We start from the raw sequence: 56,221 nt of genomic DNA, 5'->3' as shown, positions 1-56,221 counted from the left end.
CCGTTCGCGCCCTGGTACGACCACGCCATGTCCGGATATATCGGGACTTTTCGTGAGGTGGGGCCTGCCACGCATTTCGTCCTGTGGGGCGGCCTCACCCTGCCACTGCTGCTCTCGGCCGTCTCCCTGGTCGCCGGCGTGGCCCTGTTCCTGGCCAGGGAACCGGTGGCCCGGGCCGGCGCGGCGCTGCACCTGTTCGACTCCAGTCAGGTCTTCTGGACGCTCGTACGCCGCCTCGACCGCTTCGCCCTCCAGCTCACCGGCTTCGTCCAGCGCGGATCCGTACCCGACTACCTCATCCTCACCCTGCTCGCCGCGATCGGCGTCGGCGTCTTCTCCGTCGTCACCGGCGGCCCGCCGCGCCTGGACGTGCCGGTCGTCGCCTGGCAGCGGCCCGAGCAGGCCGTCGTCGCCGTGCTCATGATCGCGGCCGCCGCCCTGGCGCTGCTGGCCCGCGCGTACATCCTGCTCGCCCTGGTGATCGGCGTCACCGGCTACGGCACGGCGCTGCTGTTCCTCGCCCACGGCTCGCCCGACCTGGCGCTCACCCAGTTCCTGGCCGAGACGGTCGCCCTGGTCGTGTTCGCGCTGGTGCTGCGGCGGCTGCCGATCGGCCCGGTCAGGGGGCGGCTGCCGTTCTGGTTCAGGCTGGGCCTCGGGCTGGCCGTGGCCGCGGTGGTCACGGGCGCGGCCGTGCTCGCGATGGGCGCCAGGACCGCCCGGCCGGTCGGCGCGCTGATGGGGCCGGCCGCCGAGCAGGCCGGGGCCAGGAACATCGTCAGCGCCCTCATCCTCGACATCCGCGCCTGGGACACCCTGGGCGAGAGCACGGTGCTGGTCGTGCTGACCCTGGGCGTGACGAGCCTCGTGTTCCTGCGGCGCACGTCGTACCACATCGAGCCGAGCCCGCACGTGGCCGCGCGGCCGTCGCGCTGGCTGGCGGCCACGCTGCCGCGCGGGAAGCGGGCGCTGGCGTTCGAGGTGGTGGCCAGGCTGACGTTCCACACCGTGCTGGTGCTGTCGGTGTTCCTGCTGTTCATCGGGCACAGCGCGGTCGGCGGCGGCTTCGCGGGCGGCATCGTGGCCGGGATGGCGATCACCGTGCGCTACCTGGCGGGCGGGCGGAACGAGCTGGCCGCCGCCGTGCCGGTGCACGCGGGCGTGCTCATGGGCGCCGGGCTGACGCTGTCGACGGGCACGGCCCTGGTGGGCCTGCTGTTCGGGCGGGCGGCGCTGGACATGCTGGCCACGGACGTGAGCGTGCCGGTGCTGGGGCACGTGCACGTGAGCACGGGGCTCCTGTTCGACCTCGGCGTGTACGTCTCCGTGGTCGGCATGGTGCAGGACATCCTGCGCGGCCTCGGCGCCGAGCTGGACCACCAGATCGACGCGGAAGAGGCGGGGGAGGCCGCGTGACCGTCACCCTGCTGCCGTACGCCGCCTGCTTCGCGATGGTCGCCACCGGCGTCACGCTGCTGCTGGAGCGGAGCCTGGTACGCGCGCTGACCGGCGTCATCACCCTCGGCAACGGCGTGAACCTGCTGATCATCACCGCGGGCGGCGACCCGGGCGGCCCTCCCTACGTGGGCACGCCGGGGATCGCCGACCCGCTGCCGCAGGCCATGGTGCTGACCGCCATCGTGATCACCCTGGGGGTGACCGCGTACCTGCTGGCCCTGGTGCACCGGTCCTGGCAGCTGTCGGGCAGCGACGAGGTCCAGGACGACACCGAGGACCGGCGGGTGCGGCTGCGCGCGCGGCGCGGCGAGCTGAGCGACGCCGTGCGCGCCCGGCAGGACGACTACCGGCGCCTGCTGGCCGAGCAGCGGGCCGAGCTGGCGAGGATGGAGGCCGAGCAGGCCGAGCGGCAGCGGCTGCGGGAGGTGGACCTGGAGCGGCGCATCTTCCGGGTCCACACCGAGCTGGAGCAGTGGATGCGCGAGGGCCGCCGGCAGGGGCTGTCTGAGGAGGAGCTGCTGCGGCGCCTGGAGGACGCCGGGCTGCGGGAGGACGTGGCGCCCGCGGAGGGGGTCCCCGTGGACAACCTCCGGCGCCTGGAGGAGCTGCGGGAGCAGTACGAGCGGGGACGGGAGGAGCAGGCGGCCAGGGAGCGGGCGCTGCGCAGGCGGCTGAAGGCGCGCCAGCGGGAGGCGCGCAAGGAGATGCGGGCGGCCATCCGGGAGGAGCGGGAACGCCAGGCGCTCGCGCGCGACCCCGAGCTCGAAGGCGAGGACTGACCCCATGGAGGGTCTGGTGTGCGTGCCCGTGCTGCTCCCGCTGCTGGCCGCCGGGGTGAAGCTGGCGATCGGCGGGCGGCTGCGCCGCCTGCAGTCGGCCATCAGCCTGGTCGCCCTGGGCATCTCGGTGGCCGTGTCGGCGCTGCTGCTGGCGGCGGCCGACACGCGCGGCCCGCTGGTCACGGAGCTGGGCGGGTGGCCGGCGCCGATCGGGATCTGCCTGGTCGCCGACCGGCTCTCCACGCTGGTGCTGCTGGTGTCGTCGGCGGTGACGTTCTGCGTGATGGTCTACTCGGTGGCGAACGCCTACGCCGAGCAGGAGCACGACGCTCCCATGGCGATCTTCCACCCGGCGTTCCTCGTCATGGTGGCCGGGGTGGCGGACGCGTTCCTGTCGGGTGACCTGTTCAACCTGTTCGTGGCGTTCGAGCTGCTGCTGAGCGGCTCGTACGTGCTGCTCACGTTCGGCGGGACCGAGCCGCGGATCCGGGCGGGCGCCACGTACACGCTGATGGCGCTCGCCTCGTCGATGCTGTTCCTGATCGCCCTGGCCATCACCTACGCCGCCACGGGCACGCTGTCGCTGGCGCAGCTGGCGCAGCGGTTCGCCGGACTGCCCCTCCACGTGCAGTTCCTGGTCGAGCTGACGCTGCTGCTGGCCTTCGCGATCAAGGCGGCGATCTTCCCCGTGTCGGCCTGGCTGCCCGACTCCTACCCCACCGCGCCGGCCCCGGCGACGGCGGTGTTCGCCGGGCTGCTCACCAAGGTCGGCGTCTACTCGATCATCCGGCTGGAGGCGCTGCTCTTCCCGCGCGGGCCGGTGGCCACGCTGCTGATGTGGGTGGCGCTGGCGACGATGCTGGCGGGCGTGCTGGGGGCCGTGGCGCAGACCGACCTCAAGCGCATGCTCTCCTTCACGCTGGTCAGCCACATCGGGTACATGGTGTTCGGCGTCGCCCTGTCCACGGTGGCCGGGATGTCGGGGGCGATCTTCTACATGCTCCACCACATCACCGTGCAGACGAGCCTGTTCCTGGTGACGGGGCTGATCGAGCGGCGCACCGGCACGACGTCGGTGTCACGGCTGGGCGGCCTGATGACGTCCACGCCGCTGCTGGCCGTGCTGTTCTTCGTGCCCGCCATGAACCTGTCGGGCATCCCGCCCATGTCGGGCTTTCTGGGCAAGGTGCTGCTGGTGGAGGCGGGCCTCGCGGACGGCCGGCCGCTGCCCGCCGTGCTCGTGGCGGCCGGCCTGGTGACGAGCCTGCTCACGCTCTACGCCATCGCCAAGACGTGGGGCAAGGCGTTCTGGCGCGGGCCGCGCGCCGTCCGGGCGGGCACGGTCGTCGAGAGCGAGGAGGACACCGGCGAGGAGCCGACCGTCACGACCACCCTGCTCCCGCTGGCGCTGACGGCCTCGGTGGGGGCGCTCGTGGTGCTCGGGCTGGCGTTCACGGTGCTGGCCGGGCCGCTGTCGGCGCTGACGCACCGGGCCGCCGCCGAGCTGTGGGCCCGCGAGCCGTACGTCACGGCGGTGCTCGGGGGCGCGCCGTGATGCCGCGGCTGGCGCTGATCGCCTGGCTGGCGCTGGTGTGGGTGGCCTTGTGGGGCGACCTGACGGCCGCGAACGTGCTGGGCGGGCTGGCGACCGCGCTGGTGGTGACATGGCTGCTGCCGCTGCCCGTGCTGGACCCGGGGATCAGGGCCCGCCCGGTGGCGCTGGCGGTGTTCCTGTTCTGGTTCGGCAGGGACCTGGTGACCTCGACCGTGCGGGTGGTGCTCTGGATCGCGAGGTCCGGGACGCCGCCCACCCAGCTCGTCCGGGTACGGCTGCGCACGTCGTCGGAGTCGATGACCGTGATCATCATGGTGGCGCTGTCGACGGTGCCGGGCAGCCTCGTGCTGGAGTTCTACCCCGAGCGGCGCGAGCTGCTCCTGCACGTCCTGGGGCGGCCCGGCGACGTCGCCGAACCGGTGCGGGCGGACGTGGCCCGGCTGGAGTCGCGCATCGTGGCGGCGTTCGGCACGGCGCGGGACCGGGAGGAGCTGCGGTGAGCCGGGATCGGGAGGAGCTGCGGTGAACGCGGTGTATGTGGTGACGCTCGTCCTGCTCGGCTGCGGGGCCGCCGCCACCCTCTACCGGGTGGGGCGCGGGCCGACGATGCTGGACCGGGCGGTGGCGCTCGACGTGCTGACGGCGCTGTCGATGTGCGGCGTCGGGGCGTTCGCCGTGGTCAGGGACGACTACTCGGACCTGCCGATCCTGCTGGTGCTGTCGCTGCTGGGGTTCGTCGGATCGGTGTCGCTGGCCAGGTTCTTCTCGGGGCGGTCCCGGTGAGCGCGCTCGACGTGGCCGCCGGGGTCTGCCTGCTGCTGGGCGCGGCGATGGCGCTGTCGGCCGGGGCGGGCCTCGTACGGTTCCGCACCACGCTGGACCGGATGCACGCGGGCACCAAGCCGCAGGTGCTGGGCGTGCTGCTGGTGCTGCTGGCCATGTGGCTGCACCGGCCCACCTGGGCCAACGCCGGGCCGCTGCTGCTGGCGGGCGTCTCGCAGGTGATCACCGTGTCGGTGGCGGCGTACATGGTGGGGCGGGGCGCCTACTCGCGCGATCGCGCCGACGACGACACCGAGCTGCCGCCCGAGGACTGACCCGCCCCGTCCGACCGGTTGAGCGCCGCCTGGCCGAACCACGTCCAGAGGGCCAGCGCCGCCAGGATCGCCGCGGTGGTCCAGCCCAGCCCGGGGCCGAACAGGTAGTCGATCACGAGCATGGTGGCCGTGGCCATGGACAGCGCCAGCGCGAGCGCGCCCGCGATGCCGTAGAGGTTGGAGCGGCGTACCAGCGTCTCCTTGCGCCCCTGCCTGAACAGCACGCGGTGCTGCGCGGTCGGCGCGATGTAGAGGATCGACGCGACCGCGGCGCTGACCAGCGCCACGTAGAACAGCCACCGGTCGGGCAGGTCCAGCCGGGAGAACCCCTGCGAGAACGGCACGGTCAGCAGGAACGCGAACAGCACCTGCACCCCGGTCACCGCGACCCGCGCGCCCTGTAACAGCTCGACGAAGTTGCGGTCCGCCCGCTCCTGGTCCGACTCGTTCTGGCCCGACTCGTTCTGCACGTCGCCTCCCGCTCACGAGAGACTCCTTCTTCCTTGGCGGGGCGGGCTAAAACCTCAGGGCCAGGATCTTGGGCGGGGTGATCGGCAGATCGCGCACGCGGTGGCCGGTGGCGTGGTGGACGGCGTTGCCGATGGCGGCGGCGGTGCCCACGATGCCGATCTCACCGATGCCCTTGCTGCCCATGGGGTTGAGCTCGCCGTCGTCCTCGTCCAGCCAGACCGCCTCGACGTCCGGCAGGTCCGCGCAGGCCGGCACGTGGTACTGGGCCAGGTCGCGGCGGAGGAAGCCGCCGAACTCCTCGTCGGTCAGCGTCTCCTCCATCAGCGCCATGCCCGCCCCCATCGTCATGCCGCCGATGAACTGCGACCTGGCCAGCACCGGGTCCACGATGCGGCCCGCGGCGAACACGCCGAGCAGGCGCGACAGGCGTACCTCGCCGGTCACGGCGTTCACCCGCACCTCGGCGAACTGGGCGCCGAAGGCGTGCCTGGCCAGCCGGGCGTCCTGCTTGACCTCGTCGGTGGTGTCGGCGACGCCCTCGGTGCCGTTCACCTTGAGCGCCTCGCAGGCGCGCACGACCGCCGAGCCCCACGAGGCCGTGCCCATGGAGCCGCCCGCGACAGGGGCCTCCGGCAGGTCGCTGTCGCCCAGCTCGACGTGGACCCGGTCGGGCGCGACGCCCAGCGCGCCGGCGGCGATCGCGGTCAGCGCGGTGCGGGAGCCGGTGCCGATGTCGGCGGCGGCCACCTGCACGAGGAAGTCCCCCTCCCGCATCGTGACGCGGGCCCTCGAAGGGCGGCGGACCGCCGGGTAGGTGGAGGCGGCCACGCCGGTGCCGACCATCCACTCGCCCTCCCGCACGATCCCGGGCGCCGGGTCGCGGCGGTCCCAGCCGAAGCGGCGGGCGCCCTCGCGCAGGCAGGCCACCAGGTTGCGGGAGCTGAACGGCAGGCCGCTGTCCGGCGCGGTCTCCGGCTCGTTGCGGACGCGCAGCTCGATCGGGTCGATGCCGGCGGCGAAGGCCAGCTCGTCCATGGCGGACTCCAGCGCGTACATGCCGGGGCATTCGCCCGGGGCGCGCATCCACGACGGGGTGGCGACGTCCAGCCGGACGAGCCGGTGCGCGGTGCGCAGCGCGGGCGTGGCGTACATGACGCGGGCCGGGACCGCGGTCTGCTCGGCGAACTCCTCCAGCGTGGAGCTCTGCTCGTACGCCGTGTGGTCGAGCGCCGTGAGCCGGCCGTCGGAGTCGACGCCGAGCCGCAGCCGCTGGATCGTGGGCGTGCGGTAGCCGGTCACGTCGAACATCTGCTGCCTGGTCAGGGCGATCTTGACCGGGCGGCCGGCCGCCCTGGCGGCCAGGGCGGCCAGCACCGCCTGCGGCCTGGTCGTGCCCTTCGAGCCGAACCCGCCGCCGACGTGCCTGGACACCACGCGCACGTGCTCCTTGGGCAGGCCCAGCGTGCTCGCGATCATGTCGCGGCTCGACGAGGTGCCCTGCGCGGTGTCGTACACCAGCAGCCGGCCCTCCTCGTCCCACAGCGCCAGCGCGGCGTGCGGCTCCATCGGGTTGTTGTGCAGGACGGGCGTCGTGTACGTCACGTCGACGGTGGTCTCGGCCGCGTCCAGCCCGGCCTCGATGTCGCCCTTCTCGGTGTCGGACGGGAAGGCGGGGTTGACCACCTCGGGCCGGTACAGGCCCGGGTGGTCGGCGCGCAGGCTCACGTCGTGGACGTCCTGGTCGTACTCGACGACGATGGCGTCGGCGGCGGCGCGGGCGTTCTCGTACGTGTCGGCGACGGCGGCGGCGACGAGTTGGCCGCGGTAGGCGACGTCGCGGCTCTGGAACAGGGCCAGCTCGCCCTCGGCCTCCGTGGCCAGCCGGGGCGGGTCCTCGCACGACAGCACCGCCAGCACGCCGGGCATGGCGAGCGCCGCGGAGGCGTCGACGCGCCTGACGCGGCCCTTGGCGACCCGCGACTGCACGGGGTAGGCGTACGTGACGCCCTCGACCGGGTATTCGGCCGCGTACGTGGCCAGCCCGGTGACCTTGACGCGGCCTTCGACGCGGTTCACGATGCCAGCTCCTCCAGCGCGCGGACGATCAGGTTGCGGGCGAGGGGCACCTTGAAGGCGTTGCGCGGCAGCGCCCTGGCCTGCTCCAGCTCGGCCTCGGCTGCGGTGAGGAACGCCTCCCCCGTCGCGGGCCCGCCGACCAGCACCTGCTCGGCGCGCTCGGCCCGCCAGGGCGCGTGGGCGAGGCTTCCGAGCGCGATGCGGCAGCCGGCGACCGTACCGTCGCGCACGTCGAGGACGGCGGCGATGGACGCCAGCGCGAACGCGAACGAGGCCCGCTCGCGCACCTTGCGGTAGAGCGAGGCGCCCGGCGGTGGCGCGGGCAGCTCCACCCCGGTGATCAGGTCGCCCGGGTCGAGCACGGTGTCGCGCTCCGGCGCGTCTCCCGGCAGCCGGTGCAGCCCCGGCATGGGGATGATCTTGTCGCCGCCCGGCCCGGTGACGTGCACCTCGGCGTCCAGCGCGGCCAGGGCGACCGCCATGTCGGACGGGTGGGTGGCCACGCAGGCGTGCGAGGCGCCCAGGATCGCCAGGTTGGTGTGGTCGCCCTCGATGGCCGGGCAGCCCGAGCCGGGCTCGCGCTTGTTGCACGGCCTGGTCACGTCCTGGAAGTACGCGCAGCGGGTGCGCTGCAGCAGGTTGCCCGCGACGGTGGCCATGTTGCGCACCTGGCCGGACGCGCCCGCCAGCAGCGCCCGCGCCAGCATGGGGTAGCGAGAGCGGATCAGGGGATGGGCCGCCAGGTCGCTGTTGCGCACGGCCGCGCCGATCCTGACCCGGTCGCCCGCCTCCTCGACCGCGTCGAGCGGCAGCCGGCTGACGTCCACCAGGTGGTCGGGGCGGGCCACGCCGAGCCGCATGAGGTCCACCAGGTTGGTGCCGCCGCCGAGGTACATGGCGCCGGGCGCGAACTTGCGGACGGCGTCGGCCGGGCTCTCGGCGCGGGCGTACTCGAAGGTCTTCACGGCGCGACCTCGGCGATCGCGCTGACGATGTTGACGTACGCGCCGCACCGGCACAGGTTGCCGCTCATCCGTTCCCTGATCTCCTCCGGCGTCAGGTCGGGGTCGACGAGGATGTCGCCGGTGACGGCGCTCGGGCCCGGCTCGCCCAGCATCCCGGCCGCCGAGCAGAGCTGCCCCGGCGTGCAGTAGCCGCACTGGAAGGCGTCGTGCTCGATGAAGGCGGCCTGCAGCGGGTGGAGGTCGTCCCCCTGGGCCAGGCCCTCGACCGTGGTGATCTCCCGGCCGTCCATCGCCACCGCCAGCGCCAGGCAGGCGTTGGCCCGCCGCCCGTCGATCAGGACCGTGCACGCGCCGCACTGCCCGTGGTCGCAGCCCTTCTTCGCGCCGATCAGCCCGAGCCGCTCGCGCAGCAGGTCGAGCAGCGACGTCCGGGGGTCGACCGCCACCGTGCGTGACACGCCGTTCACCTTCAGGGTGATGTCCATGGCGCACGCCTACCCGAGCTCCAGACGAGGCAACCCCTGGCCGCGGTAAAGCGGGAGCCCCAGCGTTTCGTCCGTTTTGTGGCGATGTCGGGGGGTAGCCGAGCGGGCATGAACCGGGCGATCCACGAGCAGGCGATCGACGAGCAGGTGACGGAGTCGGCGGCGGTGCTCACCGTCAACGCGGGCTCGTCGAGCCTCCGCCTCGACCTCGTGGAGGGCGGCAGCGTGCTGGACAGCGCGCGCGCCGAACGGGCCATGGAGCCCGGCTCGGCCAGGGAGGAGCTGTCGGCGTTCCTCGGCGGGCACTTCGACCGCGACATCCGCGCCGTGGCGCACCGCCTGGTGCACGGCGGAGACCTCGTACGCGGCCCGGTCGTGGCCGACGACGAGACGGCGGCGGCGCTGCGCGACCTGACGAGCCTGGCCCCGCTGCACCTGCCGCCCGCGCTGGCGCTGCTGGAGGCCGCCCGCGCGGAGCTGCCCGCCGTACCACACGTGCTCTGTCCCGACACGGCCTTCCACGCCGGCCTGCCGGAGCCGGCCGCGCTCTACGCGCTGCCACGGCCCTGGCGCGAGCGCTTCGGCCTGCGCCGCTACGGCTTCCACGGCCTGTCGTACGCGTGGGCGGCCGACCGGGCGGCCGAGCTGATCGGCAAGCCGCTGGCCGACCTGGACCTCGTGCTGGCGCACCTGGGCGGCGGCTGCTCGGTGTGCGCGGTGTCGGGCGGGCGCAGCCTGGACACCTCGATGGGGTTCACGCCGCTGGACGGGCTGCCCATGAGCTCGCGCTCGGGCAGCGTGGATCCGGGGATGCTGGTGTGGCTGCTGTCCACGGGCCGCCTGACGCTGGAGGAGCTGTCCGACGGTCTGGAACGCCGCTCCGGCCTGCTCGGGCTCTCCGACGGCCTGTCGGGCGACACGCGCGACCTGGTGGCCGCCCAGGAGAAGGGGAACGCGGCGGCGGGGCTGGCGCTGGACGTGTTCGCGCACCGGGTCAGCAGGGAGATCGCCGCGGCGGCCACCTCGCTGGGGCGGATCGACGCGCTGGTCTTCACGGGGGAGATCGGCTGGGACCAGCCCGAGGTGCGCCACGCCGTCTGCGCCCGGCTGGGCCTGCTCGGCATCGAGCCTCCCGAGCTGGGCAACCGCCACGACGACGGCCCGGTCAGCGCGTACGACGCGGCCGTGCCCGTCATGGTGGTCCAGGTGCGCGAGGAGCTGCAGCTGGCCCGTGAATGCCTGCGGATGCTCGCGGAGGAGGACGCATGACGGTTCTCGACGAGGTGCGCCGGTCGGCCCTGCCGCTGACCGGCCCGGGGGACCTCGACCCGCTGCTCGACCGCGTGGGCGAGGCCAGATTCGTGCTGATCGGCGAGGCCAGCCACGGCACGCACGACTTCTACGCCTGGCGGGCGGAGCTGACCCGCCGGCTGATCGCCGAGAAGGGATTCGGGTTCGTCGGGGTCGAGGGCGACTGGCCCGACTGCGAACGGGTGCACCGGGCCGTGACCGGCGACACCGATCCCTTCGAGGCCCTGTACGCGTTCCGGCGCTGGCCGACGTTCATGTGGGCCAACCACGAGGTCGTGGAGTTCTGCCGGTGGCTGCGGCGCTGGAACGCAGGCTTCCCGCCGGACGAGCGCTGCGGCTTCCACGGCCTGGACGTATACAGCCTGTGGGAGTCGCTGCGCGCGGTGCGCCGCTACGCCGCCGCCCGACTGCCGCGCGAGATGGACCCGGTCATGGACGCCCTCTACTGCTTCGAGGCGTACGGCCACGACCCCCAGCAGTACGGCCTGGCCACCCGGCTGGTCCCGGAGACCTGCGAGGACGAGGTGATCGGCCTGCTCACCTCCATCCCGCAGGCCGCCCCCGGCGACGAGCCGGGCTTCAGCGCCCGGCAGAACGCCGAGGTCGTGGCCGGTGCCGAGCGCTACTACCGGGCCATGGTGCGCGGCGGCCCCGACTCCTGGAACGTCAGGGACGTGCACATGGCCGACACCCTCGCCCGGCTCTCCGCCTTCCACGGGCGCGGTCCCAGGCAGGATCCCGGGCAGGATCCCGGGCAGGGGGCGAAGGGTGTGGTGTGGGCGCACAACACGCACATCGGCGACGCCCGCGCCACCGACATGGCCGCCGCCGGCATGACCACCCTCGGGCAGCTCGTCCGGGAGCGGTACGGCTCCGACGCCGTGCTCGTGGGCTTCGGCAGCCATCACGGGTCCGTGGTGGCCGCCGACCGGTGGGGCGGGCAGCACCACGTCATGCGGGTGCCTCCCGCGCGGCCCGCGTCGCTGGAGGCGCTGCTGCACGAGGCCGTCGCCGAGCCGCAGGCCCTGTTCGTGGTCCCGGCCGAGGGGACCAGACCCGGCTTCTACGACGAGCCGATGGGGCACCGGGCGATCGGCGTGGTCTACAGCCCGGAGCGGGAGCGCTGGGGCAACTACGTGCCCACCGTCATGGGCCGCCGATACGACGCGTTCCTCTGGCTGAACGCGGCCAAGGCGGTGCATCCGCTGCACGGGGAGCCGTGGGGGGACGCCGAGCCGGAGACGTACCCGACCGCCATGTGACCGTTTGTCGGTGGCGGGTGGTTGGATCTCTCGTGTGGAGGCGTCGGTCGAGCAGCTCGTCTACGTCCGGGAGGACGCTTACACCGTCGCGCGCATGAGCGCCGACGGCGAGCCCGGCTTCGTGGCCACCGGGCGGGCGCTGGCCGGGGTGCAGCCGGGCGAGACGCTGCGGCTGTTCGGCGAGTGGGGCCGGCATCCGCGCCACGGCCGCCGCTTCGCGGTGAGCGGGTGCGAGCGGGTCACGCCCTCGTCGGTGCGGGCCATCCGCATCTATCTCGGGTCGGGGCTGGTCAGGGGGATCGGGCCGCGGCTGGCGTACGCGATCGTCGACCACTTCGGCGAGGCCACGCTCAAGGTGATCGACAGCGAGCCCGAGCGGCTCACCGAGGTCGTCAACATCGGGCCGCAGCGGCAGGGCCAGATCGTCCAGGCGTGGCAGGAGCAGAAGGCCATCGCCGCGCTGATGGTGACGCTCCAGGGGCTCGGGGTCAGCCCGCTGCTGGCGGCCAAGATCTACCAGGTGTTCGGTCAGGACGCCGACGAGGTCCTGGCCACCGACCCCTACCGCCTGATCGGTCGGGTGCGCGGCATCGCGTTCCGCGTCGCCGACCGCATCGCGCTGCAGTCCGGGGTGCCCGAGCGCAGCCCGCAGCGGGTCAAGGCGGCGCTGCTCGACCGCCTGGACGCGGCCGGCAGCCGCGACGGTCACTGCTACGTGCCGCTGTCCGCGCTGGTCAGGGAGACGGCGGAGCTGATCGAGCAGGACCAGGAGCTGGTGCGGCCGATGATCGACGCGCTGGTCGCCGACCGCCGCCTGGTCGTGGAGACCGCCCCCGACCGGCTGAACGCACCGCACGGGGCCGGGGCCGGGGCTGGGGCGCCGTACGGGAGCGGGGCCGTGGTCGTCTACGCCAAGCACGTGCACGCCCGGGAGGTGGCGCTGACCGAGCAGATCACCCGGCTCATGAGCGCCCGCTCCACCCTCCCCCTGCGCTCCTTCCCCGACGACCCGGGGCTCCACGACGACCAGCGCGCCGCCGTCAACATGGCGCTGACCTGCACCGTCTCGGTCATCACCGGCGGTCCGGGATGCGGCAAGAGCCACACGGTGAAGGCCATCGCCACCACGGTCAGGGCCGCGGGCGGCACGGTCACGCTGACGGCGCCCACGGGCAAGGCGGCCAAGCGGCTGTCCGAGCTGACCGGGCTGCCCGCCATGACCGTGCACCGGATGCTCGCCCAGCAGCCCGACCCCGACCCCGAGACGCTGTTCGACGAGCGGCCCTCGCAGGCCGACCTGATCGTGGTCGACGAGGCGTCCATGCTCGACCTGCACCTCGCCACCCGGCTGACCGCGGCCGTGCCGTCCGGCAGCCACCTGCTCCTCATCGGCGACAGCGACCAGCTGCCCAGCATCGGGCCCGGCGACGTGCTGGCCGACCTGCTGCGCGCCGAGGCCGTCCCCCGCGTGCGGCTCACCCACGTCTTCCGGCAGGCGGGCGGCAGCGGCATCATCGACGCCGCCCACCGCATCCGCGCCGGCCGGCTGCCGGTGCGCACGGCGGGCGGCGGGTTCTGGTTCGAGGAGCTCGACGATCCCGCGCAGGTCGCCCGGCGGGTGGCCCACCTGGCGATGGTGGCGATCCCCCGCAAGCAGGGCGTCGAGCCCGGCCAGGTGCAGGTGCTGTGCCCGATGCGCAGGGGCGAGACGGGCGCCACGGCGCTCGGGCGGCTCATCCAGGACCAGCTCAACCCCGCCGCCGACGACAAGCCGGAGCACTGGTACGGCGCGTCGGTGTTCCGGGTGGGCGACCGGGTCATGCCGATCCGCAACAACTACGACAAAGGGGTCTTCAACGGCGAGACCGGCACGGTCACCTCGGTCGTGCCGGAGGAGCGCCAGATCGAGATCCTCACCGACGACGGCGAGAGCGTGCGCTACGGCTTCGACGAGCTCGACGACCTGACCCACGCCTACGCGATCAGCGTGCACCGGTCCCAGGGCAGCGAATACCCGTTCGTGGTGGCGCCGATCGTGGCGGAGTCGGGCGGGATCATGCTGCGCCGCAAGCTCCTCTACACGCTGGTGACCCGGGCCAAGGCGTGGGTGGTGCTGGTGGGGCAGCGGGAGGCGCTGGAGCTGGCGGTCCACCGGCTGGGCCACCGCCGGAACACCGGCCTGGCCCGCCGCCTGCAGCTGTCCCTCGACACCGACCCCTGACCGGCGCCCCTGGACCGACGCCCCGGGACCGCACCCCGGGAGCGGCGCCCCAGGACCGGCGCCCCGGGACCGGCGCCCCGGGAGCGGCGCCCCAGGACCGGCGCCCCAGGACCGGCGCCCCGAGAGCGGACCATCCGGACCGACGCCTAAGGGCGGGAGCCTCAGGGCGGGGGCCTCAGGGCGGGGGCCTCAGGGCGGGGGCGCGGTCAGACGCCGAGCAGGTCGGTCAGGTCGTCGGCGTGCTCCTCCTCCTCTTCCAGGATCGACTCCATGAGCCGCCGCGTCGTGGGGTCACCCTCCCCCAGCCAGCGGATGATCTCCTGGTAGGTGGAGATGACGATGCGCTCGGCCCACAGGTTGGCCTCCAGCAGCGCCCGCAGGTCCGTGTCCTCGGGGACCTGGTAGTCGGTGTGGGAGCGCTGCACGAGGCTGGCGGGGTCGAAGTCCGGCTCGCCGCCGAGCTGGCTGACGCGCTCGGCCGCCCGCAGCGCGTGCTGGAGCTCCTCCTTGGCGTGCTCGGTGAACTCGTCCGACACCTGCGCCCGGTCGATGCCCTTGGCCGAGATGGCGTGCCTGGTGTACCTGAGCCAGCAGACCACCTCGGTCGCGATCACGTCGTTGAGCACCTGGATGACCTTCTGCGGGTCATGCCCGAAGGTGCCGGTGATCGGGCCCTCCTCCATCTTCTGCCGCACCTGGTCGCGGATCCTGGTGACGTCCAGTACGAAGTCGTCGGTGTGCGTCATGTGTGTGTCCCGTCCTTCCCCCGGCGAGGACTTCCCCTGGCCCAAGGTAACTTCGTCCGGCGTCACGGACGGGCTGCGACACCCGGGGACGGCCCGGCGCCCGGCCGAAACCCGGTTGACGGGGGCGGGATGATGGCGGGGATGGACGAGCGGCGCATGGTGCGCGTTTCCAAGTATCTGGCCCGGCACCTCAGGCACGACCCGGGACGCATCGGGCTCACCCTCGACGCCCACGGCTGGGTGCCGGTCGACGAGCTGCTGCGGGCCGCCGCCGAGCACGGGTTCCCGATCACGCCTGCGGAGCTGCGGGAGGTCGTCGAGTCCAACGACAAGCGGCGGTACGCGATCGAGGACGGCCGGATCCGGGCCAGCCAGGGGCACTCGGTGCCGGTGGATCTCGCCCTGCCCGCCGCCGAGCCGCCCGAGGTGCTCTATCACGGCACGGTGGGCCGGTTCGTGACGGCCATCAGGGCGGAGGGGCTGCGGCCGATGAACCGGCACCACGTGCACCTGTCCCCCGACCGGGCGACCGCGACGCGGGTGGGAGGACGGCGGGGCGTCCCCGTGGTGCTGGTGGTGGCGTCCGGCGCGATGCACGCCGACGGGCACGTGTTCCACGTCAGCGCCAACGGGGTGTGGCTGACCGGCCACGTGCCGCCCAGCTACCTACGCTTCCCCTCCTGACACTGCCGACCGAGGGCGTCGCACCCACCGAAGACGTCTCACCGGACAACGCCTGCCGAAGACGTCGCCGGCCGCCCTGGACGTCCCACCCTGCGTCCCCGCCGAGGGTCGCATCCGCCGTGGACGTCCCACCGGACATCGCCCGCCGAAGATGTCCCGGCCGCCCTGGACGTCCCACCGGACGCCGCCGGCCGGGCGGCGGTCAGGTTTCCAGCCGGCTCCGCCGGTCGAGGGTGTCGCGGGCGGCCATCAGCGCGAAGCCGAGCAGGTTGGCGCCGCGCCACGTCGCCGGGGACGCGGCCCGCTCGTCCGAGGCCGCCAGGCCGATGCCCCACACCCGGTCCACGGGGCTGGCCTCCACCAGGACCCGGCCCGACGTGCCCGCGAGGAACTCCGCCAGGTCCTCGTGGGCTCCGAACTTGGCGACGTTCCCGCGTACGACGATCTCGAAGCGCCGCGCCTCCCACGCCGCCTGGTCGAAGCCGCGCACCGTCCGGCCGAGCGACTTGGCCTCACCCGGGTGACCGGCCTGGAGGATCTTGCCCGCGCTCCCCTCGTCCCCGAACAGCCACGCCTTGTGCGCCATCATGTAGTGCTCGGCCGAGGTGTACGTGTGGCCGTCCTCCGTGAAGGTGACCGGCCACCACTGGCTGAGGCAGCCGGCCCCGGGGCGCCCGTCGCGGGCCGGCTGGTGGCCCCAGAAGTACAGGTACTTGAGCCGCCGGCCGGACTGCTCGGCGGCGACGGCCTCATCGACGGTCATGGGGAGTGCGTCGGACATGCCCGCACACTACGCCCGTACGACCTCGAATCCTTCTCATTAAACGGGGCCGCGGGGGTCAGGGCAGCTCGGCGAAGCGCTCGACCGCCTCCGTGCGGCCGGAGACCAGTACCACGTCGCCGTAGGACAGCTCGGTGTCGGCGGTGGCGTAGGTGAACTCCTCGCCGGGCGGCTTGACGGCCACGATCGTGACACCGTATTTGCGGCGCAGGTTGGACTCGCCGAGCGGGATGCCGACGTATTCCTTGGGCGGGCTGGTCTTGGCCAGCGCGAAGTTCTCGTCCACCTGCATGTAGTCGAGCATGCGCCCGCTGACCAGGTGGGCCACCCGCTCGCCCATGTCGTGCTCGGGGAAGACCACGTGGTGGGCGCCGATGCGGCTCAGGATGCGGCCGTGCTGGGTGCTGATCGCCTTGGCCCAGATGTCGTTGATCTCCAGCTCGACCAGCAGCGACGTGGTCAGGATGCTGGCCTCGATGTCGCTGCCGACGGCCACGACGGCCTGGTAGAAGTCGGGCACGCCGAGCTGGCGCAGGGCCTCCATGTCGGTGGCGTCGGCGGTCGCGATCTGGGTGATCCGCCCCGCGAGACCCTGCGTGATCTTGGGCCGGCTGTCGATGGCCAGGACCTCGGTGCCGCGCCGGGTCAGCTCCAGCGCCAGCGACGTGCCGAACCGGCCGAGACCGATGATGACGACGGGGTCGCCTTTGTACTCAGCCAACGATGACTCGCTCCTCGGGTAGCTCGTAGTGGCGGGCACGCCGGTTGAGCGCCAGCGCGGAGCCCATGGTGAGGGGGCCGATCCGGCCGATGAACATGAGCACCGCGATCAGCAGGTGGCCGGCCGTGCCGAGGCTCGCGGTGATGCCGGTGGACAGCCCGGCCGTGCCGAACGCCGCCACCACCTCGAACAGCACCTGGTCGAGGCCGTGCGGGGTGAGGGCGAGCAGCACGTACGTGGACAGGGCGACCAGCCCGACGCTCAGCACCGTGATCGTGACGGCCTGGCGCTGGGTGGCCTCGGGGAGGCGGCGGTGGCCGATGTTGACCCGGCTCTCGCCGCGCATCTCGGCCCACACGACGAACGCCAGCAGCCCCAGCGTGGTGACCTTGAGCCCGCCCGCGGTGCCCGCGCTGCCGCCCCCGATGAACATCAGCACGTCGGTGGCCAGCCAGCTCGACGGGTACATCTGGGAGACGTCGAGGGCGTTGAACCCGGCCGAGCGCGGCATGACGGCGGTGAAGAACGCCGCGAGCAGCTTGCCGGGATCGTCGAGCGCGCCCAGCGTCCTCGGGTTGCGCCACTCGGTCATCAGGAAGACGAGCGTGCCCAGCACCAGCAGCGTCACGGTCACGCTCACGGTGATCCTGGTCAGCACCGACCACCGTCTCGGATGCCGCCAGGAGCGGGCCAGCTCGAACACCACGGGGAAGCCCAGACCGCCGACGATGACCGCGATCGCGATCGTCAGCATGATCCACGGGTCGGAGACGAACCGCATGATGCTGTCGGGCCAGAGGGCGAAGCCGCTGTTGTTGAAGGCGGCGACCGCGTGGAACGCGCCGAGGTAGGTGGCTCGGGCGAACGGCTCGCCGTACCCGATCATGAAGCGGGCGGTGAGCACGGAGGCGGTGACGGCCTCGCAGACGAGGCTGAACATCACCACCTTGAGGACGACGCGGCGCACGTCGCTCATGCTCAGCGTCTTGGTCTCCGTTTGAGCGGCGATCCTGGCCCGCAGGCCCAGCCGCCCGGAGACGAGCAGGGTGAAGACGGTGGCCATGGTCATGATGCCCAGCCCGCCCACCTGCACCAGTCCGGCGATCACCACCTCGCCGAACACCGACCAGTGCGACTCGGTGTCGACGATCACCAGCCCGGTGACGCACACGGCCGAGGTGGCGGTGAACAGCGCCACCAGCCAGTCCGCGGAGGCGCCGTCCGCGATGGACACGGGCAGGGCCAGGAGCACCGTGCCCAGCGCGATGGCCAGCCCGAAGCCGGCGACCACGACCTGTGCGGGGTGCCTGAAACGGGTCAGGAACAGGGGCATCATGCTCATCATCGGTCCACAGTGCGCAGGACGCGCATCGGAATGCCTCCCCCGTCGAACTCCGCCCGGCAGCGCCTGCCGACCAGACTTCCCGGCGCACCGCGCACTACCGTAACAGGCCCTCATGATGCCAGCGCCCCTACGCCTGCTTGACACGAAAACCACGCGTTCTTGACGCCGCTCTGGCCCCGTCCCGTATGTCCGGATGCCGGGTTCCGCGTTACGGGCGCACCACCCACCGCCGCGTCCCGCCCCCGCCATCGACGCCCTCGCCGGCCACCCGCCACCGACTCGCTCGACCACCCCGTGGGGCCGGGCCGCCGTGGCGGGTGGCCGGCGAGGAGGCTCGCTCGGAGAATTCCCGCAAAAGGGGCGCGCCGGCGAAGTAGGCTGGGCCGCGGAGGGCACTGATGCGCGCACGCGATCTCGCCGTCGAGTTCCCGACGGTCACGATGGACACCCCGGCGCTGGAGGCGGCCAGGCTGCTGGCCGAGCAGGACCTGCCGGGGCTCATCCTGGTCGACCAGGAGAGACGTCCCCTCACGATCCTGCCCGGCACGCAGGTGCTGCGGCTGGCCGTCCCGGCGTACTGCAGGGACGACCCGGCGCTGGCCCGGGTGGTGGACGAGGCTCACGCCGACCTTTTCCTCCGGCAGCTCGGAGGCAGGACGGTGCGGGAGTGCCTGCCCGAGCAGCCCCGCGAGCTGCCGGTGGCCGACATGAAGGCGACCGTGCTGGAGATGGCCGCGTTGATGGCGCGTACGCGCAGCCCGCTGGTGGCCGTGGTGGACGCCGGGCGGCTGGTGGGCGCGGTCACGCTGCAGTCGCTCCTGGACCACGTCCTGGAGATCTGACGCGCGCGGCCCGGGCTCCTGTCAGGGCGGCTCCGGTCCCGTGCGGGGGCCTCGGTTCGCTGTGCCGGTCGGCGCGGGCGGCCGACGGACGCGGGCCGGCGAGTGGGCGGCGGCTGGCGGCCTGGGCGCTCGGCAGCCGACAGGCGCCGGCGAGCGTGGACGAGCGGGTGAGCGTCGTAGGGTGGTTCCATGGCCAAGACCGCGGCACGACAGCCCGTTCCGGCGCGGCGCGCGGACGCCGAGCGTAACATCGCCGCGATCCTCGAAGCGGGCATGCGCCTGTTGAGCGCCGACCCCACGGCCAGCGTGGCCGACATCGCCAAGGCGGCCGGAGTGGGCAGGGTGACCCTTTACGGGCACTTCCCGTCTCGGGAGGCGCTGGTCGACGCGGTGCTCGACCACGCGGTCGGCGTCGCCGACGCGGTGCTGGCCGACGACTCGCTGGACACGGAGCCGGCGCCGGAGGCCATGGCGCGGCTCCTGCGCTCGTCGTGGGAGGTGCTCGACCGGCACCGCCGCCTGTTCCTGGCCGCCGACCGGGTGCTGCCCACGGAACGGATCAGGGAGCACCACGAGGCCCCGTTGCGGCGGGTGGAGCGGCTCATCGCGCGCGGGCGGCACGAGGGCGACTTCCGCACCGACCTGCCGCTGGGCTGGCTCGTGACGACGTTCTTCTCGATCATCCACAGCGCCGCGCAGGAGCGCGAGGCGGGGCGGCTGGGTGCTGTAGAGGTCGAGCCGGTGCTGGTGACGACGATGTTGTCGCTGCTCACCGCGAACGGCTGACCTCTGCCGGCGCGACCGGCCGGCTCGTGGCAACGCGACCTGCCCACTCCTGGCAACGCGACCGGCCGGCTCGTGGCTCTCCCGGCGGCTGAACTCTGAGGTGGCTGCTGCCCCGGCACGCACCGGCGGGTGAGGCGCTGATGCCACTGTGCCGCACCGCGTCTCCGGAAGGCTGGGGTAGCCGTAGTGGCGATGTCGTAGGCGTACGGCATGCTTGGTGTGGTGGATTTCCGTGACGCGGACCGCCTTCTCGCCGACGCGCGGGCGCTGCTCGCCGAGCACGGCGCCGTGCGCGGCCAGGCCGGTGAGGCCCTCGACGCGCTGCGCACCGACGCGGCCAGGGCGGGGCTCGGCTCGGTGCCCGTCTCCCGGCTGCGCGACGTCAGCGACGGGCGGTTGCGCGTCGGCACGCTGGAGAAGGCCGGTTACGCCACGGTCCTGCAGGTGCTGGAGGCGTCGCCGTACGAGCTGCAATTATCGCCCGGGATCGGGGCGCGCACGGCCGCGCAGATCCACGCCGCCGCCCGGCAGATCGAGCGGGCCGCCGCCGAGGCGGCGAGCATCCGCATCGACGTCGAGCAGCCCACTCCCCTGACCACGCGGCTCGTGGTGGCGCTGCACCGCCTCGTGGCCGCCGGGCCGGATCTGCCGCGCGCGCTCGACGCCGCCCGCGACCTGGACGGGCGGCTGGCGCCGCTGCTGGTGCGGGCGCGGCCCGCGCGCAGCCGGCTGCGGATGGCGTTCACGCTGCCGTCGCGGCGGCGGCTGGCCCGCGAGGCCGTGGAGGAGATCTCCGTCCTGCTCGACGGCGCCCGCGAGACGCGGCTGCTGCTCGCCCAGGCCACCGCCGACCTGCTGCGCCCGCCCGCGCGGGACTTCGAGGCGTGGGCGGACTTCGAGTCCCGCTCCCCCGAGTACTTCGGCCTGCTCGCCGAGCTGGCCGGCGAGCCGCTCGCGACGGAGATCCCCGGCCTGCCCGACGACCTGGCGGCGAAGGTGCGCGCGCAGCCGCTCGACGACGCCCACCGGCGGGTGTCGCTCCGCGGCTACCAGGCGTTCGGCGCCCGTTTCGCGCTCGCACAGGAACGCGTGATCATCGGCGACGAGATGGGGCTGGGCAAGTCGATCGAGGCCATCGCCGCGCTGGCGCACCTCAGGTCGCTCGGGGAGACGCACTTCCTGGTGGCCTGCCCCACGAGCGTGCTGATCAACTGGGTGCGCGAGGTGGAGTCGCGCAGCGCCCTGCGCGCCTACCCGCTGCACGGGCCGGGCCGTCTCCTGGCCCGGGACGACTGGGTACGCCACGGCGGCGTCGCCGTCGCCACCCTGGACAGCCTGCACCGGTTAGACCCGGCCGTCGAGCTCGGGATGCTCGTGGTGGACGAGGCTCATTACGTGAAGAATCCGGAGGCGAAGCGCTCGAAGGCGGTCGCCTCGTGGTGCGGGCGCACGCGGCGGGTGCTCTTCCTGACGGGCACACCGATGGAGAACCGGGTGGAGGAGTTCCGGGTGCTGGTCTCCTACCTGCGTCCCGACCTGGCCGCCGCCCTGCGCACCAGCGACGTCGTGGCCGGGGCGCGGTCCTTCCGCAAGGCGGTGGCGCCCGTCTACCTGCGGCGCAACCAGGAGGACGTGCTGGCGGAGCTGCCCGACCGCATGGACGCGGACGAGTGGGTGGAGTTCAGCGGCGCCGACTTCGCCGCCTACCGGCGGGCCGTCGCGAAGGGCGACTTCATGGCCATGCGCCGCGCCGCGTACGCCGAGCCCGCCACCTCGGCCAAGCTCAAGCGCCTGCTCGAACTCGTGGAGGACGCCGCCGCGAACGGGCTCAAGGTGGTGGTGTTCTCCTACTTCCGTGCCGTGCTCGCCGCCGTCGAGGCGGCGCTGGACGGCCGGGCGCACGGGCCGATCGCGGGCGGCGTGAGCGCGGAGCGCCGGCAGCGGATGGTGGACGAGTTCGCGGCGGCGAGGGGGCACGCGGTGCTGCTCAGCCAGGTGCAGGCGGGCGGGGTGGGCCTCAACCTCCAGGCCGCGTCCGTCGTGATCCTGTGCGAGCCGCAGCTCAAGCCCAGCATGGAGGCGCAGGCGGTCGGGCGGCTGCACCGGATGGGGCAGGTGCGCCGGGTGCAGGTGCACCGGCTCCTCTCGGTGGACTCGGTGGACCAGCGCCTGCTGGACATCCTGGCGCGCAAGTCGCGGCTCTTCGACGCGTACGCCCGCCGCAGCGACCTGGCGGAGTCGGCGGCCGAGGCGGTGGACGTGTCGGAGCAGGCGCTGGCCCGGCTGGTGGTGGAGGAGGAGCAGCGCCGCCTCCTGCCCCGCTCCCCCGGCTCCCCGGACGGATCGGCGGAGGCGTGAACGGCGGTCCCCGGTGCGGAGACCTGCGGGGTGGGCACCCGGCACGGCGATCGCCCCGCGCCGCCTTCGACCGGCCGGCGAGGTCAGGCCGCCGACGGTACGCGGGAGCGGCGCCAGGCGTACGCGCTGACCGCGATGCCCGCCAGCGTGACCGCCGCCGCCACGACGTAGACCGAGCGCAGCCCGAGCCCGCCGTCGATGACCCGCCCGCCGAGCCAGGCGGCGAAGGCGGCGGCGAGCTGGTAGGCCGACGCGTTCACCGCCATGGCCAGCGTCGGCGCGGCCGAGGCGGCGGCGAGGACGCGCGCCTGCATGCCGGGGATGACCGAGAACCCGGCCGCGCCGAGCACGAACACCATGACGGCCGTGGCCGCCGGGCTGCCGCTGACCGCCCACATGAGCACGAGCGCCGCAGCCAGCAGGCCCAGCAGCCCGAGCTGGGAGCGCATCGGCGCCAGGTCCGACAGCCGGCCGCCGGCGAAGTTCCCGGCCGCCGCACCCACCCCGTACACCAGCAGCAGGACCGCCACCGCCGCGCCCGGGAAGCCCGTGACGCCGGTGACCAGCGGCGCGAAGAACGTGAACACCATGAGCGGCCCGGCGTTGCCCACGGCCGTGACCGCGATGGCCAGCCGCACGTCTCGGTTGCGGAGGACGCGCAGCTCGGCCACGGCCGAGGTCGCCGCCCCCGAGCCCGCCGCCGAGCCCGAGCCCGAGCGCGCGTCCGGCACCTGCCGCGACACGAGCGCCAGCCCGGCCGCGCAGCACGCCGCGATCGCCAGGAACGTGGCCCGCCACCCGTACTGGTCGCCGATGAGGGTGCCCAGGGGGGCGCCGAGGATCATGGACAGGTTCATGCCGAAGACGAGCTTGGAGACGGTGGACGCCTGCCTGCCGGGGGCGGCGGCGGACACCGCGATGACGACGGCGTTCGCGAAGAACGTGGAGGTCACCAGCGCCGTGACGATCCTGGCGGCGAAGAGCACGCCGTACGCGGGCGCGAGCGCGGAGGCCAGGTTCCCGGCGATGGTGACGCCGAGCAGGACCAGGATGAGCGGCTTGCGCGGGAAGCGGGCGGTGAGCGCCGTCAGCGCGGGGCCTCCGACGATCATCCCGATCGCGTACGCCGTGACCAGCAGCCCGGCGGCCGGGATCGAGACGGCGAGGTCGCCGGCCACGTCCGGGAGGATGCCGGCGATGACGAACTCGCCCGTCGTGATCCCGAACACGCAGAGCATCAGCGACGGCACAAGGGCGCCCGTTCTCATGGAAACCTCTTTCTTTACAGATCAGTACAAAATCAGGGCAGAAAAAACGGCCCGAAGGCCGTGGACGGAGGTTCAGAGGGCCGCGACGGCGCCCTCGACGACGTCCAGGAGGGCGTTCCTGTCGTCGGTGACCTTGGCGAGCACGCGCAGCCCGTAGTAGGCGCTCTGGAACGCCCGCGCCACCTGGAGCGGCGGCCGCCCGGCGGGCAGCTCTCCGGTGCTCTGCCCGATCGCGATCAGCCGGCACAGCGCCTGCTCCAGGTCGGCGAACTGGCGGCGCACCAGCCCCGCGACCCCCTCGGTGCGCCCGCCCGCCTCGGTGGCGGCGTTGAGCGCCAGGCAGCCGCGCCGGCCCGGGTCGGCCAGGTCGGCGTCGATCACGCCGAGCATGAGATCCCTGAGCCGCTCGCGCACCGAGCCGGCCGTGGCCAGCAGCTCCAGCTGCGCCTCCGCCCTGGTGGCGGCGTAGCGGCGGATCGCCTCCTCGTACAGGCGGTGCTTGCTGCCGAAGGCGTTGTAGAGGCTGCCCCGGCCCAGCCCGGTGCGCTCGCAGAGGTCCTGGGTGCTGGTCGCTTCGTACCCCTTCTCCCAGAACACCTCCATCGCGGCGTCGACGACCGCCTGATCGCTGAACTCACGTGGCCTGCCCATGGACGGCAGGCTAGCGCATTCTGTACAGATCGGTAAAGAACTGCCGGCTAGGGAGTGGTGGCGCAGTACTCGCCGACGAAGCCGCTGACGCGCATGCACACCGTGTCACCGGCCACCAGCACCACGGCGGGGATGAACTCCCCTTCGAGCGCCGTTCCGACGACGGCCGTGGACACGGAGCCGCCGGTGGGCACGTCGTTGACGGTGAACGAGAGGGCCGCCGTGGTGGGCGCGGGCTGGATCCTGAACCAGTAGCGGTAGTCGCCGGGGACGCCCCGGATCTCCTGGCAGACCGTCGCCTCCGGCAGGCAGGCGCCCGCCCCGGAGTCCGCGGCCAGGGCCGGGGACGGCGCCCCGAGCGAGAGGATGGCGATGATCGCGGCGGCGAGGACGCGGGGCGCTGTGGCGCGCATGGCGGTGAGCCTTTCTGGTGGGGGGGCGGCCCGGGCACGGCGACGCCCCGGGCGAAGGCGTGCGCACCACCATCATGCCGGTCGGGCGCGATCAGCGGGCCTCGACGCGCTGGCACAGGCCGTAGACGAACAGGACCCGGTACGTCGCGCCCTCGTGCGGGACGTCGACCGCCCAGTGGTGCGGGGCCTGGCCCTCCAGGTGGACCGCGCCGGGGAAGCTCGCGCCGACGTCGCCCACGACGCAGCTCCAGGGCTCCACGTCGCCGAAGGCCAGCGCCCTGGGGCCCGACGGGCGGACGAACCACTGGTTCCACACCTCGCCGCCGGGCCCGGCCAGCACCTCGAACTCCAGCCCCGGCCAGGAGGGCAGCGCCCAGCGGGACACCCGGCAGGTCAGGCTTCCCACGGCGGTCGTGCCGGCGTAGGAGGGAGGGCCGAGCAGCCGCCGCAGGTTCCTGGGCGGTCTCGGCGAGTGCAGCATCCGCGTCCACCGGGCGTGCGCCGCACGCAGCTCCGCCCTGGACGCGCCCATGTCACGCAGCGCGTCCTCCACCCGCGCGGCGTTGAGGTCGCGCATCCGGTGCATCAAGGACAGCTCGAACTCCCGCACGCCGAAACTCACACGCCCGTTCTACCTGTTCCGGGTGCGCCGCGGGGCTCCGCCCCGATACGGCCGGATGACGGCGCTGGCGCTATGGTCAATGCTGCCCATCTTTGTCATCTTTTCCTGGCGTAGAACACGTTCATCCGAAATCGCAGGAAGGTCATCCTTGGACGACGTCAAGATCACATACGAACGTCAGCCGTACAGAAGGTGTGGCCGCAGCGGGCTGCTCCTCCCCGCCGTGTCGCTCGGCCTGTGGCACAACTTCGGCGGGGGCAAGTCGCTCGACAGCCAGCGGGCGATCTTCCACAAGGCCCTCGACCTCGGCATCACCCATTTCGACATCGCCGACCGCTACGGCCCGCCGCTCGGGGCCGCGGAGTCGACGTTCAACCGGCTGCTGCCGCGCTCGCTGCGCGACGAGGTGGTCGTCACCACCAAGGGCAGCAACCCCATGTGGGACGGCCCGTACGGCAAGGGCAACTCGCGCAAGCACCTGCTCGCCACGCTCGACCGCTCGCTGGCCCGGCTCGGCCTCGACAACGTGGACATCTTCTACCTGCACCGCGACGACGACGAGACGCCCCTGGAGGAGCAGGTGGCCACGCTGGACCACATGGTCCGCACGGGGCGCACGCTCTACGTGGGCCTGTCCAACTTCTCGCCCGAGCGCACCGCGGAGGCCGCCCGGCTGCTGCGCGAGCTCGGCACCCCGCTGCTGATCCACCAGCCGTCCTACTCCCTGCTCAACCGGTGGATCGAGCAGGACCTGCTCGGCGTGCTGGAGCAGGAGGGCGTCGGCTGCGTGGTGTACTCGCCGCTGGCCCAGGGCCTGCTGACCGACCGCTACCTCGACGGCATCCCCGCCGACTCGCGGGCGGCCGAGGGACGCTTCCTGACGCCCGACCGGGTGACGCCGCAGGTGCTGGCGTTCGTGCGGGAGCTGTCCGAGCTGGCCGCCTCGCGCGGCCAGACGGTCGCGCAGCTCTCCCTGGCCTGGGCGCTCAGGGATCCGCGCGTCACCTCCGTGCTCGTCGGCGCCTCCAGCCCCGAGCAGCTGGAGGCGAACGTGGCCGCTGTCGACCGGCTCGACTTCACCGACGACGAGCTGGCCGCCATCGACCGCGCCGCCAAGGAGGCGGGCGTCGAGGCGTAACCCCCTGTGACCCCGGGCTCCTCGCCCCTCGCGAGGAGCCGCCGCTGCCCGGGCGACCGTCCCTCTGGTGGTACGACCACCTGAACAGGACGGTGCATCGCCCGGGCAGCGCCTTTTCACCCGCCTTATCCGGCGGGGCCGTACCTCCCCCACCCCGCTTGCAAATGAAACAGTCTTCCCGTTAGGTGTGCTATGGTCTCCTTTAAGGGAACTTATGACCCATTAAGGGGTGACTTGTCATGGAATATCGGCAGTTGGGGGCGTCCGGGCTGAAGGTGCCGGCGTTGAGCTTCGGCGCCGGGACCTTCGCGGGCAAGGGCGAGCTGTTCGGCGCGTGGGGCGACACCGACATGGCGCAGGCGCGGCGGCTGGTGGACATCGCCCTGGACGCCGGGGTCACCATGTTCGACACCGCGGACGTCTACTCCGACGGCGCCTCCGAGGAGGTGCTCGGCCAGGCGCTCAAGGGGCGCCGCGACCGCGCGCTCATCTCCACCAAGGCCGGGCTGCCCACGGGTGACGGCCCCGGCGACGCGGGCACCTCGCGGCCCCGGCTGATCAAGGTGGTCGACGACGCGCTGCGCCGGCTCGGCACGGAGCACATCGACCTCTTCCAGTTGCACGCCTTCGACGCGGCGACCCCGGTGGAGGAGGTGCTGTCCACGCTCGACGACCTGGTCAGGGCGGGCAAGCTGCGGTACGTGGGCGTCTCCAACTTCTCCGGCTGGCAGCTCATGAAGTCGCTGGCCGTGGCCGAGCGCTACGGCTACCCGCGTTACGTGGCGCACCAGGTGTACTACTCGCTGGTCGGGCGCGACTACGAGTGGGAGCTGATGCCGCTCGGCCTCGACCAGGGGGTCGGCGCGGTGGTGTGGAGTCCCCTCGGCTGGGGCCGGCTGACCGGCCGCGTCCGCCGTGGCCTGCCCATCCCCCCGGGCAGCCGCCTGCACAAGACCGCGGCCTTCGGGCCTCCAGTGGCCGACGAGCACCTGTACACGGTGGTGGACGCCCTGGACGAGATCGCGGCCGAGACCGGCCGGTCGGTGCCGCAGATCGCGCTGAACTGGCTGCTGCACCGCCCGACCGTCTCGTCGGTCATCGTCGGCGCCCGCGACGAGGCGCAGCTGCGGGAGAACCTGGGCGCGATCGGCTGGAGCCTGACCGCCGATCAGGTGGCGCGGCTGGACGCGGCCGGCGCGACCACGGCGCCGTACCCGTACTTCCCGTACCGGCGCCAGGAGGGCTTCGCGCGGCTCAACCCGCCGGTCGAGTCGCTCCCCTCGCTCGCCCGTACGTGACCCGCGGCGGTCACCGACGCCACCGCCCGACCCGTACGGGAGCCGCGGCGGTCACCAGCGCCACCGCCCCACGCGTACGGGGACGCCGGGCGAGGCGTGCACGAGGGGCGGCCCGGAGGGGGCGGGCAGCCCGGCGGCCTGCAGCAGGCACTGGTCGAGGCGGGTCAGCTCGGCACGGCGCAGGGGCCACGGCGGGTGCTCCACCGGTGCCCGGGCCGGCCGGCCCGCCACGCGGGTGAACAGCAGGAATCGCGCGGTGAGGAACTCGGCGATGCCGTCGCGCTCGCCCTTCTCCAGGGGCAGCCCCGCCGTCACGTCGGCGTCGCACCACGCCCGGCCGTGCCCCGGCCGGCGCCGGCGGCACCGGTAGCTGGTGTGGGCGCCGTCGGAACGTACCGACATGTCGGACCAGAAGTACGGCAGCCCGTAGAGCGCGCGGCCCGCGAGCGCGGCGGCGAGGCGACCGGCGTCCAGGGAGAAGAACCAGATCCCGCTGCGCCCGCGGTCGTCACGCACGTAGGTGCGCACGTTCGTCTCCGGGAACCTGGACAGGCCCGGCACGGCGGGCAGGCCGGACACCCGCACCCCTTCCATGAGGAACGGGGTCAGCCCCACCCAGGCCGCCCCGTCGTAGGTCTCGACGGTGAGGCGGCCGGGCACCAGGCGCCGGAGCAGGTCGGGCGGGTAGCGCCAATGAATGAAGGTGATGTCCGACCAGCGGTGGTACATCACCGGCCGGGCGACGCGAGCAGACGGCACGTCGCGTATCTGCCCGCCGGCGCCACCGCCACGCCTGCCGCCGCACCCCCGGAAGGCGGGGCGGCTCAGCCGAAGTCGATGAAGACGGTCTCGTTCTCGCCCTGCAGGTGGATGTCGAACCGGTGGACGCCCTCCCGCTCCTCCACGGGCACCAGCGTCCGCGCCCGCTCGGGCGGCAGCGAGTCGAGGAAGGCGTCGCGGCCGAGGTAGATGCGGGTGTAGAGGTGGTGGAGCAGGCCGCGGGCGAACACGCAGACGCTGATGTAGCCGGTGCCCGGCACGAGCGTGCGCAGCGTCCAGTGGCCGTCGGCATCGGTGGACACCCGGCCGAACCCGGTGAAGTCGACGCCGTGCCGGCCGAGCAGCTCGCCGCTCACCTGGTCGCGCCGGAGGGTGCCGGGCGCGCCCTTGAGGCTTCCGGACGGGTCGGCCTGCCAGAACTCCAGCAGCGCGTCGGGCACGCGGTCGCCGGCGCCGTCGTAGACGTACCCGTGGACGGTGATCCCGCCGTCGGCGAGGTCGCCGCCGCGGGGGATCGGCAGGGCGTAGCCGTAGAAGGGGCCGACGGTCTGGGAGGGGGTGGGGTTCATCGGCCCTCCTCCATCCACGTCGCGGCGGGGCCGTCCAGCACGATGTCCCACCGGTAGCCGAGCGTCCACTCCGGCACCGACAGGTCGTGGTCGTAGGCGCAGATCAGCCGCTGCCTGGCCCGCTCGTCCGTGACGGAGTTGAGCACCGGGTCGTACGGGAACAGCGGATCGTTCGGGAAGTACATCTGCGTGACGAGCCGCTGCGTGAACGCCGTGCCGAACACCGAGAAGTGGATGTGCGCCGGCCGCCAGGCGTTGACGTGGTTGCGCCAGGGGTAGGCGCCCGGCTTGATCGTGGTGAACTTGTAGCCGCCCTCGTCGTCGGTCAGGCAGCGGCCCACGCCGGAGAAGTTGGGGTCGAGCGGCGCCGGGTGGTCGTCGCGCTGGTGCAGGTAGCGGCCCGAGGCGTTGGCCTGCCAGATCTCCACCAGCTGCCCGCGTACGGGGCGCCCGTCGCGGTCCAGCACCCGTCCCTGCACGGTGATCCGCTCGCCGAGCGGCTCGCCGAGGTGCTGCCTGGTCAGGTCGGAGTCGAACGGGGCGACGTCGGTGACCCCGAAGACCGGGCCGGTCAGCTCGCCGGCCTCCGGGTCCTTGATCGCGACGAGCGGCTGCTTGGGGTGGCGCAGCACGCTGCTGCGGTAGGGGGCGAAGTCGCGGAGGGCCTGGGCGGCCTGCCGGTCGCCCCCGGCCGGGGCGCGCCGGTGGAGCTCGGCGATCTCGCGGTCGATGTCGGCTTGGGTGAGGGGTGGGGTCATGTGCGGTTACCTTTCCAGGACGACGGCCAGGCCCTGGCCGACGCCGATGCAGAGGGACGCGAGCCCGACGCCGGAGCCGGCGGCGGCCAGCCGGTGGGCGACGGCGCCGGTGATGCGGGCGCCCGAGGCCCCGAGGGGGTGGCCCAGGGCGATGGCGCCGCCGTCGGGGTTGACGATGGCGGGGTCGAGGTCGGGCAGCTCGGCCAGGCAGCCGAGCACCTGCGCGGCGAACGCCTCGTTCAGCTCGGCGGTCGCCAGGTCGCCGAACGTCCTGCCCGCCTTGGCCAGGGCCTTGCGCGAGGCTTCGACCGGCCCGAGCCCGAAGTAGCGGGGCTCCAGGGCGCTGGCGGCGCTCGCGGTGATCCGCGCGAGCGGCTCGCGCCCGCGCAGCCCGGCCTCGTCGGTCAGCAGCAGCGCCGCCGCGCCGTCGTTGAGGGGCGAGGCGTTGCCGGCGGTGACGGTGCCACCGGGGCGGAAGACCGGCTTGAGCCGGGCCAGCTTGTCGAGGCCGGTGTCCTCGCGGATGCCCTCGTCCCTGGTCACGCCGGCGATGGGGACGATCTCGCGCTCGAACGACGCCTTGGCCGCCTTCTGGTGGCTGGCCAGCGCGTACGCGTCCTGCTCCGCCCTGGCGACGCCGTGCAGGTCCGCGATCAGCTCGGCGCCCTCGCCCAGCGGCACGGTGTGCTCGGCGGGCATGGCGGGATTGACCAGCCGCCAGCCGAGCGTGGTGGAGACCAGCTCCTGCCCGCCCGCCGGGAAGGCGCGGTCCGGCTTGGGCAGCACCCACGGGGCGCGGGTCATCGACTCCACGCCGCCCGCGATCACCGTGCCGGCGTCGCCCAGGGCGATCATGCGGTACGCCTGGATGACGGCCTCCATCCCGGAGCCGCACAGCCGGTTCACGGTCGCGCCCGGCGTGGTCACGGGCAGCCCGGCGAGGAGCGCGGCCATGCGGGCGACGTTGCGGTTCTCCTCCCCCGCGCCGTTGGCGTTGCCCAGGACGACCTCGTCGGGGGCGGTCACGTCGTTGCGCTCGGCGACGGCCCGTACGACGTGGGCGGCCAGGTCGTCGGGCCGGATCCCGGCCAGCGCCCCGCCGTGGCGGCCGAACGGCGTGCGCACGGCGTCCACGATGTAGACGGTGTTCACAGCAGCACCCCGGTTCTCGTGAGAAGCACGTTCAAAGCAGCACCTCGGCATCCGTACGGTCGCGCAGCTCGGCGGCGCTCACCCCGGGCGCGGTCTCCACCAGCCTCAGCCCGTCGCCGCTGACGTCGAGCACCCCGAGGTCGGTGATGACCCGGTGCACGCACTCCTTCCCGGTGAGGGGCAGCGAGCACTCCTGGACGATCTTGGAGGAGCCGTCCCTGGCGGTGTGCTCCATGATCACGATGACCCGGCGCGCGCCGTGCACCAGGTCCATCGCCCCGCCCATGCCCTTGACCAGCTTGCCGGGGACCATCCAGTTCGCCAGGTCGCCGCGGGCCGAGACCTGCATCGCGCCCAGTACCGCCACGTCGATGTGCCCGCCGCGGATCATCCCGAACGACAGCGCCGAGTCGAAGAACGCCGCGCCGGGCAGCACGGTCACCGTCTCCTTGCCCGCGTTGATCAGGTCGGGGTCCAGCGCGTCGGGGGCCGGGTAGGGGCCGACGCCGAGGATGCCGTTCTCCGAGTGCAGGACCACGTCCACCTCCGGCGGGAGGAAGGACGGGATGCGGGTGGGCAGCCCGATGCCGAGGTTGACGTAGTCGCCGTCGCGCAGCTCGGCCGCCGCCCGCGCGACCATCTCGTCCCTGCTCCAGCTCATGAGACCGTTCCCTCTCCTGCCGGAGGCGCGGAAGTCGTACGTTTCTCTATCGCCTTGTCGGCGGCCTGCTCGGGGGTCAGGACGAGGACGCGCTGGACGAACACGCCCGGCAGGTGCACCTCGTCCGGGTCCAGCTCGGTCAGCTCCTCGACCTCGGCGACCGTGATCCGCCCGGCCATCGCCGCCAGGGGGTTGAAGTTGCGCGCCGCCTTGGCGAAGACCAGGTTGCCGTAGCGGTCGCCCTTGGCCGCCCTGACGAGGGCGAAGTCCGTCCTGATGCCGTGTTCGAGCACGTACGGCCGGCCGTCGAACTCGCGCACCTCCTTCGGCGGGGAGGCCACCGCGACCGAGCCGTCCGGGTGGTGGCGCAGCGGCAGGCCGCCGTCGGCGACCGGCGTGCCCACCCCCGCCGGGGTGTAGAAGGCGGGGATGCCCGCGCCACCCGCGCGCAGCCGCTCGGCCAGGCTGCCCTGCGGGGTCAGCTCCACCTCCAGCTCGCCGCCCAGGTACTGGCGGGCGAACTCCTTGTTGTCGCCGATGTAGGAGGCGGTCACGCGCGCGATGCGCCCGGCGGCCAGCAGGACGCCCAGGCCGCCGCCGTCCACCCCGCAGTTGTTGGACACCACGCCGATCCCTGTGACGCCGGAGTCGTAGAGGGCACGGATCAGCACGTTGGGGATGCCACTGAGGCCGAAGCCGCCGACCGCGAACGACGCGCCGTCGCGCGCGCCCGCCAGCGCCTCCTCGGGGGTCGCGACCACCTTGTCTCTCCGCACGACGCTCCATTCGGAAAGTGTTCGCATAGCGCACATTAGTTCACTATTGTGCTGACGAGTATGCGTACAGGACCGCGCTCATGTCAAAGAGCTTGATCGGGAGGAGGGGCGGGATGGAGGCCGCGGGAACCCTGGAACGCGGCCTGGCCGTGCTGCGAGCCCTCACCGCCGTCCCGGCCGGCCGCGCTCCCACCGACGTCGCGCCCGGCCGCGCCCTCGCCTCCGTCTCGGCCGGCCGCGCTTCCACGGGCCGGGCGCCCGCCGGGCGCGCGCACCCGGGGCGGATGCGGGCCACCGACCTGGTGCGGGCCACCGGCCTGGCCAGGTCGACCGTCGACCGGGTCGTGGCCACGCTGGTCCACCTCGGCTACGTCCGCACCGAGGGCCGCGACCTGACGCCGGCGCCGCGCCTGATGGAGCTGGCCGAGGCTTACCTGACGTGCGACGGCCTGCGCGATCCCCTCGCGCCGTTCGCGGAGCGGCTGGCGGAGGAGCTGGACGAGTCCGTGTCGCTGGCGGTCAGGGACGGCGACGGGGTGCGCTTCATCGGCCAGTTCACCCGGCGGCGCGCCATGTCGGTCGCCTTCCGGGTCGGCGACCTCCTCCCCGCCGACCGCTGCGCCGCCGGCCTCGTCCTGCTCGGCCCGCCGGCGCCGTGGGCCGTGGACGACCAGCTCATCGAGCCGGGCCTGATCGCGGTCGCGATGCCCGTACGGGACGCGGAGGGGCGGGCCGTGTGCGCGGTGAGCGTGGTCAGCCACACCAGCCGCCACACCGCCGCCGGCCTGCGCGACCACGCCCTCCCCCGGCTCCGCGAAACGGTCGCCCACATGGAAGCGGCCCTCGCCACCCCCGCGCCGACTTCCACCGACCACCCGGCCACCCCTGACACCGTTGCCGAAGGCGCACCCGCCCCGGCGCGTCTGGCAAGTGCGGCACCCGACTCCACGGACCTCCCGCGCGAAAGCCAACCAGGCCGCGCGCACGCCCTGGAGGCGCCGGCCGGGCCGGATTCCGCCGCCGCGGACCTTCCCTCCGACCGCCTGGCGGGCGGGCGGGAATCGAGGAACGGCAAGGAGGAGCTCGGTGCGGGGTACCTGCAGGCGCTGGCCCGCGGTCTGGCCGTGCTGATGTCGCTCGGTTCGGCTCGCGGCGGCCTGAGCGCGGCGGGCGCCGCACGGGCGACGGGCCTTCCGAAGGCCGCCGTCAGGCGCTCGCTGGAGGCGCTGGCCCGGCTCGGGTACGCGACCTGCCACGACGGTTCCCGCTACGCCCTGCTCCCCCGGGTGATGGAGCTGGGCTGTGCCGCGCTGTCGGAGCGCGGGTTCGGCGAGGTGGTCCGGCCGCACCTGGCCGATCTGGTGGCCAGGGTGGGGCAGCCGGCCTCGGTCGGGGTGCTGTCCGGCGACGACGTCCTGTACGTGGCGCGGGTCCCCGCACCCGGCATCGTGTCCGTCACCATCACGGTCGGCTCCCGCTTCCCCGCCCACGCCACCTCCATGGGCCGCGTCCTCCTGGCGGCGCGTGACGCCGCCGACCCGCCGAGTCCCGCCGTCGCGCAGGCCGCCAGGGACGGGTACGCGCTGGTCGACGAGGAGCTGGAGGAGGGCGTACGGTCGATCGCCGTGCCGGTGCGCGGCCGGGACGGGCGGGTGGTGGCGGCCGTCGACGTCACCGCGCACGCCGGCCGGGCGAGCCGCGCCGACCTGCTCCGCGACGTCCTCCCGGCCCTGACCGAGACGGCCGCCAGGATGGCCGCCGATCTGCGGCACCTGCCCGCCTCACCGTAAGCACCCTTATCAGCGAAAGTGCGGCACCGCACGAAATCGGGCTAAAATGCGCTTTTCTCATACGAAAGACCAGGTCAACCGTATTTTTACCATTTTTTCGGTAAATGAGAGATTGGCTTGACCTACCCGCCCGCCGGAGAAAGAGAAAGTGCGAGAGAAACCGTTCACCGAATAATCTGGGGGCGGAGGCTCGGTGATCCGAGCGCCCGAGGCCGTTGGAGCATTCATGACCATGACCGCACCGAACGTTTCGTGCCGGCTCCCGGCAGAGCTCAACAGCTTCGTGGGCCGGCGGCACGAGATCGCCGAGGTCAAGCGGCTGCTGGCCGACGCCAGGCTGGTGACGCTCGTCGGCGCGGGCGGCGTCGGCAAGACCCGGCTGGCCCTGCGGGTGGGGTTCGACCTGCGGCGCAACTTCCGTGACGGCGTGTGGCTGGCCGAGCTGGCGGCGCTGGAGAGCCCCGAACTGCTCGTGCAGACGGTGACCGAGTCCCTGGAGATCCAGGACCGTTCCGTGCGTCCCTCCCTCGACGTGCTCATCGATCACCTGCGCGACCGGCAGCTGCTGCTGATCCTCGACAACTGCGAGCACCTGCTGGACGAGTGCGCGAGGGTGACCGAGACGCTGATGCGGGCGGTGCCCGGCCTGCAGATCCTGGCGACCAGCCGCCAGTCGCTCGGCGTCGTGGGCGAGCAGACGATGGCCGTGCCGACGCTGCCCATCCCCGACGTCGACGGCTCGCGCCCGTCCGCCGAGTCGCTGAGGCAGGTCGACGCGATCCGGCTGTTCGCCGAGCGGGCGCAGGCCGTGCTCCCCGGGTTCGAGGTGACGGAGGACAACCAGGAGACCGTGGCCCGCATCTGCCGGCGGCTCGACGGCATCCCGCTGGCAATCGAGCTGGCGGCCGTGCGGCTGCGGGCGATCTCCGCGGAGCAGCTGCTCGACCGGCTCGACGACCGGTTCCGGCTGCTCACGGCGGGCGCGCGGACCGCCATGCCGCGCCAGCAGACGCTGCGGGCACTGATCGACTGGAGCTACGCCCTGTGCACCGAGCGGGAGCGGCTGCTGTGGGCGCGGCTGTCGGTGTTCTCCGGCGGTCTCGACCTGGAGGCGGCCGAGCAGGTGTGCTCGGGCGACGGCATCCCCGCCGACGAGGTGGTCGACCTGGTGGTCGGCCTGGTCGGCAAGTCGGTGCTGGCCCGCGAGGAGCACCAGTCGACCGTGCGCTACCGCCTGCTGGAGACGATCCGCCAGTACGGCCGCGAGCGGCTGCGCGCGGCGGGCGAGGAGCCGGCGCTGAAGGCCCGGCACCGCGACTGGTGCGACGACCTGGTCTCCCGGGCGCAGCAGGCGTGGTTCGGCCCCGACCAGGTGAGCTGGTTCATGCGCCTGCGCGCTGAGCACGGCAACCTGCGCACGGCGCTCGACCACTGCCTCACGGCGCCGGGCGAGGTGGAGCGCGGCCTCGACATCGCCACCGCGCTGCGCTTCTACTGGATCGCGGCCGGCTCGCTGCGGGAGGGGCGCGGCTGGCTCGACCGGCTGCTCGCCGCCGGCGACGAGCCGACGGCGGCCCGCGCCGGCGCCCTGTGCCTCAACGCGCGGCTGGCGGTGCTGCAGAGCGACTTCGCTCCGGCCGCGGCGATGCTGGACGAGAGCCGCCGCCTGGCCACGCGGCTCGGCGACGCGCGGGTTCTCGCGAACGTCGCGTACGTCTCCGGCCTCACGGGCCTGATCCGGTGCGACTACCCCCTCGCGGTCGACATGTTCGGCGAGGCGGTCGAGGGGCATCGGGCGGCGGACGCGCCCATGGGCGTGGCCAACGCGATGATGTATCTCGCCACCGCCCACTCGCTGCTCGGCCACTCCGACGTGGCCGACGTCCAGTACAAGGAGTGCCTGGCGATCTGCGAGGCCCGCAAGGAGCACTGGTTCCGGTCGTACACGCTGTGGGTGTACGGGATCGAGATGTGGCGGCGGGGCGACACGGCCGCGGCGGTCGAGACCGAGCGGGAGGCCATCCGGCTCAAGCGGCCCTTCGACGACCGGCTGGGCATCGCGCAGTGCATCGAGGCGCTGGCGTGGATGGCCGCAGACGACGCGGCCGAGCGCGCCGCGGTGCTGTTCGGCGCCTCGCAGGAGAGCTGGCGCTCCTTCGGCGCGCCCCTGCTCGGCTACCTGACCGACTACCACGACACCGCCGAGGCGCTGGCGCGCGAGCGTCTGGGCGGGCGCGCGTACGAGTCCGGCTTCCGCCGTGGCACCGAGCTCGCTCCCGCCGAGGCGATCGCGTACGCCATGGGCGAGGCCTGCGAGGTGGCCGAGCCGGCGGGCAGGGCGGCCTCGCCGCTCACCCGCAGGGAGATGGAGATCGCCCAGCTCGTGGCCCAGGGCATGACCAACAAGGCGATCGCGGCCTCGCTGGTGATCGCGCAGCGCACGGCCGAGGGGCACGTGGAGCACATCCTCAACAAGCTCGGGTTCAACTCGCGGGCCCAGATCGCCGCCTGGGTCGGCGAACAGGGCGAGCTGCTGCCCAGGAGGTCCCCATGAGCCCCGGCCCGGCGTTCGACAGGTCGAGTTTCGTCGGGCGCACGCACGAGCTGGCCTCGGTGCGCAAGCTGCTGGGCAGGTCCCGGCTGCTGACCCTGACCGGCGTGGGCGGCGTCGGCAAGACCCGGCTGGCGCTGCGGGCCGGGGAGCTGCTGCGGCAGTCGTACCCGGACGGCGTCGAGGTGGTCGAGCTGGCCACCCTGGAGACCGGCGACCTGCTCGAACAGGCGGTCTCCGCGGCGCTGGGCCTGCGCGGCGGGCGCGGCGACCTGATGACGCTGCTGGTCGACTACCTCGCGGGCCGGCGGATGCTGCTGATCCTCGACAACTGCGAGCACCTGAGCGCGGTGTGCGCCCGGTTCGTGGAGCGGCTGCTGCGGGAGGCGCCGCGGCTGCAGGTGCTGGCGACCAGCAGGCAGTCGCTGGGGGTCTACGGCGAGCAGGTGCTGCGGGTCGTTCCCCTGCCCGTCCCCGGCCACGACGAGACGCTGCGGGAGATCGCCCGTCACGACGCGGTCCGCCTGTTCGTGCAGCGCGCGGCGGCCGTCATGCACGACTTCACGCTGCAGCCGGGCAACATGGCGTCGGTGTCCCGGCTGGTGCAGCGCCTGGACGGCATCCCGCTGGCGATCGAGCTGGCCGCGGGCCGCCTGCGCACCCTGCCGCTCGGCGAGCTCGTACGCGAGCTGGAGGAGCGCTTCGACCTGCCGGCCGCGCGCGTGCCCGCCGCGCTCGCCCGCCACCAGACGCTCCGCGCGACCATCGACTGGAGCTACCGCCTGTGCTCGGACGGGGAGCAGCGGCTGTGGGCGCGGCTGTCGATGTTCGCCGCGGGGGCCGACCTGGAGACCGCCGAGGCGGTGTGCTCGGGCGACGGCATCGACGGGTTCGACGTGCTCGACCTGCTGGCCGGGCTGGTCGACAAGTCGATCCTGGTGAGCGACGGGTCCCGCTACCGCATGCCGGAGACCCTGCGCGCGTACGGCGGCGAGCGGCTCTCCCCCGACGAGCTGCGGTGGCTGCGCCTGAGCTACGTCGGCCACTACCGGGGCCTGGTGGAGGAGCAGCGGATCGACCGGATGGTTCCCGAGCAGCTGGAGCGCTATCTGATGCTGCAACGGGAGCTGCCCAACATCCGCGTCGCCCTGGAGACGTGCCTGAGCGACCCCGCGCTGGCCGGCGACGGGCTGGCCGCCGCGTCGTCGATGTGGTGCTTCTGGCTGCTCGTCGGCTCGCTCAGCGAGGGCCGCTACTGGCTGGAGCGCGGCCTGGAGCTGGTGACGGAGCCCGGCCGGGTCCGCGCGGCCGGGCTGTGGGCCGACAGCATGCTCGCCCTGCGCCAGGGCGACCTGCTGGCGGCGGTGCCCGAGCTGGAGGCGTGCGTCGGCATGGCCCGCGAGGCGGGCGACGAGCGGCAGCTGGCGAGCGCCCGGCGCACCGAGAGCGTCGTGGCGTTCTTCACCTGCGACGCCCGGCGCGGCCTCGCGCTCGCGCGGGAGGCCCTCGACCTCCACCGCGCGCTCGGCGACCTCGACGGCGTGATCCTCGCCCTCTACGTCGCCACGGCGTACGGCTCGGAGGAGGATCCCGCCCGGGCCATCGAGACCGGCGAGGAGCTGCTGGAGCTGTGCGAGCGGCAGCAGGCGCAGATCTTCCACCACGCGTACGGCCGGCTCGCGCTCGGGGTGGCCCGCTGGAACGCGGGCGACAGCCGCGAGGCGGAGGCGCTGGTGACGGCGGCCACCGCGTTCACCGGGGGTATCAACGACCGGTGGTGCCTCACCCAGTGCCTGGAGGTGCTGGCGTGGATCTCGTGCGAGCGGGGCGAGCACGACCGGGCCGCCGTGCTGCTGGGCGCGGCGCACGCGCTGTGGCAGGCGGTGGGGGCCTCGCCCGAGTGGGTGAGCTACCACGCGCTGTGGCACGAGCGCTGCGTGGGCCGATCCCACCGTGAGCTGGGCGGAGCGGCATTCACCTCGGCCTTCCGGCGGGGGGCCAGGCTGGGCGTCGAGCACGCGGTGGCCTACGCGATCGGCGAGCCCGCGCCGACGCGTGCCGCCCACCGCCGAGCCTGACGGGACCCGCACCCGCCCGGTGCCGGAGCCGACGGGACGCGCACCCCCGCCCGTACCAACCCCCTGGCTGGAGAAGTCCGTACGTGAGGATATAACGTGTCCGGCGTGGATGACAGGACGCGCAGGACGGGACGGCGGCCCGGGACATCGACCACCAGGGCGGAGATCGTCTCGGCGGCGGCCTCGGCCTTCAGCACCGCCGGCTACGAGGCCACCAGCATGCGCCAGGTGGCCGCGCTCGCGGGCGTGGACCCGGCGCTCGTGCGGCGCTCCTTCGGCGGCAAGGAGCAGCTGTTCAGCGCCGTCGTCACCTCGGTGTTCGAGCCCGAGCAGGCCGTGGCCGGGCTGCTGGACGGGCCGCGCGGCAGGATCGGCGAGCGCCTGGCCCGGCACATGCTGAGCCTGCTCGGCGACGTCGAGCAGCCGGGGCCGGTGCTCGGCCTGATGCGCGCGGCGGCGACCAACGCGCACGCCGCGGCCCTGATCCGCGAGTTCCTGGCCAACGACATGCTCGGCGAGCTCACCAGGAAGCTCGGCGTGGACCATCCCGAGCTGCGCGCCGCCCTCACGGCGGGCCAGATCGTCGGGCTGGGCATCGCCCGCTACGCCGTACGGGTGGACGCGCTGGTGGAGTCCGAGCCCGACGAGCTCATCGCCTGGGTGGCGCCGGTGCTGCAGCGCTACCTCACCGGCCGCGCGCCCTGAGACCGCCGCGGGCCGCCCCGCTCGCCGGAACGCCCCCTTCCGGTCCCGGGTTTATTCGTTTGTGGCGCTGCCCGGAATCCTGGTAGACCCTCCTTTGTGCTGACCGGAGAACGTGTACGCCTGCGGGCCCTCGAGCCCGCCGACAGCGAGCCCCTGTGGCGGTGGTACCACGACCCCGAGGTGGGCCGGTGGATGGACGGCAGCCCGCCCATCTCGCTCGCCCAGAACATGGAGAAGGGGGCGAACCGGCCGCGCAACACGTTCGAGCAGATGGTGCTGGGCATCGAGACGCTCGACGGCGGGAAGCTGATCGGATATGTCGCGCTCGGCGACACCGACTTCGTCCACGGCGAGGCCACCCTGCAGAGCATCGCCATCGGCGACCGCGACCACTGGAACGGCGGCTACGCGACCGACGCGCTGCGGGTGATCTGCCGCTACGCCTTCGAGGACATGGGCCTGCACCGGGTGATGCTCTGGGTGGTGGCCGACAACGCGGCGGCCGTGCGGGCGTACACCAAGGTGGGGTTCGTGGAGGAGGGCAGGCGGCGGGAGGCGTTCCGCACGAAGGGCAGGCGGCACGACTTCCTGATGATGGGCCTGCTGAGCACCGAGTTCGCGGCGCCCGGCGACTGAGGGCTCAGCGGGGCGCGGGCGCGGCGCCGAGGGCGAGCAGCAGGTAGTGGCGCTGGCGCAGGGTCAGGTCGCCGATGCTGGCGCCGCTGCCGACCCGCGCCCTGCGCAGCACCCGGGTGATCTCGGCGGCGCTGCGCCCCGGCAGGGCGCGCAGCAGCCACTCGACGTCGGCCCCGATGGTGGCCAGGTCGCTGCGCGTGAGCAGGGACTCCAGGCCGAGCCGCCCGCCGGCGACGGCGGCGCGCAGCTCCGAGGGCGTCATCGGCTCGGGCCGGCGCGTCGGCGTCGGCAGCGGCGACGGCGTGCGGGTGTGCGGGACGAGCGGCACGGCGGCCTGGCCGGCGGCGGCGACGGGCAGTTCAGGGGTGGGCAGGTCGCCGGCGAACATCGCCTCCCCCGTCACCAGCAGCGCGCCCACCGCCAGCACGCCCACCGCGGCCACGGCGACGTGCCGCCGCACCATCCGCCCGCTGGTGCGGGCGATCTGCAACCCGATCACCGCCGTACGCAGCAGCACGCCGGTGAGCAGGCCGAGCAGGATGGGCACGCTCTGCGGCGGCAGCGGCGCCACCGTGGCCAGCACGACCCCGGCCGCCGGGCTGGCGCAGGAGAGCAGCAGCCAGGGAGCGCGCCGCTTGCTGGCCATGTCGAGCATGGCGGTCATGGCCAGCCCCTCACCGGCCGAGTGGATCATGAGCGCCGCCACGACGATGGCCGAGGCGGCCAGGACCAGGGTGGCGCCCTCGATCATGCGGTGCAGGCTCAGCGCGACGGCCGTGCCCACGCCCCCGTACACCGCGGCGCTGACGGCCTGCTTGACGCGCCGGTGCAGGCCAGGGGCGTGCCGGGCGTGCTGTCCCGGCTGGTGCGGGTGGGCGCAGCCGTGGCGGGTGAAGTACGTGATCGCGGCGAATCCGGTCAGGCCGGCCAGCGCCACCACCCACAGCGGCACCTCGGTGGCGGCGGCCTCGCGCCAGGCGTCGGGCATCACGTCGGTCAGGGCGGTGATGAGCATGAGAGCCGAGGCGACGGCCAGCCAGATGCTGATCCTGGCGGCGTTGCGGTGGGCCAGATGGGCGCCGGCCAGCGTGGACAGGGCGACCAGGCCCACGGCGACCCACACCGTCCAGGCGGGCATGGCGGTGTTCAGGCCGGCGTCTTGCAGCGCCGACTGCAGAGCCGGCCCCCCGAGCGGCAAGGACATGTGACAGCCTTTCTGGCGAGACTGCGACTTACTGACGAGACAGTGGCTTTCCGGCGAAACGGCGACTTCTGGGAACTGCTGAGGAGAATGCCGGTCAGGGCGCCGCGAGGGGGCCCGTCTGCGCGGCACGGCTGGGCGCGGCGAGATCCTCCAGCACGGTGCGCAGCCGGCCCAGCTGGTCGCGCAGGCTGTCCTGCAACTGGCGGCCGTGGTCGGACAGCACGGAGTCGAAGTGGTCGAACTGCTCCTCGATGGCCGCGCGGTAGGCCAGCCGGGCGGCCCGGGTGACCGCCTCGGCCGCGGCGGCGGCCTCCTGCCGCAGCCGCTCGGCGTCGTCGCGGGCCTCGTCGAGGAGCCGGCGCGCCTCCTCCCGGGCGACCTCGACCGTCTGCTGCGCGCTCTGCTCGGCCTCGGCCAGCCGCTCCGCCGGGCTCGGCGGGACGGGGACGGCCGCGAGACGCTCACGCAGGTGCGCGTTGTCCTGCCAGAGCAGGCTGAGCGTGGTCTCCACGCCGGCCAGGAACGCGTCCACCTCGGCCAGGTCGTAGCCCGCCCGCAGGCGTACGACGGTGAAGACCTGGTGGTGCACGGCGGCGGGGGTCAGCAGGGTCAGCTGGCCGGGACCGGCCGCCTGGACCGGCAGCGTGACGGTGTCGTCGAGGGTGGCGGCGTGGCTGTGCGGGAGCTGGAGGCGATGGTCGTGTTCTTCGTGCTCGATGTGCATGAGGGTGCTTCACCGAACCTCTCGGTGCAACCTTTACCTTTTGACCAGGCAACTTATACGCACAGTAGTTGACAAGTTACACGGTGCTTAAACGTCGTTCATGAGTAAAGGTCGCCGTCCGGACCGGCTTTCAGGAACGACAGCACCGCCTCGGTGAAGGCGTCCGGCCGCTGCTCGGGCAGGTGCACGCCGGCGCCGTCGATCACCTTCAGCTCGCAGTCCAGCGCCCGCGCCAGGGCCGGCTGGTCGGGCAGCGCGTACGGGTCGTCCGCTCCGCACATCAGCAGGGTGCGGGTGCGGACGAGCGGCAGCCGCGCCGCCATCCCGTACGCGTTCACCGCGGCGTGACCGTCGCCGAGCCGGTCCACGACCTGCAGCGCGTCCACCAGGAACCGGGTGAGGTCGTCCTCCTGGCCCGCGTCGTAGAAGCCGCGCCGCTGCCGCCACAGCTCGCTCGCGTGGCCGCCGTCGGGCGCCGGCACGACGTGGTCGACCGGCGGCCGGCCGCTCATCCTGGCCCGGCGCTCGGGCGTGACGTGCGGCATCGCCGAGAGCACCAGCGACGACAGCCGCGACGGGGCGCGGGCCGCCACCTCCAGCGCGATCACGGCGCCGGTGTGGTGGCCGACCAGGGCGACCCGGGGGAGGCCGAGCGCGTCGAGCACCGCCTCCACGCCGTCGGCGAACCGCTCGATGCTGAACTCGTCGATACGGGCCGACTGGCCGAAGCCGAGCGTGTCGGGGGCGATGGCGCGCACGTGGCCGCCCGCGATGGGCAGCACCCGGACGTACTCGGTCCACGAGCGCGGCGTCTGGTGCAGGAACAGCACCGGCGCGCCCGTGCCGCACTCGGCGAGATGCATCTGGCCGAACCGGGTGTCCACGTATCGGCGCCGTACCTCTGCCATCGCCCACCATCCCGGCTCAGCCCGCGTCCGCAGCGGCATGCTAGCCGAGGCCCGGCCCGCTGTCAGGGCCCGATGCCGGTTCGCTCCGGCCGCACTACCGGGCGCGGACCTCGTGGCCGGCGCCGGCGGGCTCGCCGGAGGACGCGCGATGGGCGGCGGCGCGGCGGCCCGGGATCGTCAGCACGATGAGCGCCGCCACCAGCGCCACCGCGCCGCCGAAGAGGAACCCGGCGCGGAAGCCGTCCTCGGACGGCAGCGTCACCGGGCCCAGCTTGATCGTCATGTTGGCCAGCAGCGCCCCGAGCACGGCGCTGGCGCAGGACGTGCCGATGGAGCGCATCAGGCTGTTGAGGCCGTTGGCGGCGGCGGTCTCGCTGAGCGGCACGGCGCTCATGATGATGGACGGCATGGCCGCGTACGCGAAGCCGATCCCGGCGCTGACCACGCAGGAGAAGATCAGCACGCCCCAGGCGTGGCCCATCAGGGCGAGGGCGAGCAGGTAGCCGGAGGCGATGACGACGGTGCCGAGCAGCAGCGACGTCTTCGGCCCGCGGGCCGAGGACAGGCGGGCCGCGACGGGCGAGACGGCCATCATCATCAGCCCGGCCGGCGCCATCCACAGCCCGGCCTCGACCATCGACCGGCCCAGGCCGTAGCCGGTGGCCGCGGGCAGCTGCAGGAGCTGCGGCGTGATCAGCGACATGGCGTACATCGCGAAGCCGATGACGATGGAGGCCAGGTTGGTCAGCAGCACCTGGCGGCGGGCGCTGGTGCGCAGGTCGATCAGGGGCGCGGGCGTGCGCAGCTCCCACCATCCCCACAGCAGCAGGACCACCACCGCGGCCCCGAACATGCCGAGCGTGGTGCCGCTCGTCCAGCCCCAGTCGCTGCCCTTCGAGATCGGCAGCAGGAGCAGGACCAGGCCGGCCGCCAGGCCGGCCGCCCCGACGAAGTCGAATCGAGCGCGCGCCTTGACCGGCGCCTCCGGCACGATCACCAGGATCAGCACGCTCATCACCAGGCCGAGCCCGGCCGCGCCCCAGAACAGCGCGTGCCAGCTGACGTACTGGGCGACGAGCGCGGCGGCGGGCAGGCCGAGCGCGCCGCCGACGCCCAGCGAGGAGCTCATCAGGCCGATGGCCGAGCCGAGCCGCTGCGGCGGCAGCACGTCGCGCATGATGGCGATGCCGAGCGGGATGACGCCCAGGCCGAGGCCCTGCAGCGTGCGGCCGATCACCATGGGGGTCAGCGAGTTGGCGGGGGCGCACACCAGGGAGCCGGCTGCCAGCAGGAGCGCGCTGACCACCATGACGCGGCGCTTGCCGTACAGGTCGCCGAGCCGCCCTGAGACGGGCATGGCCACCGCGCCGGCCAGGAGGGTCGCGGTGATGGCCCAGAAGGCGTTGGCGGTGGTGGTGTGCAGGAGCGTCGGCAGGGTGGCGATCAGCGGGACGATCAGGGTCTGCATGAGCGAGACCGTGATGCCCGCGGCCGCCAGTACGCTGATGATCGCTCCGCTGCGCGGCGCGGCGTGCGTCCGACTCATGGGTCCCCCGTATCTCGCATCCCCCTATGCACGATGCATATGGTGTGTATCCTACACATCACGATTTAGAGGGATATTCTGGGCGCGGTTGGGGGGTGTCCGTGCGCGAGGAGATCGTTCACATCGAACGGGAACTCATGCTCATCGGCCGCTACAAGGAACTGGCGGCCGCCGCCGCGCCCTGCCCCGAGCCGCGGCTCGAACGCGGCAGCAGCTACATCCTGCTCAGCCGCCTGGAGGCCGAGGGGCCGATGTCGATCGGGCAGCTCGCCCTGGCCTTCAGCCTCGACACCTCCACGGTCAACCGGCAGACCGCCGTCCTGCTGCGCGACGGGCTGGCCGAGCGCATCCCCGACCCGGAGGGCGGGATGGCCCGCAAGCTCCGCGTCACGGAGGAGGGCCTGCGGCGGGTGGCCGGGGAGCGCGAGCACCGGCTCAAGGGCCTGGCGTCGGTGCTGAAGGACTGGACGCCCGAGGAACTGGCCGCCTTCGCCGAGGGGCTCGCGCACTTCAACGCCAGCATCGAGCACTGACCCCCTGGGCCGGCATGCGGCCTTTGGACAATCCTTACGCTGGGCAGGCGTGTTGCCATGATTGCGCGGGCAGGTGACCTGCATCCACACCTCCACCCGAGACAGAAGGCAGGTGTGTGCGGCATGGCTGAACGTCCGACCCGGCCGACCCATCCGACGTACGACATGGGCCAGCACCCTGACATAGCCGAGATGCGCTCGCGCTACGACCAGGCGGCGCAGAGCCCTTCGGGGCAGTCCGTGAGCGGGCTGGCCCTGCTCAGCGGTCTGTATCTCGCGATCTCACCATGGGTGGTCGGCTTCTTTCCGCGTACGAACCTGACCGTCAACAACCTGATCACGGGCGTCGCCCTGGCGATCCTGGCGGGCGGCATCGCCTCGGCCTACGGTCGCATGCACGGGCTCGCCTGGGTCATCCCGATCATCGGCATCTGGACGATCATCGCCCCCTGGGTCCTGTCGCCGCACGGAGGCGGCGTCGGCGCGATCGCCAACAACGTCGCCACGGGGTTCGTGATCCTCTGCGTCGGCCTGGCGGCGACGGCGCTGGGCGCGATGTCGAAGCGCCGCCATCGGTGACCACCGGCCAGAAGGTGCCCTCCTCCCGGAAGGGAAGGGGGCACCGTCGCGATCGGGCCACCGGGCGGCGTGCCGGGGCCTGTCGTCCACGGCAGGGTAAGCGCCTGCTCTAGGGCCGGTCAGCACTCGGCTCGCGGTGCCGAGCCCTCGCCGGCGAGAGCGTCCCCCGTGCCTATAACGGAGCGGCACTGATCGTTGTCGCGAGGCCGGGGGGCACGGTGACCACCAGGACAGGACGAATTGCCGTCGGCGTGAGCTTGCTCGCCGGCCTGTGCGTACCCGGGCGGGCGGTCGCCGAGCCCGTGGCGCCCGCTCCGGCGCCCGCACCCACGCAGCCCCAGGCGCAGGCGCTCGACCTGGTGCTGGACGGCAAGTCCTTCTCGCTGCGGGACGCCGCCGCGATCCTCGACGGCCGCCCCGTCACCGCGCGGCTCGCCCCGTCCGTGCCGGCGGCCATGAACCGCTCGCGCCAGGGCGCGCTCGCCGCTCTGGAGACCCAGCGGGTGTACGGCTGGAACCAGGCGCTCGGGCCGCTGAAGGACCGCCCGCTCTCGCCGGAGCAGGCCGAGCAGTTCCAGCGCAACGTCCTGCGCTCCCACGCCGCGGGCGTCGGCGAGCCGCTGCCCGACAACATGGCCAGGCTCGCCCTGATCCTCAAGGCCAACCAGATGGCGAGGGGCACGTACGGGGTGCGGCCCGAGGTGCCGCAGCGCCTGCTGGCCATGGTCAACGCCGGGGTCGTGCCGCTGATGCCGCAGATCGGCTCGCTCGGCACCGGCGACCTGCAGCCGCAGGCCGCGGCGGGCCTGGCGGCGATCGGCGAGAACGCCCCCGTACGCTACCGGGGCCAGGTCGGTCCGGCCTCCGAGATCCTGCCGCAGGCGGGCCTCGCCAGGGACTTCGTCCTGCAGGCCGGGGAGGCGCTGCCGATCGTCAGCGGCAGCACCGTCGTGGCGGCCATGCTCATGGACTCCGTGCGCCGCGCCACCGTCCTGGCCGACCAGGCGGAGGGCGCGTTCGCCCTGTTCATGGAGGCGACCAGGGCCGAGCGGAGCTCGCTCGACGCGCGTACCCACAAGGAACGCCACATCCCCGAGGAGAACGCGGTGGCCGAGCGGCTGCGCGCGATGGTGCGGGGCTCGGGCTGGATGACGGAGGAGGGCCGCAGGCGCCTGGACCCGGCGAACTACGAGCCGCGCGTGCAGGACGCGGTGTCGGTGCGGGCGGCGCCGCACATCATGGCGGGGCTGCGGCACGTGCTGGCCGACATGCGCCGCACGCTGGTGCGGGAGGCGAACTCGTCCACCTCCAACCCGCTGGTCTTCCAGCGCAGGCAGGGGCAGGGCTACGAGTTCGTGATGGGCGGCAACTGGGACGCCTCCATCATGGGGCATCTCACCGACAGCCTGAACGCCGAGATCGCCGACGTCGGCGTGCTGTCGCAGGAGCTGTCGGGACGGCTGCTGTCGCCCCGGTGGAGCTACGGCCTGCCCGCGAACCTCGCAGGAGGGACGGTCGGGCTCAACTCCGGCATGGTCCAGGTGCAGACGGTCGCCGCCGCGCTGGTGCCGGAGCTGCAGGTCAGGGCCACGCCGGCCGGGACGCTGTCCAGGCCGGTCAAGGACGGCCAGGAGGACCACAACACGATGGCGATGGCCTCCGTGCGGGACCTCCGGGAGAACCTCGACCGGCTGGAGATCGTCCTGGCCGTCCAGTACCTCATGGCGGCCCAGGGCATCGACCTCATCGCGGAGCGCATGGCGGGCCTGCCGCTCGGCGAGGTCACGCAGGGCCTGCACGACGAGCTCAGGAGGTACATCACGCCCCTGGCCGACGACCGCTACCAGACCCCGGACCTGGAGCGCGCGATCTGGCTGGTGCGGACCGGGCACCTGGTGCCGGCCGTGACGGCGGCCTGACCGGGCGTCAGTCGGCTCCCGGGGGCTCCGGGCAGGCGGCGACCGGGTGGCCGGACGGCGGGAGCCCCAGCGCGGTGGACAGCTCGCGTGCCGTCTCCGCCACGACGGCGCCCATCTCGTGCAGGCGCTCCGGCGGGGCGGCCCGCGTGACGGACACGCTGATCGCCGCCGTGATGATCCCCCGGTGGTCGCGTACGGGCGCCGACACGCCTGCCGCGCCGTCGTCCAGCTCGACGTCCGAGACCGCGTAACCGGCGGTCCGGGCGTGGGCGAGTTCGGCCAGCCAGTCGTCCTCGCTGCCGACCGCGCTGTCGAGGCCGGAGGGCAGGGTGGCCCGCAGCAGCTCGCGCACCCGCTCGCCGTCCCACTCCGACAGCAGCGAGCGCCCGGCCGCAGCCATGATCACCGGCACCGTGATGCCCTCCCAGACCCGGTGGTAGGCCCGTGAGGAGGGCACCGACAGCAGCGTCAGCACCCGGTTGCCGCGCAGGACGCACAGGTAGGCGTCCTCGTCGAAGGCGGTGGCGAGGCGCCGCAGGTAGGGGGCGGCCACCTGGACCAGCCGCGCCTGCTGGCTGCGCGCGGCCAGCGCGAACAGCCGCCACCCCAGCCGGTAACGCCGGGTGACGGCGTCCCGCTCGACCATACCCTCCAGCTCCAGGGCTCGCAGTGCCCTGGAGACCTGGCTCTTCTCCCGGCCCAGCCGCTGGGCGATCCAGCTGACGCCGAACCCGTCCGTGTCCCGATCGTCGCCGTGACCTGCGAGTACTTCGAGGATCTCCATGTCCCGTCGCAGGCCGGCCGAGGGCGCCGGCGGCTTGTCGCTCATCCTTGTCCGTTCATAACAGAAGCATTGCGCTATTGTTGCGCTAGCTGCACCTGATTTTGCACTGACCGCAACAAGTCGCATACGTTTGCGAGTCCATGCAAGCGTAAGCGAAGGTTGGTCCCTTTATGAGTTTCAGCGAGTACGTGATCTCACGATGGGACACCCTCTCGCTGGCCGCCGCCGAGCACGCCATGGTCGTGGCCGTCGCCATCGCCATCGCCACCGTGATCGGCGTGGGCGTCGGAGTGCTCACCCACGGTGTGCCTCGAGCCCGGGAAGCGTCGATCGCGGTCTCCGCCGCCATCCTGACGATCCCGTCCCTGGCCCTGCTGACCCTGCTCATCCCCCTTACCGGTCTCGGCTGGGGCTCCACGCTGCTCGGGCTCACCGCGTACGCGTTCCTGCCGATCATCCGCAACACCGTGACCGGGCTGCGCGGCCTGGACGCGGCCACCGTCGAGGCCGGCCGCGGCATGGGCCTGAGCCGCCCGCGCCTGTTGCTACGGGTTCAGCTCCCGCTGGCCTGGCCGCTGATCCTGACCGGCATCCGCATCTCGACGCAGATGCTCATCGGCATCGCCGCCATCGCCGCCTTCGTCGACGGGCCGGGCCTGGGCAACCAGATCTTCGAGGGCCTGTCCAGGCTCGGCTCGGTGAACTCGCTCAACGCCACGCTCGCCGGGACGCTCGGCATCGTGATCATCGCCATCCTTTTCGACGTGTTCTTCTACGTCGTCCGCCACCTGACCACCCCGAGGGGGCTTCGTGTTCGACCGTGACACCGAAGGCGTGCGCATCGAGCTGCGCTCGCTGACCAAGCGCTATCCGGGCCAGACGGCCCCGGCGGTCGACAACGTGAGCATGGACATCCCGGCCGGTGAGCTGGTGGTCTTCGTCGGCCCGTCGGGCTGCGGCAAGACGACCACGATGAAGATGATCAACCGGCTGGTGGAGCCCACCTCGGGCGAGATCCGCATCGGCGGCCGTGACGTGCTGAGCCTGAACCCCGACGAGCTGCGCCGGCACATCGGGTACGCCATCCAGCAGGTCGGGCTCTTCCCGCACCTGACCGTGGCCCAGAACATCGGCCTGGTGCCCAAGCTGCTCGGCTGGTCGCAGGAGAAGATCGCCGCCCGGGTCGAGGAGCTGCTGACGCTGGTCCACCTGGAGCCCGGGGCCTTCACCGACCGCTACCCGCGCCAGCTGTCCGGCGGGCAGCAGCAGCGCGTCGGCGTCGCCCGCGCGCTGGCCGCCGACCCGCCCGTGATGCTCATGGACGAGCCGTTCGGCGCCACCGACCCGATCACCCGCGAGCACCTGCAGAACGAGTTCGTCCGGCTGCAGAAGCAGCTGCGCAAGACCATCATCTTCGTCACCCACGACTTCGAGGAGGCGATCAAGCTGGGCGACCGCATCGCGGTCCTGCGCGAGGGCTCGCACATCGCCCAGTACGACACGCCGGCCGCCATCCTCAGCGACCCCGCCGACGACTACGTCGCCGGCTTCATCGGCCAGGACGCCACGCTCAAGCGGCTCGCGCTGCTGCAGGTGGCGGACGTGCCGGTCACGGAGCCGCTGCCGGACCCCGTCCTGCCCCAGGTCGCCCCGGACGCGAGCCTGCGCGAGGCGCTGGACCTCATGCTGGCCCACGGAACCGACCGGTGCAGCACCCCCTCCGGCGTGCTCACCTACGCCACGCTGTGCGAGGCCGTGGGGAACCGCCCGGACGGCACCCGCCCCGAGGAGGCGGTGGCCGGTGACCGCTGACACCATCGCCGCCCGCCGGGCCCGGCCGCTCCGGCGCCTCCCGTTCGGGACGCGCGTCCTCTTCACGCCCGTCGCCATCGCCGTGGTCCTGGTCGCCCTGTACGCGTGGGTGAGCACGCTGGAGCTCGACTCCATCGAGCAGCGCAGCCTCAACCGGGCGGTCATCGTGGCCAAGACCATCGAGCACCTGGAGATGACGCTGGCCGCGACGGCGCTCGTCGTGGTCATCGCGATCCCGCTGGGCGTGGCCGCCTCCCGGGCCACGAACCGGCTGATCGCCCCCGTCATCCTCACCGTGGGCAACCTGGGCCAGGCGGTCCCGTGCATCGGCCTGCTCGTGCTGTGCACGTTCCTGATGGGCGTGGGCTTCCAGACCGCCCTGGTCGGCCTCGTCGCGTACGCGGTGCTCCCGGTGCTGCGCAACACGATGGTCGGCGTGCAGCAGGTCGACCCGGCGCTCATCGAGGCCGCTCGCGGCATGGGCATGACCAGGGGTCAGATCCTGCGCCGCGTCGAGCTCAAGCTCGCCGTACCCGCCATCCTGGCCGGGCTGCGCACCGCGCTGGTGCTGACCGTCGGCGTCGCCACGCTCGGCGCCTTCGTCGCCGCCGGCGGCTTCGGCGAGCTCATCATCAACGGGCTCAAGCTCAACCGGATGCCCGTGACCATCGTCGGCGGTGTGCTGACCGCGTGCATCGCCTTCTTCATCGACTGGCTCGGCGGACTGGCCGAAGACCTGCTCAAGCCGCGCGGCATGTGACCCGTGCCGCCGGCCACCCCCATCACAGATACAGAGGTGTTTCTTTCATGCTCTCCCGTCCCCTCCGGACGACGTTCACCCTGCTCGCCGCTGCGGCGCTGACCCTGACGAGCGCCTGTGGCGGCTCCGACAGGGTCGAGGCCTCCAGCGCGGGCGACGAGCTGGCCGGCGCGAAACTCGTCGTCGGCTCCAAGGACTTCACCGAGAACATCGTGCTCGGCAAGATCGCGGTGCAGCTCCTCAAGGCGCACGGAGCCGAGGTGGAGGACAAGACCAACCTGGGGGGCACCGTACCGAACCGCAAGGCGCTCGAGGCCGGTGAGATCGACCTGTACTGGGAGTACTCCGGCACCGGCTGGATCGAGCACCTGAAGAAGACCGAGCCGATCCAGGACTCGGCCGAGCAGTTCAAGGCCACCGCCGAGGCGGACCTGGCCCAGAACAAGATCCACTGGATCGGTCCGACCCCGCTGAACAACACCTACGCCCTGGCCATCCGCTCGGAGAAGGCCGAGGAGCTGGGGGTCAAGACGGTCTCCGACGTGGCCGAGCTGGCCAAGACCAAGCCGGAGGAGGTCACGATCTGCATCGAGACGGAGTTCTCCACGCGGGACGACGGCCTGCCCGGCCTGTCCAAGGCGTACGGGATGAAGATCCCGAAGGACCACGTCAGCCTGCTCGACACCGGCGTCGTCTACACCGAGACGGACAAGGGGCAGACGTGCAACTTCGGTGAGGTGTTCACCACCGACGGCCGCATCGCCGCGCTCGGCCTCACCGTGCTTGAGGACGACAAGAAGTTCTTCCCGATCTACAACGCGGCGGTGACCGTGCGGGAGGATACCTACGCAAAGTACCCTGCCCTGGAGAAAGTCCTCCAGCCCGTGATCGCCAAGCTTGACGACGCCACCATGCAGAAGCTCTGCGCGCAGGTCGACGTCGACGGCATGGAACCGGGCAAGGTCTCCGCCGACTGGCTGGACAAGGAGGGCTTCCTGGGAAGCGGCGGCGAAGGCTGACCGACGAGCCCCTGACGAACGGGAAGAGTGATGGAAGATCCCGGCACGGCACCCCCGCCATCGCTCCGGCTGCAGGCATGGGAGCGCAGGACCGACCCCGTGCTGCTCGGCATCGGCCTGCTCTTCCTCGTCAGCTGGGCACTGCCGATCGTGCTGCCCGGGCTGCCGGGCGGCGCGGTGACCTGGCTCGAGGTCGGGCAGCAGGTGGCCTGGGGCTGCTTCGCCGTCGACTACGTCATCCGGGTGTGGCTGGCGGACCGGCGCTGGCACTTCGTGGCCACGCACCTCCCGGCGCTCCTGGTCGTGCTGCTGCCGCTGCTGCGCCCGCTGGCGGTGCTGCGCTCGCTCCTGATGCTGACCGCGCTGATGCGCCGGGTCACGTTGCCGCTGCGCATGCGGGTGACGGTGTACGTCAGCGGCTGGGCCTGCTTCCTGGCCCTGGTCGGCGCCATCGCGGTGCTGGACTCCGAACGCCACTCCCCCGAGCCCACGATCCTCACGCTGTCCGACGCCCTGTGGTGGTCGCTGACGACCATGACCACGGTCGGCTACGGCGACCTGTATCCGACCACGCTGGAGGGTCGGCTCATCGCCGCGACGCTGATGCTGTCGGGCATCGCGCTGCTCGGTGTCGTCACGGCGTCGATCGCGGCCTGGTTCGTCGAGCGGTTCCAGCGCACCTCGGAGGAGGAGAACCGCAACCAGGCCGACCTCCAGCTCGTCCTGGCCGAGTTGGAGAAGCTCCGCGCCCAGCTCGACGACCTGACCGAGCGGCGGCACGGCGTGGTCGACGCTGACACCAGCACCAGCACCGACACCGGCACCGGCACCGGCACCGGCACCGGCACCGCGACCGGAGCACCCGCGCAGCGCCATCCGATGTCGTGAGCACCGGTGACGGCCGCGCCCCGGATGGACGGCCCGGTCAGCGCCCGTAGCCGTGGAGGAAGGCCCGCACTCCCGCGGTGACCATCGCCCTGAGCGCGTCCTCGTCGTGCAGATCGGCCCGGTCGGTCAGGTTGTCGGCGGAGATGAGCAGCATCAGGTGCCCGGCGGCGCGTGCGGGGTCGGCGATCGCGAGGTCGCCGCGCTCGGCGAGCCGGTGGAGCCGTTCGGCCAGTTCGCGCCGGGTGCGGCCGGGTCCGGTCTCCTGCCACAGCTTGAGCGCGGCCGGCGGGATGTGCTCGACCTCGGCGTTGATCTGGCGGATGAGCGCGAAGTGCGGGGCCAGATCGGAGGTCAGCACTCCGATCCAGGCCAGCCCGAAGTCCACCAGGTCCTTTTCGAGATCGACGACCTTGCTGAGGTGGCGGTCGATGATGTCGACCATGGTGCCGGCGACCCGCTGCGTGCTCTCCTGGATCACCGTCTGGAACAGCTCGGCCTTGTCGAGGAAGTGGTTGTAGATGGTGCGGTTGGACACCCCCGCCTCGGCGGCGATCGCGTCGAGGCCGGCGCGGGTGTAGCCGTCGCGGGCGAACAGCGTCAGCGCCCCGGCCACGATCGCCCGGCGCTTGTCGGGCTGGCCGGCGGGCTTCCTTCTCTCCGTCACGCTCGTTGAGGCTACCCGATTACACCGCTCATTGCATTCATTACATCGATCGATGTAGCTTCTACACCGATCGATGTAACTCCCATGTCATTGAGGAGAGACCATGACCATCGCCGGCAGCCCCGGCGGGCGGGGCGACCTCACCCCCGGCCCGCGCACGACCACCGCATCGAGCCCTCTGCCTGGAGCCGCACTCGACGAACTGGCGGACGCGGTCGCCGCCGGCGCGGCGGTCGCCGGGCTCGGCGAGTCCACGAGGTTCGCCAGTGAGACCTTCGGCGTGCGCGACCAGATCTTCCGCCGGTTGGTCCAGAAGCATCGCTTCCGCGCGCTGGCCCTGCAGGACGACGCCGCCGTCGGCGCGACGCTCGACGCGTATGTCACCGGCGGCGAGGGGACGGCCGCGGCCGCGCTGGAGAGCGCCTGGCGTCCCTGGCGCACCGCCGAGATGGCCGCGGCGCTGCAGTGGATCCGCTCCTTCAACCAGGACAATCCGGATGACGCTGTCCGGATCTTCGGGGTCAGGCCCGCGCAGGCGCGGGCCGCCGACTACGACGCGGTGCTCGATCACGTCCGGCGCACGGCGCCGCACCGGCTGGCCGAGCTGGCCGCCCACCTGGAGCCGATCCGTACCGCGCACGAGATCGACGAGCACGTGCAGCGCGCGCGGGGCCTGCACCCTGGCCGGCCCTTCGCCGAGCACGCCCGCGACGCGCTCGCGATCGTCGAGCGGCTGCCCGGCGGCTCCGCCCTGGCCCGGATGCGCCTCATCGTGGACTTCCACGAGCGCAGCGTCGCCGGACGCGGCACGTACGCTGGCGACGCCCGGGCATGGGCGGGGGCGATCATCGACCACCAGCGGGAGACCAGCCGGCGCGTCACCTACTGGGACGGCATGGCGCACACCTCGGCGGCGCCGGCGACCCTGGGCCTGGCCCCTCAGCGCGGCCCCCAGCCCACGGTCGGCAGCGAGCTACGCCACCATTACGGCGCGGCCTACGTCTCTGTGGCGATCGGCTTCCACCACGGCGACCTCGGCGTCGCCACCGTCCCGGAACCGGCTCCCGACTGGCTCGACGCCCGCCTCGCGGCGGCCGGCCGGCCCGCCCACTGGCTGGACCTGCGTGCCGACCGGCTGCGCGGCCAATGGGACGGACCCGCGAAGGCACGCGTCATCAGCGGCGTCTACGACCCCTCCCGCGACGCGGCCGAGCACCTCGCGGTCGCCTCCCTGACCGGCGCCTTCGACGTGCTCGTCCACCTGCGCCGCGTGTCCCCGATGCGGCCGCTGCCCGCCTAGCCCGGCTCCGCATCGATCCGGAGGCAGGGTCCGGCGGTGGCCGGGTCGCGCCGGAACCGCCCGCTCAGGTCGATGGGTGGTCGCGGAGCCAGTAGTCGGCCCACTCGGTCAGAGCGATGACGACACCGGACAGGGCCTCGCCCTTGTCGGTCAGCCGGTATTCGACCCGGACCGGCGTCTCGTCATGCACGATCCGCCGGACGATCCCGTCCCGTTCGAACTCCTTGAGCCGCTGGGACAGCAGCCGGTTCGACATGCCCGGCCAGACCGAGGCGATGTCGTTGAAGCGGGTCTTCCCCGCCAACAGCGCGCGCAGGATCAAACCCGCCCAGCGGCGCTCGATGACGGCCACGGCTTGGTGGTAGTAGGGACAGAACGCCGTGTCTCCCGGACGCAGCCGGGACCTGGGCTGCTCGACCGTCTCTTCCTCCACGGCGTTCAAGTTACCAGAAGTCACTAGGTTGGCTCGGGGAACCACTGGCCAGCGGACCACGGCGCCGGCACCCTAGCGGGGCAGGTTACCTCTCATAACCGGCTTGACATAAGTAACTTACTCTGTAACTCTTCACAACCAAGTTCGAATTCGTAACTTGGTTTGAGGAGGGTGTATGGTCGCGCCCAAGACGGAGGGGACGGCCGCGCCGTCGCCGACCCGGCCGGCCCGGACCAACTGGGGCGTCGGCCTGTTGCTGTTCGCCGCCGGGGTGGCCGCCGCCCTTCAGATCGGCAAGGCGGTCGCGGGGCTGCCGTCGATCCGCGCCGATCTCGGGCTCTCGCTGGTCGCGGGCGGTTGGGTGCTGGCGGCGGTGAATGTCGCGGGCGGGCTCTCCGGCCTGCTGCTCGGCGCGCTGGTCGACCGGTTCGGGCACCGGCGATCGATGCTGGCCGGGCTGGTCCTCACCGCGGCGAGCAGCGCTCTCGGCGCGGCGGCACAGGACGGCACGCTGCTGTTGCTGACCCGGTTCGGCGAAGGGCTGGGATTCGTGCTGACCGTCCTGGCCGTGCCCCCACTGCTGGTACGAGTCACCGCGCGGGCCGACCACGGCGTGATGTTCGGCGTGTGGAGCTCGTTCATGCCGACCGGTTCCGCGTTGGGCGTGCTGGCCGCGCCGGTGCTGTTGGCGCACGGTGGCTGGCGGGCACTCTGGCTGGCCGGCGCGGTGCTGACCGCCGCCGTGGCGCTGGCCGTCGCGGGCGCCGGCCGTACGCTCCGGCCGCCGGGCGACCGGGCACGGCTCCGGCCGTCGCCGGCGATGCGCGCCGTGCTGACCGCGCCGGGCCCGCTCCTCGTGGCCGGCGCCTTCGCGGCCTACGCGCTCCAGTACCTGGCGGTGATCGGCTTCCTGCCCACGCTGCTCACCACCGAGTACGCCGTGCCCGCCGCGACCGCCGCACTGCTCACGGCGGCCGCCACGATCGCCAACGCCCCCGGCAACCTGCTCGGCGGGTGGCTACGCGGACGCGGCGCTCCGCGCTCGGTGCTGATCTGCGCCGGCAGCGCGCTGATGGGGCTGTCCGCAGTCGGCATCTTCGCCGACGGGTCGCCACTGGGCCTCCGCTACGCGTGCTGCCTGCTGCTCTCCTTCGCCGGAGGCGTGATCCCGGCGACGCTGCTCGGTGCGATGCCGGCCCTCGCGCCGTCCCCGCAGGCGCAATCCGCCACCGTCGGCCTGGGCATGCAGGGATCCACCCTCGGCCAGGTGGCCGGTCCCCCGCTGGTAGCGGCCGTGGCCACCGCCACCGGCGGATGGGGCGCCACCCCGGCGGTGCTCGGGCTCGCCGCGCTCATCGC

At 73.0% G+C, this 56,221-nt stretch carries 55 protein-coding genes (2 of these 55 only partly in view); 30 read left to right on the top strand and 25 right to left on the bottom strand.

Going from position 1 to position 56,221, the window contains the following annotated elements; all coding sequences use genetic code 11:
- The 6 genes in view from FH608_RS38000 to FH608_RS37975 are tightly spaced (at most 22 nt apart) and all read left to right on the top strand, a layout consistent with a single transcriptional unit that may run on beyond the window.
- A protein-coding gene (locus FH608_RS38000) for a Na+/H+ antiporter subunit A (RefSeq protein WP_139635235.1) crosses the window boundary here: on the top strand, positions 1-1,416 show its 3' portion. Its footprint begins 1,335 nt before the window's first position; the window shows 1,416 of its 2,751 coding nt (coding positions 1,336-2,751); its start codon lies off the left edge, out of view; its stop codon occupies positions 1,414-1,416.
- Positions 1,413-2,237: a Na(+)/H(+) antiporter subunit C gene (locus tag FH608_RS37995; protein WP_139635234.1), complete on the top strand. Its 825-nt coding sequence runs from the start codon at positions 1,413-1,415 to the stop codon at positions 2,235-2,237. The genes FH608_RS38000 and FH608_RS37995 overlap by 4 nt, the downstream gene beginning before the upstream one ends.
- 4 nt (positions 2,238-2,241) lie before the next feature.
- A complete protein-coding gene (locus FH608_RS37990; RefSeq protein WP_139635233.1) occupies positions 2,242-3,792 on the top strand; it encodes a Na+/H+ antiporter subunit D in 1,551 nt (516 codons plus the stop codon).
- A complete protein-coding gene (locus FH608_RS37985; RefSeq protein ID WP_139635335.1) occupies positions 3,792-4,292 on the top strand; it encodes a Na+/H+ antiporter subunit E in 501 nt (166 codons plus the stop codon). Before FH608_RS37990 ends, FH608_RS37985 begins: the two co-directional genes overlap by 1 nt.
- A gap of 22 nt (positions 4,293-4,314) precedes the next feature.
- Positions 4,315-4,575: a monovalent cation/H+ antiporter complex subunit F gene (locus FH608_RS37980; RefSeq protein WP_193318852.1), complete on the top strand. Its 261-nt coding sequence runs from the start codon at positions 4,315-4,317 to the stop codon at positions 4,573-4,575.
- Positions 4,572-4,889 carry a cation:proton antiporter gene (locus FH608_RS37975; protein WP_139635232.1) on the top strand — a complete coding sequence of 106 codons (318 nt, stop codon included), beginning with the start codon at positions 4,572-4,574 and terminating at the stop codon, positions 4,887-4,889. The genes FH608_RS37980 and FH608_RS37975 overlap by 4 nt, the downstream gene beginning before the upstream one ends.
- On the opposite strand, the gene FH608_RS37970 is transcribed toward FH608_RS37975, so the two are convergent.
- Genes FH608_RS37970 through FH608_RS37955 form a run of 4 tightly spaced genes read right to left on the bottom strand, consistent with a single transcriptional unit; the run spans position 4,838 to position 8,886 of the window.
- Entirely contained in the window at positions 4,838-5,359 is a 522-nt protein-coding gene (locus FH608_RS37970) for a DUF6328 family protein (RefSeq protein ID WP_139635231.1), read from the bottom strand. The two genes, FH608_RS37975 and FH608_RS37970, sit on opposite strands and share 52 nt — an antisense overlap.
- A gap of 46 nt (positions 5,360-5,405) precedes the next feature.
- Complete coding sequence (locus tag FH608_RS37965) at positions 5,406-7,436, bottom strand: xanthine dehydrogenase family protein molybdopterin-binding subunit (RefSeq protein ID WP_139635230.1); 2,031 nt, start codon at positions 7,434-7,436, stop codon at positions 5,406-5,408.
- On the bottom strand, positions 7,433-8,401 hold the full coding sequence (locus tag FH608_RS37960; protein ID WP_139635229.1) for an FAD binding domain-containing protein: 969 nt from the start codon (positions 8,399-8,401) through the stop codon (positions 7,433-7,435). Before FH608_RS37960 ends, FH608_RS37965 begins: the two co-directional genes overlap by 4 nt.
- Positions 8,398-8,886, bottom strand: coding sequence for a (2Fe-2S)-binding protein (locus FH608_RS37955; protein ID WP_139635228.1), 489 nt, complete (start codon positions 8,884-8,886; stop codon positions 8,398-8,400). Before FH608_RS37955 ends, FH608_RS37960 begins: the two co-directional genes overlap by 4 nt.
- A 108-nt stretch (positions 8,887-8,994) precedes the next feature.
- On the opposite strand from FH608_RS37955, the gene FH608_RS37950 reads away from it, so the two are divergent.
- The 3 genes from FH608_RS37950 to recD2 are packed head-to-tail and all read left to right on the top strand — an operon-like array spanning position 8,995 to position 13,680.
- Positions 8,995-10,155 carry an acetate/propionate family kinase gene (locus FH608_RS37950; protein WP_139635227.1) on the top strand — a complete coding sequence of 387 codons (1,161 nt, stop codon included), beginning with the start codon at positions 8,995-8,997 and terminating at the stop codon, positions 10,153-10,155.
- On the top strand, positions 10,152-11,459 hold the full coding sequence (locus tag FH608_RS37945; protein WP_139635226.1) for an erythromycin esterase family protein: 1,308 nt from the start codon (positions 10,152-10,154) through the stop codon (positions 11,457-11,459). Before FH608_RS37950 ends, FH608_RS37945 begins: the two co-directional genes overlap by 4 nt.
- Before the next feature lie 34 nt (positions 11,460-11,493).
- Complete coding sequence (gene recD2 / locus FH608_RS37940) at positions 11,494-13,680, top strand: SF1B family DNA helicase RecD2 (RefSeq protein WP_139635225.1); 2,187 nt, start codon at positions 11,494-11,496, stop codon at positions 13,678-13,680.
- 206 nt (positions 13,681-13,886) lie between these two features.
- Here the strand turns inward: recD2 and FH608_RS37935 are convergent, their stop codons facing one another.
- Complete coding sequence (locus FH608_RS37935) at positions 13,887-14,426, bottom strand: DUF892 family protein (protein WP_139635224.1); 540 nt, start codon at positions 14,424-14,426, stop codon at positions 13,887-13,889.
- Positions 14,427-14,567: 141 nt separating this feature from the next.
- On the opposite strand from FH608_RS37935, the gene FH608_RS37930 reads away from it, so the two are divergent.
- On the top strand, positions 14,568-15,110 hold the full coding sequence (locus tag FH608_RS37930) for an RNA 2'-phosphotransferase (protein WP_139635223.1): 543 nt from the start codon (positions 14,568-14,570) through the stop codon (positions 15,108-15,110).
- Positions 15,111-15,312: 202 nt separating this feature from the next.
- On the opposite strand, the gene FH608_RS37925 is transcribed toward FH608_RS37930, so the two are convergent.
- The 3 genes from FH608_RS37925 to FH608_RS37915 are packed head-to-tail and all read right to left on the bottom strand — an operon-like array spanning position 15,313 to position 17,957.
- Positions 15,313-15,891: an NADAR family protein gene (locus FH608_RS37925; RefSeq protein WP_139635222.1), complete on the bottom strand. Its 579-nt coding sequence runs from the start codon at positions 15,889-15,891 to the stop codon at positions 15,313-15,315.
- A gap of 58 nt (positions 15,892-15,949) precedes the next feature.
- A complete protein-coding gene (locus FH608_RS37920) occupies positions 15,950-16,612 on the bottom strand; it encodes a potassium channel family protein (protein ID WP_139635221.1) in 663 nt (220 codons plus the stop codon).
- A complete protein-coding gene (locus FH608_RS37915; protein ID WP_139635220.1) occupies positions 16,605-17,957 on the bottom strand; it encodes a TrkH family potassium uptake protein in 1,353 nt (450 codons plus the stop codon). The genes FH608_RS37920 and FH608_RS37915 overlap by 8 nt, the downstream gene beginning before the upstream one ends.
- 398 nt (positions 17,958-18,355) lie before the next feature.
- Here FH608_RS37915 and FH608_RS37910 point away from each other — a divergent pair, with 398 nt between their 5' ends.
- The 3 genes from FH608_RS37910 to FH608_RS37900 all read left to right on the top strand — a co-directional run bounded on the left by FH608_RS37910 (position 18,356) and on the right by FH608_RS37900 (position 21,943).
- Positions 18,356-18,799, top strand: coding sequence for a CBS domain-containing protein (locus tag FH608_RS37910; protein WP_139635219.1), 444 nt, complete (start codon positions 18,356-18,358; stop codon positions 18,797-18,799).
- A 189-nt stretch (positions 18,800-18,988) separates the two neighbouring features.
- Positions 18,989-19,585 carry a TetR/AcrR family transcriptional regulator gene (locus FH608_RS37905; protein WP_139635218.1) on the top strand — a complete coding sequence of 199 codons (597 nt, stop codon included), beginning with the start codon at positions 18,989-18,991 and terminating at the stop codon, positions 19,583-19,585.
- Positions 19,586-19,807: 222 nt separating this feature from the next.
- Entirely contained in the window at positions 19,808-21,943 is a 2,136-nt protein-coding gene (locus FH608_RS37900; RefSeq protein ID WP_226900254.1) for a DEAD/DEAH box helicase, read from the top strand.
- Between the two features lie 83 nt (positions 21,944-22,026).
- On the opposite strand, the gene FH608_RS37895 is transcribed toward FH608_RS37900, so the two are convergent.
- From FH608_RS37895 to FH608_RS37880, 4 genes are all read right to left on the bottom strand, one after another.
- Positions 22,027-23,211, bottom strand: coding sequence for an MFS transporter (locus FH608_RS37895; protein ID WP_139635216.1), 1,185 nt, complete (start codon positions 23,209-23,211; stop codon positions 22,027-22,029).
- Positions 23,212-23,283: 72 nt separating this feature from the next.
- Positions 23,284-23,862, bottom strand: a complete 579-nt coding sequence (locus tag FH608_RS37890) for a TetR/AcrR family transcriptional regulator (RefSeq protein WP_139635215.1) — start codon at positions 23,860-23,862, stop codon at positions 23,284-23,286.
- Between the two features lie 47 nt (positions 23,863-23,909).
- Complete coding sequence (locus FH608_RS37885; RefSeq protein ID WP_139635214.1) at positions 23,910-24,275, bottom strand: hypothetical protein; 366 nt, start codon at positions 24,273-24,275, stop codon at positions 23,910-23,912.
- A gap of 91 nt (positions 24,276-24,366) precedes the next feature.
- Positions 24,367-24,897, bottom strand: a complete 531-nt coding sequence (locus FH608_RS37880; protein ID WP_139635213.1) for a hypothetical protein — start codon at positions 24,895-24,897, stop codon at positions 24,367-24,369.
- A gap of 148 nt (positions 24,898-25,045) precedes the next feature.
- On the opposite strand from FH608_RS37880, the gene FH608_RS37875 reads away from it, so the two are divergent.
- Positions 25,046-26,035: an aldo/keto reductase gene (locus FH608_RS37875; RefSeq protein ID WP_226900253.1), complete on the top strand. Its 990-nt coding sequence runs from the start codon at positions 25,046-25,048 to the stop codon at positions 26,033-26,035.
- A 239-nt stretch (positions 26,036-26,274) separates the two neighbouring features.
- A complete protein-coding gene (locus FH608_RS37870) occupies positions 26,275-27,333 on the top strand; it encodes an aldo/keto reductase (protein ID WP_139635212.1) in 1,059 nt (352 codons plus the stop codon).
- A gap of 51 nt (positions 27,334-27,384) precedes the next feature.
- Here FH608_RS37870 and FH608_RS37865 read toward each other — a convergent pair whose 3' ends face one another.
- From FH608_RS37865 to FH608_RS37840, 6 genes are all read right to left on the bottom strand, one after another.
- Complete coding sequence (locus tag FH608_RS37865) at positions 27,385-28,092, bottom strand: YqjF family protein (RefSeq protein WP_226900252.1); 708 nt, start codon at positions 28,090-28,092, stop codon at positions 27,385-27,387.
- Positions 28,093-28,157: 65 nt separating this feature from the next.
- Complete coding sequence (locus FH608_RS37860; protein ID WP_139635211.1) at positions 28,158-28,682, bottom strand: dioxygenase family protein; 525 nt, start codon at positions 28,680-28,682, stop codon at positions 28,158-28,160.
- Positions 28,679-29,440, bottom strand: coding sequence for a protocatechuate 3,4-dioxygenase subunit beta (gene pcaH / locus FH608_RS37855; RefSeq protein ID WP_139635210.1), 762 nt, complete (start codon positions 29,438-29,440; stop codon positions 28,679-28,681). Before pcaH ends, FH608_RS37860 begins: the two co-directional genes overlap by 4 nt.
- Positions 29,441-29,446: 6 nt before the next feature.
- Positions 29,447-30,592, bottom strand: a complete 1,146-nt coding sequence (locus FH608_RS37850) for a thiolase family protein (protein ID WP_193318851.1) — start codon at positions 30,590-30,592, stop codon at positions 29,447-29,449.
- A 31-nt stretch (positions 30,593-30,623) separates the two neighbouring features.
- Positions 30,624-31,253, bottom strand: coding sequence for a CoA transferase subunit B (locus FH608_RS37845; RefSeq protein WP_139635208.1), 630 nt, complete (start codon positions 31,251-31,253; stop codon positions 30,624-30,626).
- Positions 31,250-32,029, bottom strand: a complete 780-nt coding sequence (locus tag FH608_RS37840) for a CoA transferase subunit A (protein ID WP_226900251.1) — start codon at positions 32,027-32,029, stop codon at positions 31,250-31,252. The genes FH608_RS37845 and FH608_RS37840 overlap by 4 nt, the downstream gene beginning before the upstream one ends.
- A gap of 113 nt (positions 32,030-32,142) precedes the next feature.
- On the opposite strand from FH608_RS37840, the gene FH608_RS54240 reads away from it, so the two are divergent.
- The 5 genes from FH608_RS54240 (at position 32,143) to FH608_RS37815 (ending at position 39,789) form a co-directional block, all read left to right on the top strand.
- Positions 32,143-33,819, top strand: coding sequence for an IclR family transcriptional regulator domain-containing protein (locus FH608_RS54240; RefSeq protein ID WP_139635206.1), 1,677 nt, complete (start codon positions 32,143-32,145; stop codon positions 33,817-33,819).
- A gap of 226 nt (positions 33,820-34,045) precedes the next feature.
- On the top strand, positions 34,046-36,373 hold the full coding sequence (locus FH608_RS37830) for an ATP-binding protein (RefSeq protein ID WP_139635205.1): 2,328 nt from the start codon (positions 34,046-34,048) through the stop codon (positions 36,371-36,373).
- Complete coding sequence (locus FH608_RS37825) at positions 36,370-38,448, top strand: ATP-binding protein (RefSeq protein ID WP_139635204.1); 2,079 nt, start codon at positions 36,370-36,372, stop codon at positions 38,446-38,448. Before FH608_RS37830 ends, FH608_RS37825 begins: the two co-directional genes overlap by 4 nt.
- 105 nt (positions 38,449-38,553) lie before the next feature.
- Positions 38,554-39,153 (top strand): TetR/AcrR family transcriptional regulator, encoded by a 600-nt coding sequence (locus tag FH608_RS37820; RefSeq protein WP_193318850.1) that lies wholly within the window; start codon positions 38,554-38,556, stop codon positions 39,151-39,153.
- A 96-nt stretch (positions 39,154-39,249) separates the two neighbouring features.
- Positions 39,250-39,789, top strand: coding sequence for a GNAT family N-acetyltransferase (locus FH608_RS37815; protein WP_139635202.1), 540 nt, complete (start codon positions 39,250-39,252; stop codon positions 39,787-39,789).
- Between the two features lie 4 nt (positions 39,790-39,793).
- On the opposite strand, the gene FH608_RS37810 is transcribed toward FH608_RS37815, so the two are convergent.
- The 4 genes from FH608_RS37810 to FH608_RS37795 all read right to left on the bottom strand — a co-directional run bounded on the left by FH608_RS37810 (position 39,794) and on the right by FH608_RS37795 (position 44,171).
- Positions 39,794-40,993: a ZIP family metal transporter gene (locus tag FH608_RS37810; RefSeq protein WP_139635201.1), complete on the bottom strand. Its 1,200-nt coding sequence runs from the start codon at positions 40,991-40,993 to the stop codon at positions 39,794-39,796.
- A 94-nt stretch (positions 40,994-41,087) separates the two neighbouring features.
- The gene (locus tag FH608_RS37805; RefSeq protein WP_139635200.1) at positions 41,088-41,717 is read right to left on the bottom strand and encodes a DivIVA domain-containing protein; all 630 of its coding nucleotides are present in this window, start codon (positions 41,715-41,717) and stop codon (positions 41,088-41,090) included.
- 98 nt (positions 41,718-41,815) lie between these two features.
- A complete protein-coding gene (locus tag FH608_RS37800; RefSeq protein WP_139635199.1) occupies positions 41,816-42,625 on the bottom strand; it encodes an alpha/beta fold hydrolase in 810 nt (269 codons plus the stop codon).
- 94 nt (positions 42,626-42,719) lie between these two features.
- Positions 42,720-44,171, bottom strand: a complete 1,452-nt coding sequence (locus FH608_RS37795) for an MFS transporter (RefSeq protein WP_139635198.1) — start codon at positions 44,169-44,171, stop codon at positions 42,720-42,722.
- A gap of 101 nt (positions 44,172-44,272) precedes the next feature.
- Between FH608_RS37795 and FH608_RS37790 the strand changes: the two genes are divergently transcribed.
- From FH608_RS37790 to FH608_RS37780, 3 genes are all read left to right on the top strand, one after another.
- Entirely contained in the window at positions 44,273-44,704 is a 432-nt protein-coding gene (locus tag FH608_RS37790; RefSeq protein WP_226900250.1) for a MarR family winged helix-turn-helix transcriptional regulator, read from the top strand.
- 123 nt (positions 44,705-44,827) lie between these two features.
- A complete protein-coding gene (locus FH608_RS37785; RefSeq protein WP_139635196.1) occupies positions 44,828-45,283 on the top strand; it encodes an SPW repeat protein in 456 nt (151 codons plus the stop codon).
- 251 nt (positions 45,284-45,534) lie between these two features.
- Positions 45,535-47,202, top strand: coding sequence for an HAL/PAL/TAL family ammonia-lyase (locus FH608_RS37780; protein ID WP_226900249.1), 1,668 nt, complete (start codon positions 45,535-45,537; stop codon positions 47,200-47,202).
- A 7-nt stretch (positions 47,203-47,209) separates the two neighbouring features.
- Here FH608_RS37780 and FH608_RS37775 read toward each other — a convergent pair whose 3' ends face one another.
- Positions 47,210-48,031, bottom strand: coding sequence for an IclR family transcriptional regulator (locus FH608_RS37775; protein WP_193318849.1), 822 nt, complete (start codon positions 48,029-48,031; stop codon positions 47,210-47,212).
- Between the two features lie 125 nt (positions 48,032-48,156).
- On the opposite strand from FH608_RS37775, the gene FH608_RS37770 reads away from it, so the two are divergent.
- From FH608_RS37770 to FH608_RS37750, 5 genes are read left to right on the top strand one after another with little or no spacing between them, the layout of a single operon-like run.
- Positions 48,157-48,810, top strand: coding sequence for an ABC transporter permease (locus FH608_RS37770; RefSeq protein ID WP_139635193.1), 654 nt, complete (start codon positions 48,157-48,159; stop codon positions 48,808-48,810).
- Positions 48,797-49,798 carry an ABC transporter ATP-binding protein gene (locus FH608_RS37765; protein ID WP_226900248.1) on the top strand — a complete coding sequence of 334 codons (1,002 nt, stop codon included), beginning with the start codon at positions 48,797-48,799 and terminating at the stop codon, positions 49,796-49,798. Before FH608_RS37770 ends, FH608_RS37765 begins: the two co-directional genes overlap by 14 nt.
- Positions 49,788-50,558, top strand: a complete 771-nt coding sequence (locus FH608_RS37760; RefSeq protein WP_193318848.1) for an ABC transporter permease — start codon at positions 49,788-49,790, stop codon at positions 50,556-50,558. The genes FH608_RS37765 and FH608_RS37760 overlap by 11 nt, the downstream gene beginning before the upstream one ends.
- Positions 50,559-50,605: 47 nt before the next feature.
- The gene (locus tag FH608_RS37755; RefSeq protein ID WP_139635192.1) at positions 50,606-51,577 is read left to right on the top strand and encodes a glycine betaine ABC transporter substrate-binding protein; all 972 of its coding nucleotides are present in this window, start codon (positions 50,606-50,608) and stop codon (positions 51,575-51,577) included.
- A 30-nt stretch (positions 51,578-51,607) separates the two neighbouring features.
- Positions 51,608-52,465 (top strand): potassium channel family protein, encoded by an 858-nt coding sequence (locus tag FH608_RS37750; RefSeq protein ID WP_139635191.1) that lies wholly within the window; start codon positions 51,608-51,610, stop codon positions 52,463-52,465.
- Positions 52,466-52,502: 37 nt separating this feature from the next.
- On the opposite strand, the gene FH608_RS37745 is transcribed toward FH608_RS37750, so the two are convergent.
- Positions 52,503-53,129: a TetR/AcrR family transcriptional regulator gene (locus FH608_RS37745; protein WP_139635190.1), complete on the bottom strand. Its 627-nt coding sequence runs from the start codon at positions 53,127-53,129 to the stop codon at positions 52,503-52,505.
- Between the two features lie 103 nt (positions 53,130-53,232).
- On the opposite strand from FH608_RS37745, the gene FH608_RS37740 reads away from it, so the two are divergent.
- Positions 53,233-54,429 carry an erythromycin esterase family protein gene (locus FH608_RS37740; protein ID WP_139635189.1) on the top strand — a complete coding sequence of 399 codons (1,197 nt, stop codon included), beginning with the start codon at positions 53,233-53,235 and terminating at the stop codon, positions 54,427-54,429.
- 64 nt (positions 54,430-54,493) lie between these two features.
- Here the strand turns inward: FH608_RS37740 and FH608_RS37735 are convergent, their stop codons facing one another.
- Positions 54,494-54,862 carry a winged helix-turn-helix transcriptional regulator gene (locus FH608_RS37735; RefSeq protein ID WP_226900247.1) on the bottom strand — a complete coding sequence of 123 codons (369 nt, stop codon included), beginning with the start codon at positions 54,860-54,862 and terminating at the stop codon, positions 54,494-54,496.
- Between the two features lie 175 nt (positions 54,863-55,037).
- Between FH608_RS37735 and FH608_RS37730 the strand changes: the two genes are divergently transcribed.
- Positions 55,038-56,221, top strand: partial view of an MFS transporter gene (locus FH608_RS37730; protein ID WP_139635188.1) — the 5' portion only. 52 nt of this gene lie beyond the right edge of the window; only the first 1,184 of its 1,236 coding nucleotides appear in the window; the start codon lies at positions 55,038-55,040; the stop codon falls past the right edge of the window.

The organism is Nonomuraea phyllanthi, assembly GCF_006334985.2.
GTDB lineage: Bacteria > Actinomycetota > Actinomycetes > Streptosporangiales > Streptosporangiaceae > Nonomuraea > Nonomuraea phyllanthi.
This window is presented reverse-complemented; position numbering and strand designations above follow the sequence as displayed.

What these genes read in the sequence shown, in the direction of transcription:
- FH608_RS37795 (WP_139635198.1), bottom strand. Translation starts at nt 44,171, where the DNA reads ATGAGTCGGACGCACGCCGCGCCGCGCAGCGGAGCGATCATCAGCGTA.
- FH608_RS37990 (WP_139635233.1), top strand. Translation starts at nt 2,242, where the DNA reads ATGGAGGGTCTGGTGTGCGTGCCCGTGCTGCTCCCGCTGCTGGCCGCC.
- FH608_RS37805 (WP_139635200.1), bottom strand. Translation starts at nt 41,717, where the DNA reads ATGCACATCGAGCACGAAGAACACGACCATCGCCTCCAGCTCCCGCAC.
- FH608_RS37885 (WP_139635214.1), bottom strand. Translation starts at nt 24,275, where the DNA reads ATGCGCGCCACAGCGCCCCGCGTCCTCGCCGCCGCGATCATCGCCATC.
- FH608_RS37830 (WP_139635205.1), top strand. Translation starts at nt 34,046, where the DNA reads ATGACCATGACCGCACCGAACGTTTCGTGCCGGCTCCCGGCAGAGCTC.
- FH608_RS37905 (WP_139635218.1), top strand. Translation starts at nt 18,989, where the DNA reads ATGGCCAAGACCGCGGCACGACAGCCCGTTCCGGCGCGGCGCGCGGAC.
- FH608_RS37755 (WP_139635192.1), top strand. Translation starts at nt 50,606, where the DNA reads ATGCTCTCCCGTCCCCTCCGGACGACGTTCACCCTGCTCGCCGCTGCG.
- FH608_RS37925 (WP_139635222.1), bottom strand. Translation starts at nt 15,891, where the DNA reads ATGTCCGACGCACTCCCCATGACCGTCGATGAGGCCGTCGCCGCCGAG.
- FH608_RS37810 (WP_139635201.1), bottom strand. Translation starts at nt 40,993, where the DNA reads ATGTCCTTGCCGCTCGGGGGGCCGGCTCTGCAGTCGGCGCTGCAAGAC.
- FH608_RS37770 (WP_139635193.1), top strand. Translation starts at nt 48,157, where the DNA reads ATGAGTTTCAGCGAGTACGTGATCTCACGATGGGACACCCTCTCGCTG.
- FH608_RS37740 (WP_139635189.1), top strand. Translation starts at nt 53,233, where the DNA reads ATGACCATCGCCGGCAGCCCCGGCGGGCGGGGCGACCTCACCCCCGGC.
- FH608_RS37915 (WP_139635220.1), bottom strand. Translation starts at nt 17,957, where the DNA reads ATGATGAGCATGATGCCCCTGTTCCTGACCCGTTTCAGGCACCCCGCA.
- FH608_RS37955 (WP_139635228.1), bottom strand. Translation starts at nt 8,886, where the DNA reads ATGGACATCACCCTGAAGGTGAACGGCGTGTCACGCACGGTGGCGGTC.
- FH608_RS37910 (WP_139635219.1), top strand. Translation starts at nt 18,356, where the DNA reads ATGCGCGCACGCGATCTCGCCGTCGAGTTCCCGACGGTCACGATGGAC.
- FH608_RS37945 (WP_139635226.1), top strand. Translation starts at nt 10,152, where the DNA reads ATGACGGTTCTCGACGAGGTGCGCCGGTCGGCCCTGCCGCTGACCGGC.
- FH608_RS37890 (WP_139635215.1), bottom strand. Translation starts at nt 23,862, where the DNA reads ATGGGCAGGCCACGTGAGTTCAGCGATCAGGCGGTCGTCGACGCCGCG.
- FH608_RS37935 (WP_139635224.1), bottom strand. Translation starts at nt 14,426, where the DNA reads ATGACGCACACCGACGACTTCGTACTGGACGTCACCAGGATCCGCGAC.
- FH608_RS37985 (WP_139635335.1), top strand. Translation starts at nt 3,792, where the DNA reads ATGCCGCGGCTGGCGCTGATCGCCTGGCTGGCGCTGGTGTGGGTGGCC.
- FH608_RS37845 (WP_139635208.1), bottom strand. Translation starts at nt 31,253, where the DNA reads ATGAGCTGGAGCAGGGACGAGATGGTCGCGCGGGCGGCGGCCGAGCTG.
- pcaH (WP_139635210.1), bottom strand. Translation starts at nt 29,440, where the DNA reads ATGACCCCACCCCTCACCCAAGCCGACATCGACCGCGAGATCGCCGAG.
- FH608_RS37750 (WP_139635191.1), top strand. Translation starts at nt 51,608, where the DNA reads ATGGAAGATCCCGGCACGGCACCCCCGCCATCGCTCCGGCTGCAGGCA.
- FH608_RS37870 (WP_139635212.1), top strand. Translation starts at nt 26,275, where the DNA reads ATGGAATATCGGCAGTTGGGGGCGTCCGGGCTGAAGGTGCCGGCGTTG.
- FH608_RS37785 (WP_139635196.1), top strand. Translation starts at nt 44,828, where the DNA reads ATGGCTGAACGTCCGACCCGGCCGACCCATCCGACGTACGACATGGGC.
- FH608_RS37895 (WP_139635216.1), bottom strand. Translation starts at nt 23,211, where the DNA reads ATGAGAACGGGCGCCCTTGTGCCGTCGCTGATGCTCTGCGTGTTCGGG.
- FH608_RS37950 (WP_139635227.1), top strand. Translation starts at nt 8,995, where the DNA reads ATGAACCGGGCGATCCACGAGCAGGCGATCGACGAGCAGGTGACGGAG.
- FH608_RS37825 (WP_139635204.1), top strand. Translation starts at nt 36,370, where the DNA reads ATGAGCCCCGGCCCGGCGTTCGACAGGTCGAGTTTCGTCGGGCGCACG.
- FH608_RS37930 (WP_139635223.1), top strand. Translation starts at nt 14,568, where the DNA reads ATGGACGAGCGGCGCATGGTGCGCGTTTCCAAGTATCTGGCCCGGCAC.
- FH608_RS37800 (WP_139635199.1), bottom strand. Translation starts at nt 42,625, where the DNA reads ATGGCAGAGGTACGGCGCCGATACGTGGACACCCGGTTCGGCCAGATG.
- FH608_RS37860 (WP_139635211.1), bottom strand. Translation starts at nt 28,682, where the DNA reads ATGAACCCCACCCCCTCCCAGACCGTCGGCCCCTTCTACGGCTACGCC.
- FH608_RS37775 (WP_193318849.1), bottom strand. Translation starts at nt 48,031, where the DNA reads ATGAGCGACAAGCCGCCGGCGCCCTCGGCCGGCCTGCGACGGGACATG.
- FH608_RS54240 (WP_139635206.1), top strand. Translation starts at nt 32,143, where the DNA reads ATGGAGGCCGCGGGAACCCTGGAACGCGGCCTGGCCGTGCTGCGAGCC.